At 36.8% G+C, this 56,263-nt stretch carries 56 protein-coding genes and 1 rRNA gene; 49 read left to right on the top strand and 8 right to left on the bottom strand.

Going from position 1 to position 56,263, the window contains the following annotated elements; all coding sequences use genetic code 11:
* Positions 1 to 520 precede the first annotated feature (520 nt).
* Positions 521 to 1,432 (bottom strand): nuclease-related domain-containing protein, encoded by a 912-nt coding sequence (locus J2Z40_RS16435; protein ID WP_066400076.1) that lies wholly within the window; start codon positions 1,430 to 1,432, stop codon positions 521 to 523.
* Between the two features lie 342 nt (positions 1,433 to 1,774).
* Here J2Z40_RS16435 and J2Z40_RS16430 point away from each other — a divergent pair, with 342 nt between their 5' ends.
* The 13 genes from J2Z40_RS16430 (at position 1,775) to J2Z40_RS16370 (ending at position 18,162) form a co-directional block, all read left to right on the top strand.
* Positions 1,775 to 2,242, top strand: a complete 468-nt coding sequence (locus tag J2Z40_RS16430) for a DinB family protein (protein WP_066400077.1) — start codon at positions 1,775 to 1,777, stop codon at positions 2,240 to 2,242.
* A 155-nt stretch (positions 2,243 to 2,397) separates the two neighbouring features.
* Positions 2,398 to 4,089, top strand: a complete 1,692-nt coding sequence (locus J2Z40_RS16425) for a glycoside hydrolase family 13 protein (RefSeq protein ID WP_066400085.1) — start codon at positions 2,398 to 2,400, stop codon at positions 4,087 to 4,089.
* A gap of 1 nt (position 4,090) precedes the next feature.
* Positions 4,091 to 4,975 (top strand): ROK family protein, encoded by an 885-nt coding sequence (locus tag J2Z40_RS16420; protein ID WP_066400087.1) that lies wholly within the window; start codon positions 4,091 to 4,093, stop codon positions 4,973 to 4,975.
* A 222-nt stretch (positions 4,976 to 5,197) separates the two neighbouring features.
* Positions 5,198 to 6,496, top strand: a complete 1,299-nt coding sequence (locus J2Z40_RS16415; RefSeq protein WP_066400089.1) for an ABC transporter substrate-binding protein — start codon at positions 5,198 to 5,200, stop codon at positions 6,494 to 6,496.
* 232 nt (positions 6,497 to 6,728) lie between these two features.
* Positions 6,729 to 7,589, top strand: coding sequence for a carbohydrate ABC transporter permease (locus J2Z40_RS16410; protein WP_066400092.1), 861 nt, complete (start codon positions 6,729 to 6,731; stop codon positions 7,587 to 7,589).
* Positions 7,589 to 8,404, top strand: coding sequence for a carbohydrate ABC transporter permease (locus J2Z40_RS16405; RefSeq protein ID WP_066400094.1), 816 nt, complete (start codon positions 7,589 to 7,591; stop codon positions 8,402 to 8,404). Before J2Z40_RS16410 ends, J2Z40_RS16405 begins: the two co-directional genes overlap by 1 nt.
* A gap of 24 nt (positions 8,405 to 8,428) precedes the next feature.
* Positions 8,429 to 9,454, top strand: a complete 1,026-nt coding sequence (locus J2Z40_RS16400; protein ID WP_066400096.1) for a LacI family DNA-binding transcriptional regulator — start codon at positions 8,429 to 8,431, stop codon at positions 9,452 to 9,454.
* 34 nt (positions 9,455 to 9,488) lie between these two features.
* Positions 9,489 to 11,153 (top strand): glycoside hydrolase family 13 protein, encoded by a 1,665-nt coding sequence (locus J2Z40_RS16395; protein ID WP_066400098.1) that lies wholly within the window; start codon positions 9,489 to 9,491, stop codon positions 11,151 to 11,153.
* A gap of 270 nt (positions 11,154 to 11,423) precedes the next feature.
* The gene (locus tag J2Z40_RS16390; RefSeq protein ID WP_066400101.1) at positions 11,424 to 13,421 is read left to right on the top strand and encodes a methyl-accepting chemotaxis protein; all 1,998 of its coding nucleotides are present in this window, start codon (positions 11,424 to 11,426) and stop codon (positions 13,419 to 13,421) included.
* Positions 13,422 to 13,748: 327 nt separating this feature from the next.
* Positions 13,749 to 14,456 carry a response regulator transcription factor gene (locus J2Z40_RS16385; protein ID WP_066400103.1) on the top strand — a complete coding sequence of 236 codons (708 nt, stop codon included), beginning with the start codon at positions 13,749 to 13,751 and terminating at the stop codon, positions 14,454 to 14,456.
* Positions 14,453 to 15,454 carry an ATP-binding protein gene (locus J2Z40_RS16380; protein ID WP_066400106.1) on the top strand — a complete coding sequence of 334 codons (1,002 nt, stop codon included), beginning with the start codon at positions 14,453 to 14,455 and terminating at the stop codon, positions 15,452 to 15,454. The genes J2Z40_RS16385 and J2Z40_RS16380 overlap by 4 nt, the downstream gene beginning before the upstream one ends.
* 94 nt (positions 15,455 to 15,548) lie before the next feature.
* Positions 15,549 to 16,313, top strand: coding sequence for an ABC transporter ATP-binding protein (locus J2Z40_RS16375; RefSeq protein ID WP_066400109.1), 765 nt, complete (start codon positions 15,549 to 15,551; stop codon positions 16,311 to 16,313).
* Positions 16,288 to 18,162 carry an ABC transporter permease gene (locus J2Z40_RS16370; RefSeq protein ID WP_066400110.1) on the top strand — a complete coding sequence of 625 codons (1,875 nt, stop codon included), beginning with the start codon at positions 16,288 to 16,290 and terminating at the stop codon, positions 18,160 to 18,162. The genes J2Z40_RS16375 and J2Z40_RS16370 overlap by 26 nt, the downstream gene beginning before the upstream one ends.
* A 100-nt stretch (positions 18,163 to 18,262) precedes the next feature.
* On the opposite strand, the gene J2Z40_RS16365 is transcribed toward J2Z40_RS16370, so the two are convergent.
* Both J2Z40_RS16365 and J2Z40_RS16360 read right to left on the bottom strand, forming a co-directional pair.
* Entirely contained in the window at positions 18,263 to 18,733 is a 471-nt protein-coding gene (locus J2Z40_RS16365; protein ID WP_066400119.1) for a DinB family protein, read from the bottom strand.
* A gap of 40 nt (positions 18,734 to 18,773) precedes the next feature.
* On the bottom strand, positions 18,774 to 19,358 hold the full coding sequence (locus J2Z40_RS16360; RefSeq protein ID WP_066400121.1) for an SGNH/GDSL hydrolase family protein: 585 nt from the start codon (positions 19,356 to 19,358) through the stop codon (positions 18,774 to 18,776).
* A gap of 316 nt (positions 19,359 to 19,674) precedes the next feature.
* Here J2Z40_RS16360 and J2Z40_RS16355 point away from each other — a divergent pair, with 316 nt between their 5' ends.
* From J2Z40_RS16355 to J2Z40_RS16320, 8 genes are all read left to right on the top strand, one after another.
* A complete protein-coding gene (locus J2Z40_RS16355; protein WP_066400123.1) occupies positions 19,675 to 20,595 on the top strand; it encodes a c-type cytochrome in 921 nt (306 codons plus the stop codon).
* A 59-nt stretch (positions 20,596 to 20,654) separates the two neighbouring features.
* Complete coding sequence (locus J2Z40_RS16350; RefSeq protein ID WP_066400125.1) at positions 20,655 to 21,356, top strand: response regulator transcription factor; 702 nt, start codon at positions 20,655 to 20,657, stop codon at positions 21,354 to 21,356.
* A gap of 280 nt (positions 21,357 to 21,636) precedes the next feature.
* Positions 21,637 to 22,206, top strand: coding sequence for a sigma-70 family RNA polymerase sigma factor (locus J2Z40_RS16345; protein WP_083954045.1), 570 nt, complete (start codon positions 21,637 to 21,639; stop codon positions 22,204 to 22,206).
* Positions 22,191 to 23,588 (top strand): DUF4179 domain-containing protein, encoded by a 1,398-nt coding sequence (locus J2Z40_RS16340; RefSeq protein ID WP_066400128.1) that lies wholly within the window; start codon positions 22,191 to 22,193, stop codon positions 23,586 to 23,588. The genes J2Z40_RS16345 and J2Z40_RS16340 overlap by 16 nt, the downstream gene beginning before the upstream one ends.
* A gap of 193 nt (positions 23,589 to 23,781) precedes the next feature.
* Complete coding sequence (locus J2Z40_RS16335; RefSeq protein WP_066400130.1) at positions 23,782 to 24,672, top strand: RpnC/YadD family protein; 891 nt, start codon at positions 23,782 to 23,784, stop codon at positions 24,670 to 24,672.
* Positions 24,673 to 24,987: 315 nt separating this feature from the next.
* The gene (locus J2Z40_RS16330) at positions 24,988 to 25,413 is read left to right on the top strand and encodes a DMT family transporter (protein ID WP_066400133.1); all 426 of its coding nucleotides are present in this window, start codon (positions 24,988 to 24,990) and stop codon (positions 25,411 to 25,413) included.
* Positions 25,414 to 25,432: 19 nt separating this feature from the next.
* Positions 25,433 to 26,128, top strand: a complete 696-nt coding sequence (locus J2Z40_RS16325) for a Crp/Fnr family transcriptional regulator (protein WP_066400135.1) — start codon at positions 25,433 to 25,435, stop codon at positions 26,126 to 26,128.
* 16 nt (positions 26,129 to 26,144) lie between these two features.
* Positions 26,145 to 26,624: a DMT family transporter gene (locus tag J2Z40_RS16320; RefSeq protein ID WP_066400138.1), complete on the top strand. Its 480-nt coding sequence runs from the start codon at positions 26,145 to 26,147 to the stop codon at positions 26,622 to 26,624.
* A gap of 573 nt (positions 26,625 to 27,197) precedes the next feature.
* Here J2Z40_RS16320 and J2Z40_RS16315 read toward each other — a convergent pair.
* Positions 27,198 to 28,103, bottom strand: coding sequence for an aminoglycoside phosphotransferase family protein (locus J2Z40_RS16315; RefSeq protein WP_066400140.1), 906 nt, complete (start codon positions 28,101 to 28,103; stop codon positions 27,198 to 27,200).
* The gene (locus tag J2Z40_RS16310) at positions 28,100 to 28,585 is read right to left on the bottom strand and encodes a GNAT family N-acetyltransferase (RefSeq protein WP_066400143.1); all 486 of its coding nucleotides are present in this window, start codon (positions 28,583 to 28,585) and stop codon (positions 28,100 to 28,102) included. Before J2Z40_RS16310 ends, J2Z40_RS16315 begins: the two co-directional genes overlap by 4 nt.
* A 253-nt stretch (positions 28,586 to 28,838) precedes the next feature.
* On the opposite strand from J2Z40_RS16310, the gene J2Z40_RS16305 reads away from it, so the two are divergent.
* The 11 genes from J2Z40_RS16305 to J2Z40_RS16255 all read left to right on the top strand — a co-directional run bounded on the left by J2Z40_RS16305 (position 28,839) and on the right by J2Z40_RS16255 (position 37,763).
* Entirely contained in the window at positions 28,839 to 29,114 is a 276-nt protein-coding gene (locus J2Z40_RS16305) for a hypothetical protein (protein WP_066400145.1), read from the top strand.
* A 660-nt stretch (positions 29,115 to 29,774) separates the two neighbouring features.
* Positions 29,775 to 31,346: a histidine kinase N-terminal 7TM domain-containing diguanylate cyclase gene (locus J2Z40_RS16300; protein WP_083954046.1), complete on the top strand. Its 1,572-nt coding sequence runs from the start codon at positions 29,775 to 29,777 to the stop codon at positions 31,344 to 31,346.
* Between the two features lie 73 nt (positions 31,347 to 31,419).
* Entirely contained in the window at positions 31,420 to 32,238 is an 819-nt protein-coding gene (locus J2Z40_RS16295) for a GNAT family N-acetyltransferase (RefSeq protein ID WP_066400148.1), read from the top strand.
* Positions 32,239 to 32,411: 173 nt separating this feature from the next.
* Complete coding sequence (locus J2Z40_RS16290; RefSeq protein ID WP_066400149.1) at positions 32,412 to 32,885, top strand: hypothetical protein; 474 nt, start codon at positions 32,412 to 32,414, stop codon at positions 32,883 to 32,885.
* Positions 32,882 to 33,340 carry a hypothetical protein gene (locus tag J2Z40_RS16285; RefSeq protein WP_066400150.1) on the top strand — a complete coding sequence of 153 codons (459 nt, stop codon included), beginning with the start codon at positions 32,882 to 32,884 and terminating at the stop codon, positions 33,338 to 33,340. Before J2Z40_RS16290 ends, J2Z40_RS16285 begins: the two co-directional genes overlap by 4 nt.
* Before the next feature lie 468 nt (positions 33,341 to 33,808).
* Positions 33,809 to 34,540: an SDR family oxidoreductase gene (locus J2Z40_RS16280; protein WP_066400151.1), complete on the top strand. Its 732-nt coding sequence runs from the start codon at positions 33,809 to 33,811 to the stop codon at positions 34,538 to 34,540.
* Positions 34,537 to 35,574, top strand: coding sequence for an S-adenosylmethionine:tRNA ribosyltransferase-isomerase (locus J2Z40_RS16275; protein ID WP_342590345.1), 1,038 nt, complete (start codon positions 34,537 to 34,539; stop codon positions 35,572 to 35,574). The genes J2Z40_RS16280 and J2Z40_RS16275 overlap by 4 nt, the downstream gene beginning before the upstream one ends.
* Positions 35,571 to 35,918, top strand: coding sequence for a VOC family protein (locus J2Z40_RS16270; RefSeq protein ID WP_066400152.1), 348 nt, complete (start codon positions 35,571 to 35,573; stop codon positions 35,916 to 35,918). Before J2Z40_RS16275 ends, J2Z40_RS16270 begins: the two co-directional genes overlap by 4 nt.
* Before the next feature lie 249 nt (positions 35,919 to 36,167).
* Entirely contained in the window at positions 36,168 to 36,548 is a 381-nt protein-coding gene (locus J2Z40_RS16265) for a rhodanese-like domain-containing protein (RefSeq protein ID WP_066400153.1), read from the top strand.
* Positions 36,549 to 36,751: 203 nt separating this feature from the next.
* Complete coding sequence (locus J2Z40_RS16260) at positions 36,752 to 37,093, top strand: lmo0954 family membrane protein (protein ID WP_066400154.1); 342 nt, start codon at positions 36,752 to 36,754, stop codon at positions 37,091 to 37,093.
* 22 nt (positions 37,094 to 37,115) lie between these two features.
* Positions 37,116 to 37,763 (top strand): PspA/IM30 family protein, encoded by a 648-nt coding sequence (locus J2Z40_RS16255; RefSeq protein WP_066400155.1) that lies wholly within the window; start codon positions 37,116 to 37,118, stop codon positions 37,761 to 37,763.
* 127 nt (positions 37,764 to 37,890) lie between these two features.
* Here the strand turns inward: J2Z40_RS16255 and J2Z40_RS16250 are convergent, their stop codons facing one another.
* A complete protein-coding gene (locus tag J2Z40_RS16250) occupies positions 37,891 to 38,952 on the bottom strand; it encodes a metal ABC transporter solute-binding protein, Zn/Mn family (protein ID WP_066400156.1) in 1,062 nt (353 codons plus the stop codon).
* A 167-nt stretch (positions 38,953 to 39,119) separates the two neighbouring features.
* The gene (locus J2Z40_RS16245; protein WP_066400800.1) at positions 39,120 to 40,688 is read right to left on the bottom strand and encodes a Vga family ABC-F type ribosomal protection protein; all 1,569 of its coding nucleotides are present in this window, start codon (positions 40,686 to 40,688) and stop codon (positions 39,120 to 39,122) included.
* 866 nt (positions 40,689 to 41,554) lie between these two features.
* Between J2Z40_RS16245 and J2Z40_RS16240 the strand changes: the two genes are divergently transcribed.
* The 12 genes from J2Z40_RS16240 (at position 41,555) to J2Z40_RS16185 (ending at position 50,000) form a co-directional block, all read left to right on the top strand.
* Positions 41,555 to 42,076 (top strand): YbaK/EbsC family protein, encoded by a 522-nt coding sequence (locus tag J2Z40_RS16240; protein WP_066400158.1) that lies wholly within the window; start codon positions 41,555 to 41,557, stop codon positions 42,074 to 42,076.
* A gap of 74 nt (positions 42,077 to 42,150) precedes the next feature.
* The gene (locus J2Z40_RS16235) at positions 42,151 to 42,921 is read left to right on the top strand and encodes a 2-keto-4-pentenoate hydratase (RefSeq protein WP_066400165.1); all 771 of its coding nucleotides are present in this window, start codon (positions 42,151 to 42,153) and stop codon (positions 42,919 to 42,921) included.
* A 122-nt stretch (positions 42,922 to 43,043) separates the two neighbouring features.
* Positions 43,044 to 43,961 carry a CBASS cGAMP-activated phospholipase gene (locus J2Z40_RS16230; protein WP_066400168.1) on the top strand — a complete coding sequence of 306 codons (918 nt, stop codon included), beginning with the start codon at positions 43,044 to 43,046 and terminating at the stop codon, positions 43,959 to 43,961.
* 132 nt (positions 43,962 to 44,093) lie between these two features.
* Positions 44,094 to 44,669 carry a TetR/AcrR family transcriptional regulator gene (locus J2Z40_RS16225; protein ID WP_066400170.1) on the top strand — a complete coding sequence of 192 codons (576 nt, stop codon included), beginning with the start codon at positions 44,094 to 44,096 and terminating at the stop codon, positions 44,667 to 44,669.
* Between the two features lie 75 nt (positions 44,670 to 44,744).
* The gene (locus J2Z40_RS16220) at positions 44,745 to 45,092 is read left to right on the top strand and encodes a DMT family transporter (RefSeq protein ID WP_066400801.1); all 348 of its coding nucleotides are present in this window, start codon (positions 44,745 to 44,747) and stop codon (positions 45,090 to 45,092) included.
* Positions 45,093 to 45,094: 2 nt separating this feature from the next.
* Positions 45,095 to 45,409, top strand: coding sequence for a DMT family transporter (locus tag J2Z40_RS16215; protein WP_066400173.1), 315 nt, complete (start codon positions 45,095 to 45,097; stop codon positions 45,407 to 45,409).
* Between the two features lie 113 nt (positions 45,410 to 45,522).
* Positions 45,523 to 46,071, top strand: coding sequence for an NADPH-dependent FMN reductase (locus J2Z40_RS16210; protein ID WP_066400176.1), 549 nt, complete (start codon positions 45,523 to 45,525; stop codon positions 46,069 to 46,071).
* 170 nt (positions 46,072 to 46,241) lie between these two features.
* Positions 46,242 to 47,531 (top strand): polysaccharide deacetylase family protein, encoded by a 1,290-nt coding sequence (locus J2Z40_RS16205; protein ID WP_066400177.1) that lies wholly within the window; start codon positions 46,242 to 46,244, stop codon positions 47,529 to 47,531.
* Positions 47,532 to 47,669: 138 nt separating this feature from the next.
* Entirely contained in the window at positions 47,670 to 48,425 is a 756-nt protein-coding gene (locus J2Z40_RS16200) for a DUF2087 domain-containing protein (RefSeq protein WP_066400178.1), read from the top strand.
* A 16-nt stretch (positions 48,426 to 48,441) separates the two neighbouring features.
* Positions 48,442 to 48,798, top strand: a complete 357-nt coding sequence (locus J2Z40_RS16195; protein ID WP_066400180.1) for a GIY-YIG nuclease family protein — start codon at positions 48,442 to 48,444, stop codon at positions 48,796 to 48,798.
* Between the two features lie 226 nt (positions 48,799 to 49,024).
* Positions 49,025 to 49,372 (top strand): PadR family transcriptional regulator, encoded by a 348-nt coding sequence (locus tag J2Z40_RS16190; protein WP_066400182.1) that lies wholly within the window; start codon positions 49,025 to 49,027, stop codon positions 49,370 to 49,372.
* A 31-nt stretch (positions 49,373 to 49,403) separates the two neighbouring features.
* On the top strand, positions 49,404 to 50,000 hold the full coding sequence (locus J2Z40_RS16185; protein WP_066400183.1) for a hypothetical protein: 597 nt from the start codon (positions 49,404 to 49,406) through the stop codon (positions 49,998 to 50,000).
* Positions 50,001 to 50,134: 134 nt separating this feature from the next.
* On the opposite strand, the gene J2Z40_RS16180 is transcribed toward J2Z40_RS16185, so the two are convergent.
* Positions 50,135 to 50,965: a DUF368 domain-containing protein gene (locus tag J2Z40_RS16180; protein ID WP_066400190.1), complete on the bottom strand. Its 831-nt coding sequence runs from the start codon at positions 50,963 to 50,965 to the stop codon at positions 50,135 to 50,137.
* Between the two features lie 334 nt (positions 50,966 to 51,299).
* Here J2Z40_RS16180 and J2Z40_RS16175 point away from each other — a divergent pair, with 334 nt between their 5' ends.
* From J2Z40_RS16175 to J2Z40_RS16155, 5 genes are all read left to right on the top strand, one after another.
* A complete protein-coding gene (locus tag J2Z40_RS16175) occupies positions 51,300 to 51,509 on the top strand; it encodes a hypothetical protein (protein ID WP_066400192.1) in 210 nt (69 codons plus the stop codon).
* A gap of 403 nt (positions 51,510 to 51,912) precedes the next feature.
* Positions 51,913 to 53,118: an MFS transporter gene (locus tag J2Z40_RS16170; RefSeq protein WP_066400193.1), complete on the top strand. Its 1,206-nt coding sequence runs from the start codon at positions 51,913 to 51,915 to the stop codon at positions 53,116 to 53,118.
* A 518-nt stretch (positions 53,119 to 53,636) separates the two neighbouring features.
* Entirely contained in the window at positions 53,637 to 54,890 is a 1,254-nt protein-coding gene (hflX, locus tag J2Z40_RS16165) for a GTPase HflX (protein WP_425351425.1), read from the top strand.
* A gap of 27 nt (positions 54,891 to 54,917) precedes the next feature.
* Complete coding sequence (locus tag J2Z40_RS16160; protein ID WP_066400196.1) at positions 54,918 to 55,823, top strand: macrolide 2'-phosphotransferase; 906 nt, start codon at positions 54,918 to 54,920, stop codon at positions 55,821 to 55,823.
* Positions 55,824 to 56,195: 372 nt separating this feature from the next.
* Positions 56,196 to 56,263 (top strand): 16S ribosomal RNA (locus J2Z40_RS16155); the annotation flags it as partial.

Here is a 56,263-nt window from a genome sequence, read left to right as displayed (position 1 = left end):
CCCCTTTTTCCTTACAAAATTCAGCCATAACCCAAAGTAAGATCAATAAGATAAAACATTGTAAATCATTTTTACACAATATTGTGGACTTGACTATGAAAGAGTCCTCAATAGAGCAGATAGAACCCCGAACGAACGAAAAAACAGGCGGAAGAGTCCTCAATAGGGTGATAGAACCCCGAATGAACGAAAAAACGAGCGAAAGAGTCCTCAATAGTGCAGATAGAACCCCGAACGAACGAAAAAACGAGCGAAAGAGTCCTCAATAGAGCAGATAGAACCCCGAACGAACGAAAAAACAGGCGGAAGAGTCCTCAATAGGGTTGATAGAACCCCGAACGAACGAAAAAACAGGCGGAAGAGTCCTCAATAGGGTTGATAGAACCCCGAACGAACGAGTCTTCAACCAGGTTAATAGAAACCCAAACAAACGAAAAAGTGAATCTACGTATCTCCAATAAATAAAATAGACATACAAGAATAGAAGAATAGCATTGGAAGTTTCCGCACTTCTTACTATTCATTCATAATAGGCCCACTGACCAAAGCCACTAATTTTGTAATTTTTATTCAAAACTTTTGATATCACTTTTTTTGCAACTATGAACTGACACCAATCAAAAATAGTGGCCACAGTAATCTTCATGTTGGGGAATAGGAGCTTTAATTCCTCCACACTTCGTAAGACCGCAGCATGTGTGTTTTCTAGATTTCCGCACTGTTCACAAATGATTTTTCTATTCAAAATGGTCATTTGGAAAGAGTGACAGACATTACAATGAATCCCTTTCTTAAGATTGTCATATTGATAGGAGGGCAAACGGGTGGAAATAGGAGATTTTTTGATATGTGCATCCAGTAATAGGTTTGCAAGTTGATCATGACGTTTAGTTAAGTTGGCAAGTTGTCTGTCTATATTTTTTAGAAAATGATTTAGTTGCGGATAAAAGATGACTTTCTCATTTTTAGGGGCTTGGTATAAGAAAAATTCAGGATGAATGAAGTGGAGATAGCCTTTAATTGGTAGTTTAAATCCATGCTTATGAAGGAAATGGGTAAGCAAGGTTTCGATTCGATTTAACTGATGTAAGGGATTGGTGATTTCTCTATTTGTCGTGCATGCATAGAAATTCTCATTCTGATAATAGTAATTGCCTTCATGGTTCTTTATTTCACACGGGATAATCAGATCTTGCGTAATAAGTAAGGAGTCAATCTGAAAAATGGAATGATTACTTTCGAGGAGCAGGTCATTCAATATAAGGATGTTACTGCTTAGACGGGTTATTACTGAGTCAAAATGGACTTCTCCTTCATATCCTTTCTTTATATTCGAATATTGCTGCTGTTCATTCGCTGTTAGATTCATTCGATTGTTTAATGATCGCAGAATGAGTAATTCCACTGGTTCCTTTCTCTCTTTTAAAAACATAATTTCCTTCCTTTCAAGTGTTCTCTTAATTATTTTAACCAAAATTATACAGTGAAAGTATGAAAAAATAATGAACATTTACTATTTAGTCTGTTTTCGTAAATGTTGAATTTAGCTCACTAATGCTCCTTTTCAGTGGGGGAATCTGCTCGATCCTCGTCATCGCTCATTCTAATGCTTAAGTTTAAGTTGTTGCAAGTATCATGTAGGAAATACTATAGCATCGTACTTTCTGCTCCGAATCAACCGACCTATTATTTGATTTAAAAACAGCTAACTTTAAGTATTAGGTGAAATTGATATACAATAGTACATGTATAATTAAAAAGGAGGCTATTAAAAATGAGTGAACTATTATTGAAAAATATGGAGTTGACGAGGGGTTTCTTTTTAAAGAATATCGCTGCATTAAATGAGGAAATAGCTGATGTACAGCCAGCAGGTTTTAATAATACGATTCGTTGGCATATTGGACATGTGTTAACAACAGCAGAGCAATTTATGTTTGGGTATCCAAAACAATCTACTGCACTTCCTTCTAATTATATGGAGCTATTTGCTACAGGAACGAAGCCTTCAGACTGGCAAGGAGATGTTCCATCGGTTTCAGAACTAACAGAACAGCTGCAAGGTCAATTAAAACGGATGAAGGAAATTCCAGTTGAAAGCTTTAAAGAAAAGTTAGAAAAACCATTTTTAGGCCAGGAAACATTCGGTGAGCTAAGCAATTTTTCATTATTCCACGAATCGATTCATTTAGGCCAGCTTCAAGCAATGAATCGTATAATCGAATTTTCTAAAAGCAAATAAATAATACGTAGTGAGAGCAGTGGGTTGCTCTCACTTTATTCTTTTCGAAAGGTTTCTAAGTTTTATTCTCATCTATTCTAATGTGCAAACGCTTGCATAATCATTGTTTAAATATTAAAATAACTCTATTACATGTTAATAGGCGGTGGCAAACAATGGATCCAATAGCAGAACCATGGTGGAAGCGAAGTGTTATTTATCAAATTTATCCGCGTAGCTTTATGGACTCAAATGGAGATGGAATCGGAGACTTACAGGGAATTCTTTCTAAATTGGATTATTTGGTGCACCTAGGCGTAGAGGTGATTTGGCTAAGTCCAATCTATGACTCGCCTAATGATGATAATGGCTATGATATTCGAAATTATCAAGCGATCATGCAGGAATTTGGAACGATGAATGATTTTGAAACACTCATAGCAGAAGGGAAAAAAAGAGGGATTAAAATTGTCATGGATCTCGTTATTAATCATACTTCTGATGAACATCCATGGTTTGTTGAATCACGATCCGCTAAAACATCGAACTATCGGGATTATTATATTTGGCGTGAAGGAAATAAGGAACAGCCACCAAATAATTGGGGCTCTATTTTCTCTGGGTCTGCATGGGAAAAAGATGAGAAAACAAATTCATATTACCTACACTTATTTTCAAAAAAACAGCCAGATTTAAATTGGGAACATGTACCTTTGAGAAATGATCTATACGATATGATGAAGTTTTGGCTGGATAAAGGAATCAGTGGCTTTCGTATGGATGTAATAAATTTCATTTCAAAAGATTTGAATTTTAGAGATGGTATCGTTCACCCTAATCAACTATATGGAGATGGGAGCCCCTATTATATGAATGGCCCAAAGGTCCATACTTATCTCCGTGAAATGAATGAAAAGGTACTGCGTCATTATGATGCATTGACAGTAGGGGAAATGCCTGGAGCTGGACCAGAGGATGCAAAAATCTATACAAATCCGAAAAATCAAGAAGTGGATATGATCTTTACTTTTGAGCATATGAATTTAGATAGTGGCCCCTTCGAAAAGTGGGATGTAAAGCCTTTAAATTTGGTAGAATTAAAGAGAAACTTTGAGAAGTGGCAGCAAGCACTCCATCAAACGGGATGGAATAGCCTTTATTGGAATAATCATGATCAGCCACGAATCGTTTCACGTTTTGGTGATAGTGAATTATATCGAGTAGAATCAGCTAAAATGCTAGCAATTTGTCTGCATATGCTTCAAGGCACCCCCTATATTTATCAAGGGGAGGAGTTTGGAATGACCAATGTCAAGTTTGATTCAATAGAGAATTACCGCGATATTGAGACAATTAATATGTATAAAGAAAAGCGTCAGCAAGGTATTCATCATGATGAAATTATGGCGTGCATTTATGCAAAAGGTCGGGATAATGCTCGAACGCCAATGCAATGGACAAAAGCTGGTGGATTTACGGAAGGAATTCCTTGGATTCAAATGAATCCGAATTATTTAGAAGTAAATGCTGAGCAAGCACTTGCAGATTCCTCATCCATTTTTTATACGTACCAAAAATTGATTCGATTAAGAAAAGAGCATGACATACTCACATATGGCAGCTTTCACTTATTATTGCCTGATCATCCATATCTTTTTGTCTATAAAAGGCGAACGGAGGAAGCGGAATGGTTAGTTGTAACAAATTTTTCTAAGCGAACAGAACAGATAGAATGGAATCTCTTGGAGGCTCCATATCAGGAAGGAAAATTGATTATCTCAAACTATGAAAGACCGAAAACGGACGAGGGCGTAATAAAGGTGCGACCGTATGAGGCATTTGTGTTTGCATTTGAGAGGAGGAAGTAGGTTGAAGCAAATTCTAGGTGTGGATATTGGAGGAACAAAAATACGCTTTGGAGTGGTTAATGAAAATGGGAAGGTCGTAAAGGATCTAACAGTCCCTACAAAGTTGCCGTTATATCCTTATTTAGAAGAACAGATACTCGAACTGAAAAGAGTTTACCCGAATCTGACAGGTATTGGCATTGGCACAAGGGGAATGGTCGATGCTGAAACAGGGGTTATTACCTTTGAAAAGGAATTAGAAGGTTGGCAGGGAACTTCTGTAAAAGCGCAATTACAAGCAGCGACAGGTCTCCAAGTGGAAATAAATAATGATGCAAACTGTGCTGCTCTTGCAGAAGCAAGATTAGGGGAAGCAAAGAACTTTCGAAGAGTGATCTGTTTGACCGTTGGAACTGGACTAGGTGGGGGAATTATTTTTGACGGACAAATCGTGAATGGCACTCATGGGGGTGCTGGAGAAGTAGGACATTTGATCCTGTATCCGCATGGCCAGCTTTGTAGTTGTGGGAGAAAGGGATGCAGTGAACAATATGTATCAGGTTCAGCACTAAGAAGGATTATTAAGGAAAATAATCTTCTTGATTCAGAAACAGGTGAATGGATTCTACCTCATCAATTATTTAAAATGGCTGCTAATGGTCATATTGTTGCAAAGGCTATTCAAGAACAATTTCTTTCTGATTTTGCCATTATCATTTCAAATTTACAAGCAATATTGGATATGGACTGTGTTGTTATTGGAGGCGGGGTTTCGGAATCAGCAGAAGATTGGTGGGAGCTGTTTTTAGAAAAGATAGAACCACTTAAATTAAAACCTCTTGAAGTGAAGCGAGCTAGTTTTGGAAATGAAGCCGGGATGCTCGGGGCAGCTATGCTCTTAATTTAATAAAATCGAGAAGGTGTATTGCCTATGAATCTTTCATTTGTAGCAAGCAAATATTTTTCTGGATAATAAACAGAATTTTAAATAAATTAGTTGTTATCGCCTAGAAGATGTGGTAGGATAAATTCAGATTATAATTGTGCAAACGCTTTCACAAGCTTTGCCGTTCTTTTTAGTCATTTGTGCAAACGTTTTCGCAAAATAATAAAAGGTGGGGGAGAGAAAATGAAAAGTAAATGGCGTGCAGGATTATTCGCGGTTTCTTTAGGATTAGCTGGCATTTTAACAGGGTGTAGCTCAGATGAATGGAGTACATCAGAATCAAAGCCAAAAGGTGAACAGGTATCCCTAGATATTTTTCAATTTAAGGTAGAGTTTAAAGATCAGTTTGAAGAGGTTGCAAAGGCATATGAAAAAGAGCATGAAAATGTAAAGATAAATATTACAACTGTTGGCGGTGGCGAAGATTACGGTGCAGCCCTCCGTTCTAAATTTGCTTCAGGAAATGAACCAGCAATCTATAATATTGGTGGACCGCAGGATGTAGAAGATTGGAAAGATAAATTAGCTGATCTATCTGATACTGCAGCAGCTGATGTGGCATTAGAGGGAACACTTGATGGAGTTACAGTCGATGGTGAAGTATTAGGCCTTCCATACAATCAGGAAGGATATGGTTTCATCTATAACAAAAATGTATTTGCAGAAGCTGGGATTGATCCAGCATCGATTGTAGACTATGCATCATTAGAAACGGCGGTAAAAGAGTTAGACAGTAAAAAAGGTGAATTAGGGCTTGAGGCTGTCTTTGCATTACCAGGAAAGGAAAAATGGGTAACAGGCTTGCATTTATCAAATACATTCCTAGCTCCTGAATTTGATAATAATGTCTTAAAGGCTTTTAGTGCAAAAGAAGTTGAGTTCCAATATGGAGAGGCATTCAAAAAAATACTCGATCTTCAAAATGACTATTCTGTTCAACCTACAGTAAGTCTTGATTATTCACAGCAAGTTGAAGAGCTGTTCTCTTTACAAAAGGTTGCGATCATTCAACAAGGTAACTGGGTCTATGGCTCAATTGCTAGTATTGATGAAGAATTTGCGCAAAATGGCATTGGCATTTTGCCTATTCCTGTAGAAGGGTATGAAGGGGACCGTATTCCAGTAGGAATTCCGATGTATTGGGGTGTAAATAGCAATGCTGATGAAGCCGTTGTCAAAGAAGCGAAAGAATTCCTAGATTGGTTATACACTTCGGAGACTGGCAAAGAAACAGTCGTAAGTGATTTTAATTTTATTCCGGCATATGAAGGATATGATTCTACGAAAATAGCTGATCCGCTCTCTAAGGATGTATATGAGTATTCAGAAAAAGGGAAAACAATTGGCTGGACATTTATGGGCTATCCAACAGGATGGGGAGAAAATGAATTAGGTGTTGAGATTCAAAGGTATTTAAGTGATGAAGCGAGTTGGGATGATGTAATCAATACAACGAAAAAGGTTTGGGGGTCTTCACGTTAATCGTCGTACATGTGAAAATTTAAAACAAAGTAGCCCTTGTGCTACTTTGTTTTATGAAAAGGCTCTTTTCTAAAAGTGCGTGCATTGAATCATTTGATTAAATAAATATGGTTGGCCAGCAAGCTAGTATGCCTGTTTTTTACCTAATCATGTTTGATTCTATACGTAATGGGAAAAGTGGCGGTTTGTTAATCTGGAATCAATGTCTTTCGCGATAGAAAGAGGTGACTAAATGCGAAAACAAGATCTTACTTATTGGCTTTTTCTAATGCCTGTATTAGCAGCATTAGTATTAGTAGTAATCGCACCTTTGCTTCTTGGTGTTTATTATTCCTTCACAGATTGGAATGGAATTCAGACGAAAGGCTTTGTTGGGTTTGATCATTATAAAGCACTATTTCAAGATAAAAGATTTCTAGATTCTCTTTGGTTCACGATCAAGTTTTCCATAGTGTCTATTATTCTAATTAATCTTATTGGGCTGTCACTTGCATTACTCGTAACAGCTAAATTAAAAACAAATAAAGCATTACGGACAATCTTCTTCATGCCGAACTTAATTGGTGGACTTATCCTTGGGTTTATCTGGCAATTTATTTTCACGAAAGCATTTGCAGGATTTGGCTCACTTGTAGGAATAGAAAGCTTAAAGGGCTGGCTATCGACACCGAATACAGGTTTTTGGGGACTTGTTATTCTTATGAGCTGGCAAATGTCTGGATATATCATGGTTATTTATATTGCCTATCTTGAAGGCGTATCGAGTGAATTAATTGAAGCAGCTGAAATCGATGGTGCAAATGCATTTCAGCGGTTTCGTCATATTGTCTTTCCGCTCGTTGCACCCGCATTTACAGTAAGTATGTTTTTAACATTATCAAATACATTTAAGCTATATGATCAAAACCTATCATTAACAGGTGGAGGTCCTTATAACTCTACACAAATGGTCGCAATGGAAATTTTTAATACTGCTTTTGGCCGCTATGAAATGGCCTATGGACAAGCGAAGGCTGTAATCTTCTTCATCATTGTAGCGGTTATTGCTTTGCTTCAAGTGTATCTGTCTAAGAAACGTGAGGTGGAAATGTGATGCGAAAGCCGTATTTAATTCCACTTGAGGTCCTTGGGATCTTTTTGGCTCTACTTTGGTTAGCGCCGTTCTATTTAATGATTGTCAACTCATTGAAAACAAAGCGTGAAATATTTGAGGACACATTAAGTCCGCCGAGCAAGGTGACTTTTGATAACTATGTACAGGCGTTTATGGAATTAGATTTTTTAAAGACGTTTGCAAATTCGGTATTTATTACAGTCGTTAGTGTTGTAATAATCATTCTTTTTTCATCAATGGCAGCTTATGCCCTATCAAGGGTGAAAAGTAAATTTAGCACCTTTATTTTTTTCGTTTTTGTTGCTGCGATGCTGATCCCCTTTCAATCGGTTATGATTCCGTTAATCACGATTTTTGGAAAGTTTGATATGTTAAATCGTGGTGGTTTAATTTTTATGTATTTAGGGTTTGGGGCAAGTCTATCGATCTTTTTATACCATGGCGCACTGAACTCGATTCCGAAAACGTTGGATGAGGCAGCTATTATCGATGGAGCGAATAAATTTCAGGTGTTTTGGTATATTATCTTTCCGATGCTAAAACCAATTACAGTAACAGTAGCTATTCTAAATACGATCTGGATTTGGAATGATTACTTGCTTCCGTCGCTTGTGATTAATCAGCAGGGAATGGAAACAATTCCGTTAAAGATGTTCTTTTTCTTTGGAGAATATACGAAACAATGGCATCTAGCATTGGCCGGTTTAACATTAGCCATCATCCCAGTGATTGTTCTGTATTTCTTTGCACAAAGAGAGATAATAAAAGGTGTATCAGATGGAGCAGTAAAGTAAAATGGGGAAAAGGGGGGGATTCCAATGACTGTTACGATAATTGATGTTGCAAAGGAAGCAAATGTTTCCCCGTCAACTGTTTCCCGTGTAATTGCTGATAGTCCAAGAATTAGTGAACAAACAAAGCGTAAAGTTAGGGAAGTGATGGCGCGCTTAGACTATCATCCAAATTTCCAAGCAAGAAACTTGGCGGCGAAAAGCACGAAAACAATTGGTGTGATTATGGCGCATTCTACTTCACTTGCCTTCCAAAATCCCTTTTTTCCAGAAGTCATTCGCGGTATTTGTACGAGTGCTCATGCTAGGCAATATGGGATCTATTTATCTACTGGCGGGACGGAGGAAGAAATTTATCAAGAAGTAATGGCAATGGTGCAAGGAAGAAAGGTAGATGGAATCATTCTTCTATATTCCCGTGTAAATGATCGAACAATGAATTATTTAAAGGAATCGGGATTTCCATTTACGATGGTAGGTCGCCCCTATCACTCGGAAAATGAAATCACATACATTGATAATGATAATAAAAAGATTGCCAATGATTTGGTCAATTATCTCTATAAATTGGGACATAAGCAGATTGCCTTTATTGGTGGGAATCTTGATTATGTCGTTTCATCTGATCGTTTAGATGGGTATCAAAAAGCAATAAGTGAAGCGGGTTTTCCTTATTCAGATGCGTATTTTATTCATGATCATGTATTTAAAACAAAGGGCAAGAGCGGAATCCATGAGTTGATGAAGCAAAACACCCGACCGACTGCCATTGTCGCCCATGATGACCTAGTTGCATATGAGGTGATTCGTTATTTAGAGGAGCTATCCATTCGAGTACCTGAGGATGTTTCGATCGTAAGCTTCAATAATCATGCTTTATCTGCTTATGTAAAGCCTCCTTTAACAACTGTTGATATTTCAATATTTGAGCTGGGCTTGGAAGCGACGAACTATCTATTAGAACAAATGCTTGATCCTGAGGTTGAGGTTAAGCATCACTATGTACCAACGACTCTAATTGAAAGAGAATCATGCAGAAGGCTTATAGAATAAGACAAATAGAGTAGACAGATAAATGAGGGATATCATGAAGAAAATATGGTGGAAAGAATCAGTTGTTTATCAAGTGTACCCCCGAAGCTTTCAAGATTCAAATAATGATGGAATTGGAGACTTGCAGGGACTAATTTCACGATTAGACTACCTCCAAGATTTAGGGATCGATGTCATTTGGATCTGTCCAGTTTATCAATCACCTAATGATGATAATGGCTATGATATTAGTGATTATCAAGAAATTATGGCGGATTTTGGTACAATGGCGGATTTTGACCAGCTTCTTGATGAGGTACACGGGCGCGGCATGAAGATGATCATTGATTTAGTCATCAATCATACGAGTGATGAGCATCCTTGGTTCATTGAATCAAGAGCTTCAAAGACATCTGAGAAACGGGATTGGTATATTTGGAGAGATGGCGAAAATGGAAAAGAACCAAATAACTGGGGAAGTATTTTCAATGGATCAGCATGGGAGCTTGATCAGGAAACGGAGCAATACTATTTACACTTATTTTCCAAAAAACAGCCTGATTTAAATTGGGAGAACGAAGATGTAAGAAAGGCATTATTTACAATGATCAAGTGGTGGCTTGATAAAGGAGTTAATGGATTCCGAGTGGATGCGATCAGTCATATAAAAAAGGACAAAGCATTTACGGACATGCCAAATCCAGATCATCTTCCTTATGTTCCTGCATGGGAGAAGTATATGAATGTTCCTGGCATTATGGCCTTTCTTGAGGAATTAAAGCAAGAAACCTTTGCGAAATATGACATTATGACGGTTGGAGAAGCCAATGGTGTTGGCATTGAAGATATTCATGAATGGGTTGATTGGACAGAAGGGAAATTTAATTTAATTTTTCAATTTGAGCATTTAAGCCTATGGGATGCGGAAGTGAAGAAAAAACTCGATATTCTAGAGCTTAAACAAGTGTTAACAAAGTGGCAGAAGGCTCTAGAAGGAATCGGATGGAATGCTTTATTTATCGAAAATCATGATAAGGCACGCTCTGTTTCTACTTGGGGAAATGATGGAGAACTCTGGCGGGAAAGTGCAACATCATTAGCAATGATGTACTTCTTTATGCAAGGGACCCCGTTTATTTACCAAGGACAGGAATTAGGAATGACGAATGTGACGTTTTCATCGATAGAAGATTATAATGACGTCGCAACTAGAAATTTGTATAATCATCGAGTACAGCAAGGTGAATCTCCGGAACATGTAATGGCTATTATTAGCCAAACAAGCAGGGATAACTCTAGAACACCGATGCAATGGTCAGCAGAAGAAAATGCTGGGTTTACAAAAGGTAAACCATGGCTTGGGGTGAACCCGAATTATACGGAGATTAATGTGGAGGCACAGAAAAAGGATCCACAATCTGTATTCAACTTTTATAAAAAAATGGTTCAATTACGTAAATCGAACGAGGTTTTTGTTTATGGAGCATATGATTTAGTGTTGGAAGAACACCCTGCACTCTATGCGTATACTCGTACATTGGGGCAGGAGCGAGTGATTGTTTTGTGTAACTTAGCGGAAAAGTCTGTGATAGTGGATCAGGTAGATGGGATTAATTATAAAAGTATTAATTTATTGCTGGCTAATCATGAAGTGGAAGATCATATGGAAACAGCAACAATCAAGCTTGCTCCATATGAGGCAAGGCTATATAAAGTGTAAGCAATTAATCATTGTGAAAGATGTCCAATATATTGGGCATCTTTTTTTATGGTCAGGAAATTATAAAATCGCAGGCTGTAGCCTTCCTTTATTAAAAGGAAGAGTTCTTCCAGTTTAGATATCCCTTTGTCTATGGATCTATTTGTATAGCTTGGAAAATATTGTAGATTGAAGAGCTGATTTATCCATGATTAAATGAATAAGCACTAAAGTATTGGAAGAAAAGTTCCAGTTAATGAACTTCTTTATATAGTACAATGGGGGGAAAGTATGTTTAATAAGTTAAAATGGAAATTGGTACTAACCTTTGTGATTCTTCTCGCAATCATCTTATTCTCAACACAACTTGTTTCAAATATTATCATAAAAAAGGATGTAGTAGAATCGGCATTGGAGCAAGGGAAACAAACAACCGAGAATTTAGAAAACGATGTAGTCACAGGGTTAAGAAATTTCACAGATACATTAAAAATCTATAGTCAAAATGAACACCTAATCCATATTGTTCTTAAGGATGATCCAGTGAGGTGGGAAGCATTTAATCGCGAATTTGAAAATTATTTAGCTAATACACCTGAAGTGACTTCTATTTATTTTGGGACAAAGGATAAGCGAATTTACTCCACTCCAATGCCTGATTTGGGGAAGGATTATGACCCTACAGAAACGTCTTGGTATAAGTTGGCTCTTGAGGATCCAAGTAAAGTATTGTGGACTGAACCGTATAAAAATGATGAAGATGGAGAATTTGTTATCACTGCTGTAAAGGCGTTTCAAGCTGAAGACTCAGGTGAAATAATAGGTGTTATAGCTTTAAACTTTAATCTCTCCGTTATAGAAAATATTGTTAATCAGAGTGGAGTAGGGAATGAAGGGTATGCATTTCTATTTGACAAAACAGGCTTTGCCCTTGCACATCCTACCTTAAAAGGAGAATACGTAAAGGATATTGATGTTGTTAAAAAGGTATATGAACAAGAGGCAATCTCACAATTTATTTCTTATAAACAAGATGGAGTAGATAGAAAACTTTACTATACAACACTGGATGAATTGGGCTGGAAGCTTGGCGTTGCATATGAAGAAAGGAATTTGTATGCAATGGCGGCAAATGTACGTAATATTAGCTTAATACTTGGGTTAATTGGTGTAGCAGTTGCTTGTGCTATCATCATCTTTGTGTCTGCAAAAATTGCTAAGCCAATTATAATGTTGCATGAAAAAGCAGAAGAGGTAGCAAATGGAAATCTAAGCATTAATATTCAGTCAAAAGGCAGAGATGAAATTGGTATGCTCACAAGAAGTTTTAATCAAATGATTGAACAGCTTAGGTCTATGGTTTCTTCTATTAAACTTTCTGCGACTGAAACTTCCTCCTCTGTTGATAGTTTAAGTGCTGTTACGGAGGAAACGATTGCCTCAAGCAGTGAAGTTAAAAAGGCGATTGAAGATATTGCAAAAGGCACCGAGCAGCAGGCAGAAGATGCAGAACACACAAAAGCACTAACGGTTTCCTTTGCAAGCCAGCTTCTTAATGTGAATGGAAAAATGGAAACAATGAATCAAAAGTCAGTAGCCGCTGAAAAATTAGTGGATCAGGGCACTGAAGCAATCGAACAATTATCCGTTCTTTCACAGCAGTCTCAATATGAATTATTGACAGTGGAAGAAGTAATCGATAATCTATTAACTCAATTAAGAAATATCGAAGAGATCATTGGTACCATTACCGATATTTCTGATCAAACGAATTTATTGGCATTAAATGCAAGTATTGAAGCAGCCCGTGCAGGAGAAAGTGGGAAAGGCTTTGCTGTTGTTGCTGATGAAGTGCGTAAGCTTGCTGAGCAAACAGCAAAGGCTACAACAAGAGTCCAATCTACATTAATTGAGGTGGAAGAAGGCTCAAACAAAGTCATTCAATCAATGAAGCAATCGAAAAAAAGCAAAGAGCTAGAGAATGAAGCAGTTGAGTCTACTAAAACGATTTTTGAGAATATCAATGAAAATATTCGCATGTTAATGACCTCTGTTCATGAAGCTGCCAACGAAGTAAATGCAATGAATGAAAATAAAGATCAAGTTGTAGGGGCGATTTCTAATATATCTGCAGTAACTGAGCAAGCGGCAGCATCGATTCAAGAAATGAATGCTTCCATTGAAGAGCAAGTAACAGCGATTCGGACGATCGGATCTTCATCTCTTCAATTAAGTGATATGGCAAATGATTTAAGTGAAACGGTGAAACGTTTTAAAATAGAGGAATAGTTAATTGTATAGAAGGGACAATGGAGCATATGATTCATTTGAATCATATGCTCCATTTTTTTGTTGATGATACATTGTTAAAAGTTTATTAAGATAGTAAGTGTAGTCTATGCAAAAGCTGATTATATGGAGTGTTATTTTTAAAAGGAATTTTATTAATAAGGCTCTTTTCTAAAAAATTGTTGTTTTTAAAACAATTGTTAGAATGAATGGTTTACCAAATAGGTCTCTAGAAAGCAAACAGTGGGTTATTGCTCTATATGTGTTAGTAGGATTACATATGTATTCACTGTGACATAATAGTTTTGAAAGAAGGAGAAAAGGAATATGCAGAAAATGATGATCGTAGAGGATGACCCGAAAATCGCAGAGCATTTACAGTCATATATTGAAAAATATGGCTATCATGTCTTTAAGGTAACAGATTTTGATCATGTAATAGATCATTTTAATGAATACGCACCAGATCTAGTTTTGCTAGATATTAACCTCCCAAGCTATGATGGCTATTATTGGTGCAGACAAATTCGAAAGGCCTCCATTTGTCCAGTGATCTTTATCTCAGCTAGAACAGGAGAGATGGATCAGGTAATGGCTTTGGAAAATGGTGGAGATGATTTTATTACAAAACCCTTTCATCCGGAAATTGTGATGGCTAAGATTCGTAGTCAACTTCGCCGTGCGTATGGGGAATATGCAGTGCAGGCGCAAGAACGGGTATTAGAGAAAGAGGGACTAAAGCTTTTTCCGGAAAGAATGGAATTATCCTTTAACAAAAAGCTTGTTTCATTATCGAAAAAAGAAACAGATATTATTGAAAGTCTAATGGAGCGCTATCCACGTGTTGCTGGGCGGGAAGATTTACTAGAAAAACTATGGGATGATCATGTATACGTTGATGAAAATACACTGAATGTCAATATCACAAGGGTCAGGAAAAAGTTCCAGGAACTTGGAATTAAAGATGCGGTTGAGACAGTGAGAGGCGCTGGGTATCGTCTAATTGTTTCGTGGACTGGAGCGGAGGAGAGGTGAAGTTATTTCTTAAAGAGCATGCCTTATTAATTGCTGTACAAATACTGCAATTTGTTATTTTCAGCTCAATTTATTGGCTAGACGGCTACCATGATATGAGTCCAGCCATTTATGGGGTTTTCCTTGTTCTTTTTTTTCTAGGGTGTTACCTTTTCTACCATTATTACAGTCGTCGCAAGTTTTATAGGCGTCTTAGTAATCCATTAGAGACTTTGGATGATTCGTTCCAAAAAACGGAGCAAACCCCTATATCAGAAGCATTAGATCAATTATTGAAAGATCAATATCGGCAGTTTCAGAAACAAATAAAAAAACTAGAACATAACCAGGCGGAGCATTTAAAGTTCATGGATCAATGGGTGCATCAAATGAAAACACCGCTATCGGTTATTGAACTCACCGCACAAAACCTGGATGAACCTGATTCCTCGAATATACGTGAAGAAACAGAGCGGATGAAAACAGGATTAAATACGATTCTTTATATGGCAAGACTGCGAACGATCGAACAGGATTTCCACATTAAACCAGTTGTTTTAGCGAAAGTGATAAATGAAGTCAATCGGGAAAACAAACGTTTTTACATAAGAAATCAAGTATATCCAAAGCTGGAAGTAGAAAAAGAAGGCATCACAGTAGAAACAGATGAAAAATGGCTTTTTTTCATGCTCACACAGCTTGTGAATAATGCGGTGAAATATTCAGCAGGAAAAAGCAGCAGCATCGATATTTCCATTTATGAAAAGGGAAAGGAAGCCATTCTGGAAGTGAGAGATTTTGGTGTCGGTATCCCAGATACAGATATAAAGCGTATTTTTGATCCCTTTTTTACTGGAGAAAATGGTCGGAAATTTAGGGAATCGACAGGAATGGGCCTCTATTTAATAAAGGAGGTTCTTGTCCATCTTGAGCATCGAATCGAACTAGATTCGAAAGTAGGTACAGGGAGCACCTTTCGAATCATTTTCACGGAAACGCAAAACCTTACAGCGATGTAAGAAAAGTGAAAGAAGAATCGATCGTTTATGATAGGCATTCAGCGTTATACTAATCACAGATCAAATGAAGTTACGTTTGAAAGGAGATCAAGGAATGCTGAATATGAGAAAAGTAAGTAAGATTTATGAAGGCAAAATCGCATACCGTGCGTTAACAGATATCGATTTAACGATTGAAACAGGTGAATTTGTCGGAATTATGGGTCCGTCTGGAAGCGGGAAAACAACCTTGCTTAATATGATTGCAACAATTGACGAACCAACAGCTGGTGAAATTTTAATCAACGGCAAGAACCCTCATCGCTTAAAAAAGGATGATTTAGCGAAGTTTCGCCGAAGAGAGCTAGGGTTCGTCTTTCAAGAATTTAATTTACTCCACACGCTTACAGTAGAGGAAAATATTGTTCTACCATTAACCTTAGATGGGAAAAAGGTAAAGGAAATGAAAGAGAAGGCAAATGAAATTGCTGAAAAGCTTGGAATTGCTAGTATTATGAAAAAGCGCACGTACGAAATTTCGGGTGGGCAGGCGCAAAGAGCGGCTGTTGCAAGAGCGATGATTCATACGCCAAAGCTATTGTTGGCTGACGAACCAACTGGAAACCTTGATTCCAAATCATCAAAAGATGTGATGGAAATGCTCGAATCGATTAATCGAAAAGAGCAAACAACAATGATGCTTGTTACTCATGATCCGCAAGCAGCAAGCTACTGCAATCGAGTCGTCTTTATTCGTGATGGAAAATTCTATTCAGAAATTCATTGTGGCGATAATCGACAAGCTTTCTTCCAAAAGATTATCGATACACTTTCTTTATTGGGAGGGGATGCACATGACCTTTCGCCAATTCGCGTTTAATAATGTCACACGGAATAAAAGATTATATGCCGCTTACTTCCTAAGCAGCTTGTTTACAGTGATGGTCTTTTTTACATTTTCAATCTTTGCTTTTCATCCTGAGTTGAGCGGAGATGAGATGAATAATAGCGTGACACAGGGAATGAACATTTCTTCAGGAATTATTTATGTGTTTTCGTTTTTCTTCATTTTATATTCAATGAGCTCCTTTTTACAGTCTCGTAAAAAAGAGTTTGGCTTATTGATGATGCAAGGAATGTCAATGAAGCAAATTCGTACAATGGTGTTTCTAGAAAATATGCTGATTGGCTTTTTTGCAACGGTGAGCGGCATTGTGCTTGGACTGGTATTTGCAAAGGGTATATTGCTAGTAGCCGAAAATGTGTTAATTATCGGAGAAGAATTAAATTTTTATTTGCCTATTCAGGCAATCCTGTTAACTTTTGGTTCGTTTATTGTGCTCTTTTTCTTTATTTCATTGTTTGTTTCTTATGTGCTCCGTACGAAGAAGTTGAATGATTTAATTAAAGGAAATAAGAAATCAAAAGGAGAGCCTAAAGCGAATCTTCTATTAACAATTATTGCAATTTTGCTGCTTGGTGCAGGCTATGTTGTTGCATTAGTAGCAGAAGGGATGGCAGTAATAGCTGTGATGCTTCCAGTCATTCTCGTCGTTACGATTGGCACGTATTTGCTATTTACGCAATTAAGTGTTTACTTGATCCGCATGTTAAAGAAGAAGGAAACTGTTTTCTGGCGCAAAACAAATATGCTGCTATTTTCCGATCTTGCTTTTCGTATGAAGGATAATGCAAGGACGTTTTTCTTAGTAGCGATGGTGTCAACGGTAGCCTTTAGTGCAATTGGAACTTTATTTGGCTTCCAGGTATTTTTAACAGAGGGAACCAAGATTGCAAATCCTAATACATTTACCTATAAGTCATATACGGATGATCAAGATACATTAGAGCAAGATCTTACTATGATAGATGAAGTATTACACGAAAAAGAAATCATGACTGACACAGAACAGATGTTGCTTAGCTATCATGAAATTGCTGACGATAATATTTTAATCGCAAAGGTATCTGACTTTAACCGTTTTGCCCGTTTGATTGGGGAAAAGGAAATGGTGATTCAAGAGGGTCAAGCGGTTGTTGTTGAGTATGAAGGTGTTGCCTTTGGACAGACAAAGGAATTAATAAATGTGCCAATTGAGCTAAAAACAGGTGAAACATTGAAAACGGAGAAGATTGTTAATTCAAGAGCACTGCCTGCAACCGATTCGTATTATATTGTATCAGACAAGGATTACTCTGCACTTCCTACTCCAAAATTTGAAGCGGACTTTTATGCATGGCAAGCAACAGATGGAGAGGAGCATGTTTTAGAAGCTTCCGAACAGCTATATGATGAAGTCCCTGTTTATAAATTCACCTCAGGTGAGTATCAGGTCTATCAAATTAGTAAATCCTATGGTCCAGTTTTATTTGTCGGGCTATTTATCGGCATTGTCTTTTTCGTCTCAGCTGGTAGCTTTCTATATTTCCGTCTGTATACGGATTTAGATGAAGACAAGCAAAAGTTTAAATCGATTGCGAAAATGGGTCTGACAGTAAAAGAATTAAAAAAGGTATTAAACCGACAAACGGCGATCCTTTTCTTTGCACCAATTATTGTCGCACTAATCCATGGAGCGGTGGCGTTGACTGCATTGGCGAATATGTTTGATTATAATTTGCTAAAAGTATCGGTCATTGTGCTTAGTGTATTCTTACTAATACAAATCATTTACTTTTTCATCGTTCGCTTCTTTTATACGAAACAAATTAAAGCTGCGATTGAGTAAATGCATAAAAAGCTTGGAGTATCTTCCAAGCTTTTTTCTGTGGGGAGAAGAATGTTTCTACACATATGGATTATTTTTGAATGGCCCAAATCGTAGGAAACTACCAGCTCTTTTGTAACTTCCGAATGTATATGATTTGTCCGATGTGATAGGCATTGTGGGTCATTGCATTGCCAAGTATTTCCCACCATTTTGCTTTAACAGGGAAACCATTAACATCCGTTTCCACTTTTTCTTCCGTTAATAGATCTTGCCATTTCAAAAGCACAGTTAATAGTCTTTCGCATAAGACGGTAAAATGTTCCGTTTCTGAAAGGACAAAACTTTCATTATTATTTTCTAAGGCAGGTACAGCTTGAACATACGATTGTTCATATCTAGTTTGCCACGTCTCATTCCAATAAAGTAAGTGCTGCACAATTTCAGCAATGCTATTGCAATCTTCGTTAGGCTTCCAATATGCATCTTCTTCAGACAAGTTTTTCACCGAGTCTGAAAATGGCAAATACCAGCTAGGGTCGTTCGCATTTGCTAGAAACTGGTCGGATAACAGATCTTTCACATGGGGCATACGATACACTCCTTACTTTTAAGTCTTGTCGCTTTTTTATTCAATTTCCTCCAATCACCTGATGATAGATCAGTGCTGCAATTTCTTGATATCCTCTTGAATTCGGGTGAATTCTATCATTAGACCAAATGCTAGGATCCTGTGCTAATGGTGTATTCCAAAAGTCAATCAGATGGAACTTGTACTCATGATTAAGTAAATAAATCACTTCGTTAGCCGCCAATAATTGTTCCTTTAGTCCTTGCTTTTTTTCGGTAGGAATAGGCAATCTAGCAGTAAAGTCAGGCATGTTTCCTATGATGATTGTTGCCCCTGTTTGGCTTAATGCATCAATCATATGTTCCATTTCATTTTTATATTCATTCCGATTCCATTGCTCTTTTAAAATATCATTTGCTCCAGTGATTAGACTGACAAGGTCAGCTTGCAATGTTAGTGCCTTTTCAAGCTGGGTCATACGGACTTCTTTCGTCACTAAGCCTCTTTTTGCCAAATTAGTAGCTAGAAATGGAGGCGAATGCATTTGCGCAAAGGTATCTACCCAGCTTGATCGTGGAAAGCCTTCCACTTCATCTCCTACTCCAACTGTTAAACTATCTCCCATCGCTACAAATTGTTTTTGCATATTCAACATCCCTTTTGTGAATTTTCTGTAATTATAACATGAAATATTATTTCTCCTAATTAATTTGCTGGCATACATTAGAAACTTATTGGAGAGAGGAGTTAGTTTGTAAAAGACTAATTTGAACATAGTCAGAATTATGACGGGCTGGACCTCGATGTTCCAATAGTGATAAATTGATGAAACTTTTTCTTAAAATATGAAAGTTCACTAAACGCTCACGAAAAATTAACGGAGTCTTAACACTCCTTTTAGACAATTTACTTGTAGTGATCAAATAAAGGTAAATACGAATTAATTTGAAAGGAGAATGAACATGAAAGTGAAGAATCAAGTGTTTATACCTGTAACAATTATTATTGCAACAATGATTGTAGGCTTTACCTTCCTATATTTTTATGTAGAAGTAAAACCTGTAGATACACAATTAGCAGGCATAGTAGAGGAAGTAGAAGAGAATGCCCATCCGTATGCACCCCCAAGTATGGATGATGTTCCCGAAGGAGAAGAGGGAGAATTAATTAAGTTAGGAGAAACCTATCATAATGAAACGAGCAGTGTATTGGATGGATATGTAGGCAATACATTAAGTTGTGCAAGCTGTCATGCAAACGGTGGAGTGGGTGATTCTCTTGATCTAGTAGGAATCTCGAAAACATATCCACAATACAATCCGCGTGCCGGACGAGATGTGAGCATCGAGGATCGAATTAACGGCTGTTTTATTAGAAGTATGAATGGAAAGCCGCTTCCTGCTGAGGGAGAGGAAATGAAAGCGATGGTTGCTTACTATGATTATATTTCAACGAATGTTCCAGATGGTACAACCGAGCGACCATGGGCAAAGCTTGAAAGGGCAAAAGGGGATTTAACAAAGGTTGATATTGATGAAGGCAGGGAGCTGTATCAGCAAGCATGCATTAGTTGTCATGGAGAGGATGGCGCTGGTGGAGCAACAGGGCTTGCACTTTGGGGAGAAGACTCTTACAATATTGGTGCAGGTATGGCTAGAATTCGAACAGCTGCAGGATACATTCAAGAATATATGCCAAAAGCAGCAATAGGAGAGTATGAGCCAGGATCCCTTACAGAAGAACAGGCTATGAATATTGCAGCCTATATTAATTCAATGGATCGTCCAGATTTCCCGAATAAAATTCATGACTGGCCAAATGGAGATGCACCTGATGATGCAGCATATGAAACACTAGCTGGCAAGAAAGATGAAAACAAATAGTGTATCTATAAAAATAGTATTTATTCGTATGACTTGTTAAGAGAAAAGTGGTGATTGCTATGGATGATGGAAAATTTAGAGGAAAGACGATCCTTTTAATTGATGGTAATGAAGAAAATAGGGTTGAAATAAAGTGGTATTTGTCTAACAATGGTTTTGAATTGATCGAAGCAGAGAATGGGCAAGAAGCCAGAATGAAGTTCTTAAAGTATGACCCTTGTTTCGTCTTACTTGAAACAGAACTCCCAGATATAAATGGGTTAGATCTTTGTACATGGGTTCGTCAACAAAATTCTAACAATGTTCCTATTATCATACAATCAACAAGAGGATCTGATTTCGACAAAATTGAAGGGCTAAGGATGGGTGCAGATGATTATGTTGTGAAGCCCATTAACCCTGAAGAGCTATTGTTAAGAATCGAAACAGTTTTGAGGAGAACGATGAACCGCTGCAGCAAACTTAGCTATAAAGGGCTGACGATTAAGCCTGTAATGGGAATCGTTAAATTCCACGATAAAGAAATTCATTTAACTAATTTTGAATATCGACTCCTCTATCTTTTTATGACCCATCCCGATCAAATCTTATCAAGAGAACAAATTATTAATGAAATGTATAAAAACAATGAAAAGGTTATTAATGAGCGGACAGTGGATGTGCATATTAAACATCTTAGGGAAAAAATAGCTGCATTTACTGACTACCCTTACATTGTGTCAATACGTGGATTAGGATATAAATTTAATATAGGTATTTAAGGATAAACGAAGATGTTGTTTGGACATCTTCGTTTTTTGATCGACTTAATTTTTTTCGGTGAAAAAGGGCAGTAACCTTGTCCCCATTGAAACGAAAAGAATAGTAGAGGGTATTTGAAAAATAGAAATATATGTTACTATAAAATAAAAAATTAATAACCTATATCATCTTTGAGATTCGTGCTTGTCTGCGCGGATCTTTTTTGATTTGAAAATGAAACCTAATATTGCAGTGAGTCGTCTAAATACGAATTTATTCAAAAAGAGGGGGTGGAAAGACTTGTACTTAGAAGAGAAAAGCAAATCTTATTATGCACTAACAAAGGATAAAACGATAGATGCTGTTATCGAGGAATTTATGATAGAGTATGGAACAGAATTAACTTCCCTTGCTTTTTCCTATGTGAAAGATGCTTCGCAAGCAAAGGATATCGTACAAACCGCTTTTATTAGCTGTTACCAGAACCTTCATAAGTTCAAAGGGGAATCATCAGTAAAAACATGGCTGTACAGAATTACAATAAACCAATGTAAAGATTATTTGAAAAGCAGTTATTTTAGAAGAATCTTTTCATTTGCAGCACTGGAAAAAGAGGAACAGACAGAATCTAATCCTGAAGAGAATTTACTGAATAAGGATAGGGAAACTCGAGTGAGAAATATTGTTCTAGCATTAAATCCAAAGTATAAAGAAGTTATTTTTCTATATTACTATAAGGATTTTTCAGTAGAGGAGATATCTGAAATCCTTAAAGTTTCAGCGAATACAGTGAAAACAAGGCTGGCACGAGGAAGAGAACGGCTTAAAAAATTTTTAGAAGAGGAGGGATTTGAATGGGAAGATATTTGAACGACGATAAAAAAGTACAAAGCAGTGAGCTCTTTGAAAAGGTAGTATTTAATCGAGAAGATCAGTTGCAAGTATATGCTAAGCTAAAGGAGAAGAGAGGCAGCCGAAATGTTTTTGGAATAAAGAAAAAGATATTATTGCCGGTAGTAGTTATTGTACTAATGATGTTAGGTTCAGCCGTTTATATGCCATCCAACCCGGTATTAGCTTTAGTAAAATTACCCTTTTTCGAATCAATCTTTCAATTCTTGGGTGATGGAGGCTTGAAAGGAGCTTCTATAGAGGATAAACAAGATATCCAGCAGCAACAGAGTGAAGATGGTATCAGCATGGAAATTCAGGAAGCTGTCTATGATGGGATGAGGTTATCCATTAGTTATTCGATTAAGTCAGAAGACCCGATTAAGGACTTTAGTCCTCGTGATATTAATTTACACTTTCCTAATGTTGGTATATTAAAAGGCAGTAGAACTGAGGGTAATCAATTCACACAAGTATCAGAGCATGAGGTAATTGGCTACTCAATATTTACTTATGCTGTATCGGATATGCCGGATGAATTAAAGGCTCAATTTTTATACAAGGGCACAATCAATAAAAAAAGGGAACAGAATTTTAAATTTATATTTGAGGTTCCAATTAAGAAGACACCTGAAATGAAGAAAGTTGCCTTCGATAAAACAGTTAGCTTTGGGAAAGAGGAATTGACACTGAAACAAGTAGTTTTAAGCCCAATCTCAACGGCTATCCATTTACAACATAAAATTCCCTATCAAAATAATACAGAGAGCGACTGGCTATCTATTAGGCTGATTGCTCAGGATGGAAAAGTGATAAAAGAAGTTCCCCTTACGAATACAGGATGGGCTGGTACCCAAATAAAGCAAGATAACGATTGGTATTCATTAAGTGAAGCCACTTTGTTATTCGATCCACTTGACGAAGAAGTAGAAGACTTGAAGATCCAGCTGTTTAAAGATAAGAGCAATGAAGACTTAGTTATTAGGGAGAATTTAGTCGGACTGTCTGAAGCAAAGAATCAGCTTCTCGATCTTGGCGAAAGTGGATCGATGATGATTACTGATATTAAGCAAGGAGAAGATTCTACTGTGATTAAGTATGAATATCAAAGTAGCTTTGCTTTTTATCAAAATCTCTCTCCACTTATGTTAAAAAGTGCAGACGACTTTTGGCATCAAGGCATTGAGTTGAAACGAGAGTATCTCGGCAATGAAACCTATATAGTAGAAGAATTGTTTCTGGGCCTACCTAAAGATAACTTAGCAGTGAGATATCTTCAGGGAAAGTCACCTGAGATTATAGCAGAATTGGAAATAAAGGTTTCGTCTGAAGAAGTAAATAATGGCACCAAAGGAAAATAAAAGTGACGGTCAAATGCATAAGCAATTGACCGTTTTGTTATAGAAACTAAACCCTGAAAATTTCCTTTTACCCAGGTTATTATTAAGTATAACGGAACGTATGTTTGTTTTATTGGTAGTTGTTTGATATACTCTAAATAGAAATTCCTCTTTGTCTATTTCCTCTTATGTCTATATAGAAGGATGTGATAACATGTCAGTAACATTATTAGTTCAAGAGGGCCCCAGTCATTATACCCACCATGATCAGTTATTCAAACAATTAATCCACACCTTTTTTGCAGAGTTTTTGGAGTTATTCTTTCCGAAAGTCTACCAACATATAGATTTCACCACTATTAAACCATTATCAGAAGAGATGTTTACAGATTTAATTGAGGGCGAAAGTAAAAGGGCAGATATTGTTATTGAAGCAAATTTAAAAGAGTATGAAACATTAATTATCATTCATGTTGAGCCACAGAGCTATAGTCAACCAGATTTTAATGAAAGAATGTATCATTATTTTAGCTTGCTTTATAATAAGTATCGAAAGCCAATTTTGCCAATTGCCATTTTTAGTTATGATGTAAATCGATTTGAATCAAACCAATTTATGATTACCTTTCCTTTTTTTCACGTACTGTCCTTTCAATTTCTAATGATCGAGTTAAGAAAAATGAATTGGAGGAACTATATTCATTCTAATAATCCGATTGCAGCAGCATTAATTAGTAAAATGGGTTATACAGAAAAGGAAAAGGTTCAAGTTAAAAAGGAATTCTTACGGATGCTAGTGAAAATGGATATAAATCAAGCAAAAGCAGAACTTATTAACGGTTTCTTTGAAACCTATTTAACCTTGAATGAACGTGAGGAGGAGAAACTAATGGAAGAAATCAAACAATTGGATAGCCAAGAAGCAGAACAGATTTTGCAGCTCCCAAATTCATGGAAGGAAAAAGGAATGCAAGAAGGTTCTCAAAAGGAAAAGAGGAAAATTGCTCTTGAAATGATAAAAGAGGACTTACCTACAAATTTAATAGTAAGGATTACAAAACTTGATTGCGATGAAATTGATGACATTAGAAGAAAATCACTTTAAATACCTAATCAGGGACAAGAGGACGGTAAGACCACTGTTTCTAAATAATTTGGAAATGAGACAATCTGGGTATTGAAAAATAATTATAAATACAAAAATCCCCCGTTTGGTAATAGTGCTTTGTAGCATTATTATATCAATATTCAGGGGGATTCTTTTATGTATATCAGAGTTGAATATCTAATTATTGGGGTGGGGTTTTCAATGATCTTGGACAGCAACCTTGTCGCTTATAACTTGCTTGGGACATATGTCCTTTCCAAAATACATTGATTTAACTTTTAATTAAGATAAATCTATGTGAGGAGAGAAGCAATGAAAGGAATTATTTTTGCATTTTTAGGCGGGGCTTTTATTACACTGCAGGGAGTAGCGAATGCTCGAATTAGTCAAGATATAGGTACTTGGCAGGCGGCAACAATTACCCAACTGACAGGATTCTTGATGGCTCTCCTAATTCTATTGCTCGTTCGGGATGGAAAATGGCGAAGTTTCATGCAAGTAAAGCCGCTCTATTTGACGGGAGGCGCCCTTGCAGCCATTATTATCTTCACGAATGTAGTGGCTATTCAAAAGGTGGGTGTAACCCTTTCAATAGCAGTTATACTCATTGCTCAGCTAGCACTAACCTTTATTATTGATGCGAACGGCTGGTTCGGGGTAGTGAAGCAAAAGGTGAAAATGCCACAGTTCATCGGGATAGGAATGATGATTGCCGGCGTGTTAATTCTTAGCAGTTGAATAGTGGGGTGAGCAGAAAATGAAAGAATTGAAAGATAGTGAGCTAATCAAATCGTATTTACATGCTCATCAAATCGAAACAATCTTTAATGAACAGTTAATTCCTTATTTGTCATTATATAGCTTTAGTCAAGGGGAAAGTATCTGTTCGCAGGGAGATCATGCACAGTATTTATATGTACTTGTTAAAGGGAAAGTAAAAATATATACAACATCTGAAGAAGGAAAAACGCTTATTCTATCTTTTAAAACACCTCTTGAGGTAATTGGAGATATTGAATATTTACGGAAGATCGACATTATTAACACAGTAGAGGCAGTAACGCCTGTGTATATGATTGGTGTTCATTATCGCTATTTAGAAAAGTACGGAAAAGACTATTCTCCCTTGCTGCAGTTCTTACTAGATATTATTACGCGGAAATTTACAATTAAATCTCAATCTTTAAGCTTTCATTTGTTTTACCCAGTAGAAGTACGCTTGGCCAGTTATTTATTATCTGTATCTGTAGATGAATCAGATCCACTTTTTAATAAACAGTTAAGTATTAATATAAAGGATATAGCCAATTTAATTGGAACAAGCTATCGTCATTTGAATCGTGTAATTGGTAAGTTTTGTGCGGAAGGTTTAATAGAACGTAGAACTGGCTGTATCTTTGTTAAAAATAGAGAAGGTCTGAGCATGTTGGCAGGCAAGAATATATACGAATAAAGGGGGAGAGCAAAATATGATTGTAGGGCTACTATTCGCAGCCATTGCAGGCTCCTTAGTCAGTTTACAAAATATTTTCAACAGTAAAGTGAATGAACGAGCGAGCACTTGGTCAACAACAACATTAGTACTAGGTTTAGGTTTCCTGGCTTCCTTCCTATTTGGTATTGCTTTTGAAGGAAAGCAGTTGTTTAACTTGCAAGACATGAAAACATGGTACTGGTTCAGCGGGATAATTGGAGTAGGTGTGGTGACTTGCATCGTTAATGGGATGAGGCTGCTCGGTCCTACGTATACCATTTCTATTATGATGACATCACAGCTCGGATTCGCCTTGCTATTCGATTCACTTGGATGGTTAGGCCTTGCCCAAGTTCCCTTTACTTTCAAGCAACTACTTGGTGTACTCATTATCATTGCTGGAATTGTTGTATTTAAGTTTAGTGGAAGTAGTGAAAAGCAAGCAGTGGTGAAAGCGACTAAATATGTATCCTAAAATTTAGGGGAGTGTTTAAAGTTTGTAAGTAGTTCAGCTCAGTGGTAGAAAGAACAAGTGTTTTAGTAAGCGAATCAGCTTGCTTCTTTTTATAATTATGTTAAGGATTACTAATTTGTTATTATCAAAAATAGCAACAGATTTAGCATAGGTTTTAACCAGTGGGCAATAGCTAGAATAGGTACGGTGCAAATTGATTATCTAAGAGATGGAAAGTTGTTGTTTTCCTTATCTAGGATCGAAAATGTACAAAATGATCAGTATGGTTCAGCGTTCAAGTATAAAAATAGACGGAAAATTTCCGCTTATTTCGTAATTATTAATAAAAAATGCCCAAATAAGCGGAGAAATTCCGCCTATTGACTCGAAAAATTCAAAAATGATGGAGTTTACATTGAATAAGCGGAAAATTTCCGCTTATTTCCTCTAAAAAAAGTCTTTTTCTCCATTTAAGCGGAGAAATTCCGCTTATTTGTGCTCGTTACTTGATTAAACAACTACTTTAAGTACATAGCCTTATATTCACATGGGGTGGGGGCTTATTTTGAATGGCCAACAATCCCCTACACTGTCTTATAGTGAAGGGGATTGCTTACGGAATACATGTATGGCCTGATAAAAAGCTTCACTATAATGACTATGATCCTGAACAGACCAGCATGTGGAAAGTACAGCATGGGCAAACCCCCATAAACAGATGCGCTCTTTATCCAATCCTAATTCTTTTGTGAATATGTCTATCCGATTTTCAATCACTTTGGACATGTGATCATTAGGCAGTTTATTTAGTAAAAATTGAATGACATCGTACTCCCTATCGCCAACTAATCCTTTAGGATCAATGGCTGTCCAGGAATTGCTTCCAGACATTAAAATATTATAATGATGCAGGTCGCCATGAAGGAAGTATGGTTGTATGATCGTTCGATTTAGTTCCATAAAGACTTCAGTTGCTTCTTGTAGTATTTCCTTCGTTACAGGACCGAAACCAATTGGGTTCTCCTCATATATTTTTAATAGACTCTTTTCCCTTTGTTCACTAGTTGGTATTTGTGAGCAAGCAGATCCAGGAATCCATAGCTTTTTCATTACTTTTGAGGCAATATAGGTTGCTTCTTCATCATTTTCTAAGTCTGCTAATGTATTTCCAGGAAGCAGTCGTTCAAGAATGAGAATCCCCTTTTGCGGATCAACATCTACAATTTTCACGATACCGTGCCCATTATATAACTGAAGAGCGCTAACTTCAGTATGGAATTCTTCAGAAGGTGGAGTTAACTTTACAACAACCTCTGTGCCATCTCTCCGTAATGCAGGAGCAACGAAATTATAGGATAAGGCAAAAGGTGCCATTACTTTGATTTGCCATCTCTTTTCACATTCATCAATAAGATGATTAAAGTTATTTAACCATTCTTCCCCTTTTTCTTTATGGATAGATAAAATGGTTTGTCTAAATCGGTTTGGTAATGGAATCATTGATCGTCTCCTTTTTCCATCAACATAGTTAAAAAGATCGTTTCTCCATTAGAAAATTCAATTTGCTTAGTAAACCCGATTTTTTCATAAAGATGAATGGCCCTCTTATTAAACTTCGCAACCGTTAAACGAATAGGGATATCATGATATGTATTCCGCACAAAAGTAAGGACAAAGGAAAAGAAGGGAAAACCGTGTCCCTGCCCAGTTAATTCAGGCTTCAAGCCTAAGCCAATATCAATAAAGTCATCAGCATATGCACCATATTGAGATCCAATTGGTACTCGTGCGGGTTTACCGATACAAAAAAAGCCTACTAACTGATTGTTTTGATCTACTACCGCATAAAAGGTTTCTTCAAGCAACTCCTTAATAGAGTCAGAGGTTAACTCATTATTATAGAAATTGTAAGGTGCCTCGTATTTCCAGTTCAATATTTCAATGGCAAGACGCTCATTCATTTTTTGCATAAATAGCTGCATTCGAACCACTCCTTTCATCATGATTATTAGTTGTCAATCATCTCTTTTTTTATAGTTTATATTAAAAGTAGAATAATCTAAATGTTTTAACTAAGTAAGAGTGAGGAAACTTAGTTGAGAGAGAAGACAATTTTATCTGTACAGCAAGATGAGGATAGATTCCAGAAGGATTCATATAGAAATGTTTAATCTAATAGAAAAAGGGTATTACATTTACTAGATTCACTTAAACAAAATAAAAGGAGGACTCATTATGAAACAAGTGTCACTTGTAAAACCATTAACAGCCTTAGGTGTTGGGGTTGGAGCCTCTGCTGCAATCTGGTTATCTTCAAAACCAAATAGAATAAGAGCGAAGGACTTATTGAGAGAATGGAAACGAAAGATTAAGCCTTCTCCTTTCGCTAAAACTGAAAGTCTGCCAATTGAAAAGGGTGGAAATCCCCATCCGAGCGATATAGAGGATAATAATATGGTTAGTGAAGGGGCTGTCTATTCCGTTCAATTTTATAATGAAAAATTGCAATAAATCGTGTAGGTTTTAAAATTTCTCTTTAGTCAACGAAGCCAAAAAGAGGTGAGTAGGATGAAGAAAGATGGGAAAGAAGATATGAATCAGTTGAACGGTACGATGGTTTAGGATTTCGATGAGATGAAGAAAAGTGGCAAGATCATGGAGAGTTTAGAAACGAATAAAGAGTTAAAAGATAAAGGGAAGCAACCTGATCCAAAGCAGGATGTAGAATCGAAGGTTACAAATGAGTAGAGTACATGGAATAATATAAATGTCAGAAGGCCTGGAGATTTCTTCAGGCTTTTTTAAATAATTGGCTTCTTTCTAAAAGATTGTTGTCTTTAAATTAATTGTTAGAATGAATGGTTTACCAAATAGGTCGGTTGATTGGAGCGGAAGGTGCGAGACTCCAGCGGGATGCGTGGGACAGCTAAGACCTAAGCAGAAGCGTGAGCGACGAGGAGGCTTAGCGCCAACCCTGCGGAAAAGGAGCACACGTGCGCGGAAATCAACCTTTACCTAATTATGTGTAAAATAGCAACAAAGTTTGCGAAAACAGCCTTATATTTTGAGTTGAAATTATTCAGATAATTTCTACACTTCAACTAGTCTAATCGTAGTAAGGTACTATATAATTAATAGGATGAGAGCTTTTAATTATTGGAGTAGATCGAGATGGAACATGAATTATTGAAATATGTAATCGTTATTTTAATAGCTGGTTTTTTTAGTGTTTTTTTATGTGGGTATGGATGTATGAAAATGAAAGATGCACCCGGTGCTAGGTACTATATTTTAGTCACCTTCATGTCAGCTGTTTTTACCTTTTCATATGTCTTTGAACTTACGAGCAGTACTTTAGAACAAATGAAATTTTGGTTAGGGATTGAGTATTTGGCAATGCCGTTTATTCCTGTATTCCTCTTATTCATGTGCTTTGACTATGTAGGGCAGAAGATCAAACCGTGGATGTATTCTCTTCTTTATGTCATTCCAATCATGACAATTTTCATGCACCATACAAATGATCTTCATCATTTATACTACACATCAATGGAATTTAACAATGATGGTCCATTCCCAATCATCGATCTTGAAGGTGGTCCTTGGTTCTACATTCATTCCATTTTTCTTTTTTTATGTCTGATGATTAGTATAATCATCTTGCTCATGCAGTTGAAAAAATCAGTAGTAAGATTTCGAACACAAATTCTACTGATGGTTGCAGGTTTGGTATTTCCTATTATTGCTAACTACTACTACATAAACGGATGGAGTCCATATGGCATTGATCTTGGGCCTGTTTCTATGAGTCTTTCTTTTCTCTTTCATGGGATTGCGATCGTATCTTTTCAAATGTTTAACGTCGCACCGATTGCTAGAGATATCGTTTTCGAAAGTATACAGGAGGGTGTAATGGTTTTAAATAATCAGCGTATTATTGTTGATTATAACCATGTTATGCATACAATCATACCAATTCTAAATACACAAACGATTGGAAAACCGATTGAGCAAGTATTTGATGGAAATCCAAGACTTTTGGAACGCATAAGTAATGGGAAAGCATGTGATCATCAAATGATAATAGCTGGAGAAAAGAGATATTATCATATTCGATTTTCACCTGTACAAAATAAGAATGGTTTACATATTGGAAAAATTATTAGCTTTGTGAATATAACTGAAAGAATGCAAATACAGGAGAAGTTAGAACATCTAGCGAGCATGGATGGATTAACAAAAGTGCTTAATCGAACATTTTTTATTAAACAAATGGAAGAGACCTTCGAGAGTCTTGAAAGAGATGGAGGGAGTATGGCTGTCATCATGTTTGATATTGATCATTTTAAAAATGTAAATGATACATTCGGTCATGAGGTTGGGGATTATGTTTTAACTCATGTAGCTGCAATTGCAAAGGAAAGCATCCGAGCGACTGACATTATGGGACGTTACGGTGGCGAGGAATTTATTATCTGTTTAAAAAATAGGTCAATGCAAGAGGCGTATGCGCTTGCCGAAACCATTCGGACAAGAGTCTCAGAGAAATATGCGTATATTAACAAAAAGGAAATATATGTAACATCTAGTTTTGGGATTGCGCATGATTCACTTGGAGCAGGTGATAACCAAGAGTTTATTCACTCACTCATGCGTCAAGCGGACCAAGCATTATATGCTGCAAAACGGAATGGCAGGAATTGTGTCCGATCGTATACGAATGCTCTGCGGTACACGATGTAATCGATGGCTGCTATGATTTTGCTAGTAACAGAAAGAAAAGATCGTGATCGTTTCTTGAGGGGGGAGAAAAAATTTGCTAACGACTAAACAGTTAAAGGAAATAAAGGAGCTTCAGGAAATATGTGAGAAGGGAGAACCTTTTCAATTGAAATTAAACTGGGATATGCTCCAATCCCGAGAGGCAAATGAAATCAATGATTTTTTTCATTATGAGGATGGAAAACTCGTTGGATTCCTCGGACTGTATGGATTTGGAAATAAAGTAGAGGTTTGTGGGATGGTAGCTCCCTCTTGGCGCAGAAAGGGAATATTTACTAAGCTTTATCTTGATGCAGCGGAGATATTAAAGGAGCGAGGGGTTCAGGAAATTCTCTTCAATGCTCCAGCCAAATCTGAATCAGCAAAGTTATTTCTGAAAACCATTCCTTGTTCATATGCCTTTTCAGAATATCAAATGAAATGGGAAGAAAGAGAATTACGTGAACAGAAGGATGTTACGTTACGACTGGCAAATGATGATGACTTCGAAACAATCATTCAATTAGATGTACAGTGCTTCGGATTTGAGGATGCAGACGCTCATGACTATAATATTCGAATCAGCCGTAACAATAGTGAACAATTCTATATTATTGAGGCTGAGGGTCATTCAGTAGGGAAAATGCGTGTGGATCATCAAGATGGTGAAGCATGGATTTATGGTTTTGCGGTATTTCCGGGATATCAAGGAAAAGGTATTGGCAGAAAGGCATTAACTAATGTGTTAATAGAAGAACATAAGAAGGGCTTTCCAATTTTTCTAGAAGTAGAGGCGACCAATGCAAACGCATTAGGGCTTTATGAATCGTGTAGCTTTAAAGCTTATCATGTGCAGGATTATTATAAGTATTAAGTAGATATTGTGATAGAAACGCTAAAAAATTGATTGTGATTCGTACATTTAGAGCTAATTGCTTGCTAACTTGTAGTGGGCGATTGGCTCTTTTCTGTTTCTTTTGATAAATAAATGGGCAATTTAATGAAGATACTATAAATAAGCTTTAGTAGTAAATGAGGTAATATCATATGGTTTTACTCGTCTATGCCTTCTTTATCATCTTAAATATCATTGCCTATTTAATACCAAAGAAATTAACAAAAGCGGAAAATTATGTTACGTCCATTTTTGCCTTATTATTTGGTATTAGCGTTGATTTGGTGTTGAATTTAAAATATGAGCTGTACGGTTACTTTGGCCCAGGATTTCAATGGTGGGGATTTATTGGTGAATTTTTATATTTTATCCCGATCAATATTTTATTTCTTAATTCCCTTCCTTCTAGCCATCGTATTGGAAAAATTCTAATTTATATTATTATCTGGTCATTATCCTCTGTTGCTCTTGAATCGCTTATTATCAAAACAGATTTTTTCAATTATAACAATTGGCACCTCTGGTATTCTGCTGTCATCTATCCTTTTGTTTTTTTCATTCTTTATTTGCAGTTTAAGTATGTTAGAAAACTTATGAAGATAAGTGATCAAGGAGAGTTGAGATGATTGGTTTAATTCTTGCTGTTTTACTAGCCAATTTTATTGCCTTTACAGCAAATAAAAAAATAACACTCAATCAAATGGTCCATATTTGGTTATTTACTATCTCCTTTCAAGTGATATTTGATGTTTTTATTGATTTAAAATACCATGGCTATTGGTATATTTCTCAAGGAATCGATTGGGAAGCCTTTCCAGCATACGTAGTATTAATCCCACCTGTTAATATTTTATTTTTAAATTGGTTTCCTTTTAAACAAAAGCTTAGGAAAAAGATTTTCTATTTCATTAAATGGGAAGTCGTATTACTTATTTATGAATGTATCGCACAGTTACCGTCACCGTATGGTTATTTTCATTATGGCTGGTGGAAGCTATGGCATTCTGCGTTAATTAATCCGATCTTATTACTTATTTTATTAGGCTTTTATAAGTGGATTCGAATAATAGAAGTGAAATAATTAGAGACGAAGATGTCAGTAGACGATCTTCGTTTTTTTGATTGGTTTTTTTCTAAAAGATTGTTGTTAGAATGAATGGTTTACCAAATAAGTCAGTTGATTAGAGTGGAAGGTGCGAGATCCTCGAAAATGCTGCCGCATTTCCTTTGTGCGGTGTTAATTCTAAGAAGCCTACTCAATATCCTGCGGGATGCGTGGGACAGCTGAGACCTTAGCAGGCGCAAATGCGCCGAGGAGGCTTAAGCGCACACCCCGCGATCCTGTAGCAGAAATCAACCTTTACCTAATTTTATGTAAAATAGCAACAATATTTGAGAAAACACCTTTTGATTTCAACCTTTCTCATCCAAAAGTTGTAGTGGATGCTCCTTCCATTTTCGTAATTGCTTTCTAACTATTCTCTGATGTCTTCGGCATGCTTATTTTCTAAAATAAATGTAAGAATAATATAGAAAGTGAGCGATCGTTATGAATAATCAAAAAGTGGTCATGATTACAGGTGCATCAAGAGGTCTTGGAAAAGCACTGGCATTGGCATTTGCTAAAGAAGGAGTAAAATTGGCTATTTGTTCAAGAGGGGAAGAGGCATTACGCAAAGTAGAACAAGAAGTTCGTGAGCTCGGAGGAGAAGTCATTGCTGTAAATGCAGACGTCTCAAATGTGAAGGATGTGAATCGTTTCGTATCAATTGTAGAGGAAGCATTTGGGCAAGTAGATATAGTAATTAATAATGCATCTATATTTGGATCAGGACCAGTGCTATTAGCTGATTATCCTGATCATGACTTTGCGAATGTGCTTCGAGTCAATGTTATTAATCCTTTTCTTGTCACTAAGCGTGTGTTGCCTAGCATGTTAATAAGAAATAAAGGGAGAATCTTGAATGTCACATCAGAAGCTGGAAAAACAGGGTTTGCAGAATGGGGAGCTTATGGGATTTCTAAATTTGCTGTTGAAGGCTTAACCCAAACTTGGGCAGATGAACTGCAGGAGAGCGGTGTGAATATGGGGATGGTAGATCCAGGAGAAATGGATACGGAGATGCATCTAACGGCAGTGCCAGATTGTGATTATGAGCTAGGTGATCCTCATGAGGTGGCCAATGTATTTGTTGCCCTTGCATTGGATGAGAAAATAGAAGTGAATGGAAAACGGTTCGAGGCCCAATCCCTTTTACAAGGAAGAAGGGATGTACAATGATGTCGGCAGTTCGTTCCTTTCAGGTGCCAGCAAATTTAAATGCTCATACTCCGGCAGAATTTAGGGGAGTACAGCGAGATCATGTGCGATTAATGGCGCTCGATACAGTGAGTGGAGATTGCTTTCACAATCACTTTCATCATCTAGCTGCTTATTTGCGTAAGGGAGATTTACTTGTTCTAAACAATAGTCGAACCCTTCCTGCAATGTTAAAAGGGAAAAGTGGAAAGCAAACAATCGAAATTCGTCTATCACGAAAAATTTCCGATAATGAATGGGAGGCACTCATTGTTGGGGGAGTCGTTACAGTTGGAGAAAAAATCACGTTGCTTGGAGAATTAACAGCAACGATTACTGGAATAGGGATGGAAGCGCCTTTAGTTATTCTCTCTTTTTCAAAAAGTGGCTTAGCACTATATGAAAATATTTATCGATATGGGGAGCCGCTGCACTATGAATATATTGAAACACCATGGCCGTTAGAGATGTATCAAACCGTTTATGCGTCAGTGCCTGGATCTGTGGAGATGCCTTCAGCAGGCAGAGCTTTTACCTGGAAGCTGCTTAAACAGTTAAAGCAAAAAGGTGTGAATATTGCTTTTATCCAACTGCATGCAGGCCTAAGCTATTATGGGAATAACCGTTGGCCGAATCCGAGTAAGCATGTGGAGGATTATTGTGTACCAGAGGAAACGGCGGCGCTGGTCAATCAAACAAAGGAAAATGGAGGGCGCGTGATTGCAGTTGGGACAACAGTCGTTCGGGCGCTTGAAACAGCTGTCAATCACACAGGCAAGGTAGAGGCACAGGAAGGAAGGACTCGATTATATATCCAAAAAGGGTATCCACTGAAAGCGGTTGATGGGCTTATTACAGGATTCCATGAGCCAGAAGCAAGTCACCTCGACCTGCTAACAGCATTTATCGATAAACATTTATTATTGAAGGCATATCGAGCAGCACTAGCTGACGGCTATTTATGGCATGAATTTGGTGATATGAATCTAATTCTGCCAATGGAAGAAAAGCGATGAAATGGCATCATGCGGGTATTCAAGTTCAAAATTTACTAGATTCTATTGCGTTTTATGAAAATGTATTTGATTTTTCAATTGAGCAATTTCTTTCTTTGCCTGGAGAAAAAATCGTATTCCTCAAAAAAGGAGAGATTCGAATCGAATTAATTGAATCAGGGGAAGCGCCAGTAGCTACTAATCATATTGCATGGCAAGTCACGGATGTAGGGAAGTGGCAAGAGGAGCTAGGAAGGAAGGACATTTTTCCGACAGAAGGGCCATTGAAGATGAGCAATGGCTGGGAAGCTGTTTTTTATACTGGACCAAATCAAGAGATAATCGAGTTGATTCAAGTAAGCTAATTATTAAGTGTCTTGTAGAATGAATCCATTTCTTGTTTTGCTATTAAAATTGAAAGTAGTGTCAACGAACTTAAATGTCAGCCCGATCAGCTGGCATTTAAGTTCGTATCGATTGCTATGAATATTTCATCTCTGATGCTCTTCCTTTAACAGATATACTAAGGTTTACTTTAAAAGGGGAGAATATATAATAAATATGACAGTCGATAACATATCGGAAATCATATCGAGTTGAAAGGGGAGAGGGGAATGAAAAAACACTTATGTGTATTATTTTCATGTGCATTTCTATTCGTTCTTGCAGCTTGTTCTAATAATGCATCATATGAAAATATTGATAATGAAAGAGCTAAGGAAATGATAGATAATGAACAGGCAGAAGTCATTGATGTTCGGTCAATTGAAGAGTATGAAGCTGGCCATATTCCAGATGCAACTGTATTGCCACTTGACGAAATGAATGAGCGAATCTCAGAATTAGATAAGGATAAAACGTATATCCTTGTTTGCAAAAGCGGAAATAGATCAGGTCAGGCTGGAGAAATATTGGCTGAAAATGGGTTCAACGATATATACAATATAGAAACAGGTATGAATGAATGGCCTTATGAAGTAGAGAAAGGCTTGTAAGGATCTAGTTAGAATAGTGAGATCTAGCAGAGAGTGTCCAAAATCAGTTTGGATGCTCTTTTTGTTGTGAAAATCAGCTCTAATATCTAAAGGGCTGACTCTACCTAGGTCCCGAGGCTTAGTTGAAAATAAAGCGCAAGCTCGTTATTTGAAATGATCAATAAAGGTAAGATGGAATTAAGATAACGAAAGGGGTAAACGAAATGAAAAAATTAATTTTACTTTTAGTTGGCGGTATTTCAGCAGTGATCTTACTTTCTACCATTGGTCCGATGATTGGATTCCTTGTTAGCCTAGCGCTTCTATATTTCATTTTCAAACAATTTTTAAAGACAGATTCAACAGGTGGAAAAATCGGACTAGGGATTGTTGGTTTCTTTATTCTAATGGCTTCCATTCAAAATGCACCTGCAATCATTGGTGTTGTTGCAGCATACGTACTGTACCTTGTTTATAAGAAATGGAATGAAAATAAAAAGGTAACAGTAAAAGAGACAGATCCGTTTGTTAATTTTGAAAAGCAGTGGAATGACATCATTAAATAAATTAATTGAAGGAGAATGAATGATGACAAATCTTTTTACGCGATTGAGAGATACACTTAAAGCTGATTTAAACGAGGTGCTTGACAGAAAGGAAAATCAAAACCCGATTGGATTGCTTAATCAATATCTTCGTGAATGTGAGCATGAAACAGAAATCGCAAGAAAACTTGTTGATCGACAAGTTCAATTGAAGGATGAATTTGAAAAGGAACTTGTAGAAGCGGCAGAGCTTGCTGAAAAAAGGAAGCATCAGGCAGAGATTGCTTCAAAAGCAGGGGAAACGGAACTTTATCAATTTGCTTTAGCAGAACAAGATCATTATTCAGATCGTGCAGATCGCTTAAGAGTCTCACTTAAATATGTACAGGGTCAGTTGGAAGAATTAGAAGGTAAATATGAAGAAATGAAGCATAAGCTGAAAGACATGCATATTCGCCGAATGGAATTAATGGGACGTGAAAATGTTACAAGAGCGAATCATCAGATTAACAAGGTATTGGACGTAAATACGAATTCTGATAAACCATATTCTCGGTTCCAAGAAATAGAAAGCTATCTTGATCGTTTAGGGGAACAAGTGGATCGATCGTTTTATAGAAGCACAATTGATGCAAGGGTGGCTCAATTAGAAGCTGAGATTGAAATAAATAATGGGAAATCGATTTCTTAAATAAATGAAACGATATGAAAAGTCAAAGGGCATTGAGCCCCTTGGCTTTTTTTTATAAAACAGAACGAATATTTGTAAATAAAATAATCCCAGATACGATTAATCAGATAGGCCGGAGCGATCGATATTAATCATTTAAAGCGGTCTTAATCGTTTCTAGATTCCTTCGCATAATGCTAAAGTAATCATCATCTTGCTTCAAATTCTCGTCTGTAATTGCTTCTAGATTATGAAGAATAAGAGATTCTGCTCCTATTTCTTTTTGAATAATTTCTGCTACTTTTGTTGATAGGTTCTGTTCGAAGATCACGTATTGAATTTGATGTTCCTTCGATTCTTCAATAATACTTTGCAAGCCTTTCTGTGTAGGCTCCTGTGTTGGAGACAAGCCTGCGGTCGCAATTTGTTCAATTCCGTATCTTTCCTCCCAATACCCATAGGCAGCATGAGAAACGAGTAAATACTTTGTTTTTGAATGCTCAATTGTACTTTTAAATTCTTCGTCAAGCTCTTCTAAATTATCTTTTAGTTGTTCAAAATTAGTTTCGAATGCTGCTCTATGTTGAGGCATTAATTGGATTAGTGAGTTTTTTATATTAGTAGCTAGTTCAATTGATAGAATGGGATCTAGCCATACATGAGGGTCAAAGTCGCCATGGTGATGGTCGTGATCTTCATCTTCATGTTCGTGGTGCTCTTCAGTACTTTCTACCTCGTGTCCATCTTTGTCATGGCTATGTTCGCTTTCATCATGGTTATGTCCATCTTCCTCATGACTATGCTCATGCTCATGAGTTGATTTTAATAGATCGATGCCTTCTCCAGCTTTTAAAATAGTAACTTTCTCATTCTTCAAAGATTCGGTTGCTTTGTCCGCAAACCCTTCGATTCCAACACCTGTATAGATGAATAAATCAGAATCTGCTAATGCAATCATATCTTTCGTAGAGGGCTCAAAGGAATGAGCATCCACATTTGGCGGGTAAATACTCTTAACATCAACATAGTTTCCGCCAATTTTTTTCGTGAAATCTTCAAGTGGAAAAATAGTTGTTAAAACGGTTAATTGATCCTCAGCCTTGTCTACTTTTTCCTCGTCTACCTTTTTGGCTGTTTCTGTGTTTCCGCAACCTGCAAGGATGAGACTGAATGTAAAGAGGGAAGCGAGAAGTGCCTTTTTTAATTTCATTTTTGTAAACTCCTATCTTTTTTTATTTTTGCATATGCTCAGTGTTATAAATCGTAATAATTACGTTTTATATTCTAGAGTAAGATTATGAGTTTGTAAATGATTTTATGCTTTATTAATAAAACAACGCAAAAAACGGCAGAATTTATTCTGCCGTTTTGTCATCACTAATTAGTCAATTTGCGTTTTTCTGCTAAAAGCTTTTGAAATTCTATTTCAAGTTCATCGGAAGGCTCAATACTAAGGCGGCTGAGTACTTCTGTTATTCGTGTCTCTAATAGGAGCCGCTGTTCTTCTTTCATATCGCGTGCCTTTTTGGGGGTATAGTTTTTGTATTCCTCATATGTTCCATCAAATAATTGGATTTCTTGTTTGTTGATCGCTAAGATTCGCGTGGCAATGCTCTCAATAAATTGCCGATCATGGGAAACAAAAATAACAGTTCCTTCATACTCCTGTAAGAGAGATTCGAGTGCTTCTACTGACGAGATATCGAGAAAGTTTGTTGGTTCATCTAAAATAATGGTATTAATTTCACTCACAAATAATTTTGCGAATGCTACTTTTACTCGTTCCCCGCCACTTAGAACACTAACAGGCTTATAAACATCGTCTCTGAAAAAGTGCAGTCTCGCCAGGATTGTCCGTATGAAGGTTTCATTCTGTATCGAGGTTGTGCTGACATTCTCCAGAATTGATTTCTCCGTATTTAAAATATCGATATTTTGGCTGAAATAGCCGATTTTCATTGAAGGGGAGATCGATATCCCTTTGTCTTGATTCATTATTTTTTTTACGAGCGTTGTTTTTCCGCAGCCATTCGGTCCGATGATGGCAAGCTTTTCTCCTCCACGTACGTGGAAGCTTGCAGATTTCCAGAGTAATTTCTTGCCGATCGAACATTGCAGATCTTCTGCACGCAAAACAATCCGTCCTTTAAATGTTTCTTCATTTGGCAAATTCATTTTAATGACAGGTGCATCTTTGACTTTATCCACTTTATCTAGTTTTTCTAAACGAGTTTCGATCGCCTTTGCCGTTTTTTGTAGTTTTTTTTGCTTTTTAGCGAAGTAAGGCTTGGCACCAGTAATGCTTGCTTCAGAGGCACTTACATTCTTTGGCGTTTTCGTTGCTCTTTCTGCTTTTTTCTCTTTTAAAATTAACGCTTCTTCCAGTTGTTTTTTCTTTCTTTCATATGTTTCGTACGCTTGCTTTTGCTGGGTACGCTCCAATTCCTTCTGCTCGGTATAATCGGAGTAATTACCCTTGTAAACATTCACTTTGCCCTCGTCAAGTTCCCAAATGGTTGTGCATATGGCATCTAAAAATGTCCGGTCATGTGAAACAATGACAAGTGCGCTGAGAGATTTCTTGAATTTCTTTTCCAGCCATTCAATATGGCTCGTATCGAGATTTGTTGTTGGTTCATCTGCCAGCAAAATTTCAGGGTTCTTTGCCAGAGCCGCGTTAATATATTCCTGTGTTACCTCACCGCCGCTTTTTGTCGTATTGGTTCTTTTTAGCTGTGGCAAAAGCTCACATAGGCCATTTGTTGCGATAGTTCCACTGTCAGGAGCGGTTTTCCCCGATAAAACCTCTAATAAGGTCGTTTTTCCACAGCCGTTCCTTCCAACAAGGCCAATTCGATCATTTTTTTGAATCTGTAATTTTTCCATATCTAATAATAAACGGTCTTTTATATATAATTTAATATTGTTAGCTTCTAATAGCATCATACAATCATCCCCATTTCTATCATGTGCTGGAGACACAAAAATGCCTCCTATCTACATTCAGAATAGGAGGCGCAAGGTTACACAAAAAGAGACTGATCCCTTGTTGGGCCAACCAATGAAACCTAATCCTATTCTGAAAACCTCGATTGAAGACAACACGAAATAGAGCAGATACCTGCTTACTAATACGGTCTTCAATTGATTGCTTTCGAAAAATAGGATTAGAACTTCATTTAATTGGGTCACCCTTTCGCTTTTAATTAATTTTACGATATACAATTCAGTTGGATTTGTCAATTGCTAATGAGCCCAATAAATGCAAGGGTTAGTAATTTAATGTTATTACAAAAGATATATTGATACCCCAATCGTTTCTAAAAATAGAGGATAAATGCCCATCAAAGGAAGTTGTTTCTTATAATCAATCGTACTCGCGACTTTAATCCGTTCTACCTTAGGAATTTGTCCCATAGACCGCTCCAATGGGACAAAACCGAATAGGCGTAAAAGGAATTTGTCTCATAGACCGCTCCAATGGGACAAAACCGAATAGGTGCAAAAGGCAAATGTCCCATAGACTGCCTCAATGAGACAAAAACGAAACACTCAAAAAGAAAATGTCTCATAGACCACTTCAATAAGAAGAAATTACTTTCCCCAAGACTCTCAATGATTATTTTATTTGAAATTTTAGTGATTTCTATGTTAGTCAACCCAATACGAACGGTTTGTTTATCAAAACTGCCTTTTTAAAAACTTGAGAATTATAACACAGATATTTACCCCAATTGGAAGTATCTTGTTGCTTTACTGTGGTAAATAATAGTATTATTTTACTTAATATTCGGAAAGAGAGGGTGTACAAGATGTCATTTGAAAGTGTGAAAGCTCATTTTGAAAAATGGAACCGAGAAAAGGATATTATGGTGTTTGATACTTCAAGTGCAACTGTTGAATTGGCCGCTGAAGCTTTAGGTGTGGTTTCTGCACGAATTGCAAAGACGCTATCTTTTCGTGGAGAAGGCGACAAAGCGATTCTTGTTGTTGCTGCTGGTGATGCAAAGGTAGATAACAAAAAGTTTCGTCAGGCATTTCAAATGAAGGCTCGTATGCTTTCAGCTGATGAAGTAGTCGAGCAAACAGGACATGTAATAGGCGGTGTCTGCCCTTTTGGTTTAGCTAAGGATCTTGATGTCTATTTAGATGTCTCAATGAAACGATTCGATACACTATTCCCAGCTTGCGGCAGTACGAACTCTGCAATTGAACTGACATGTAATGAAATATATGAATTTTCTTCTGCAAAAGATTGGGTGGATGTTTGTAAAGGTTGGGAAGAGGAGACAAACTCCGCAAGTAACAGGGGGTTATCAGAAATTAACCGATGATTAAGGGATACATATGAAAAGCTATATGAAGGGAAATCAGAATATTACAATATAAAAGAGGGGGAGTAGGTACCATGGGGAATGTGCAGGAAACCGTATCAACAATCTTAGATGTTTATCAAACTAGACAGCCTCTTGCGGCAATAAGCGGGGAACATTTTAGCAAGAAGAAGGAATATTATGATGTTCAACATACATTAGTTCAAAGGAAAATGCGGGAATATGATGGGGAAGTGAAAGGCTTTAAAATCAGCTTAACAAACACCGGCCTTCAAGAGGTTTTTAAAACAGATTCTCCGGTATATGGTACACTGCTTGATCGAGATGTGTTGGATGTTGGTACGATATTCATGAATGATTTCTTTGATCCGCTAATAGAGGCAGAGCTAATGTTCATTGTCCAAGAAGATATTTCTCTTGATGCAGATGAGGACGAGCTACTAGCGAAAACAATAATCGCACCAGGCCTGGAGTTGCCAGATAGCCGAATCAAAAACTGGTTTCCTCATATTTCAGTCGGTGAGTTAATTATGGATAATGCAGTAACAGGAAAGGTGATTGTTGGCGAGCCAAAAAAGTGGGATGCATCTATTCCGTTAGCTGATCTTTCCGTCAAGCTTTTTTATAATGATCAGCAGGTTGCGGAAGGTACTTCAAGCTTTGTTTTGGAAAACCCAATCCATGCAGTAAAATGGCTTCATCAGGAATTGGCGTCTCAGAATAGAATCTTGACAAAAGGGATGATTATTTCTTCTGGTACATTCATTAAACCACTGCCATTAAAAGTGGGGACATATCGTGTTGTTTTTGATCATTTCGGAGAGATAACACTCAACATATTGTAATATAGATTCCATGCCTGACCCATTCTAGGTCAGGCATTTTAAATTTCATTAAACTTTTTTCTGCTTAAGGTTTACAGGATAGGGAACAGTAGAGTGAAAGACATAATTTCAAGGTGAAAAGGATGAAAATGCTCTGCGTCGATGGCGGTGGGATTCGAGGGGTGTTTGCTGTTGCGATCTTACAAGAAATAGAGGAAGAATATAAGTGTCCGATTGGTGATTTATTTGATGTGGTGGCTGGAACGAGTACGGGCGCAATTATTGCTGCGTCTGTCGTATTGAAGAAAAGTATGAATGAAGTGATGGAAAGCTATCAATTATATGGAAAGAAAATTTTTGTGCGGCAGGCGAAGGTTGGTTTATTCAAAAGTGTATATAGCGATCACTATTTACGACGTTTTTTTCGAAAAGCTTTTGGGGAAATGGCACTTGCAGATTTAAAAAAGCCGCTTCTAATCCCAGCAGTAGATGTAACGAACGGGAAGCCTTTTATTCACCGTTCGAATTATGGACATGTAGAGAACGATGATTTAACGATCAAGCTGTGGGATGCGGTTCTCTCCTCCTGTTCTGCACCGGTCTTTTTTCCGCCTAATAATATAAATAATGAGTATTTATCGATTGATGGGGGATTATGGGCGAATAATCCATCACTCGTTTGTGTGACTGAGGCCCTTCATCAATTCAAAAAAGAGGTGAAGGAAATAGAAATTTTATCTATTGGTACAGGTTTGCAGCATATTGATTTTACAATAGGGAAGGACAAATATTGGGGGGCAAAGCAGTGGCTGCCGTTTCATCTCCCATCTTTAAAGATGACGCCAAAGCTACTTGATTTGGCTTTGCAATTGTCTTCCGAATCCGTTACCTATCATTGTCAGCATTTGCTTGGTGACAACTATTTTCGCTTAAATGGAGAGCTCGGAGAAGAAATGCCCTTTGATGAAATAAAATTTATGGACCAGCTAATTGATTTAGGTAAACTAGCTTTTCAGCGTAAAAAGGACGAGGTTCTGACTTTTTTGAATAAAAATGCTTGACGACGAGTATGTCTTTTCATTTATGTATTCAAACTTTATATTAATAGCAGGTGAGTTAATTTTTTGACAGCACCTGTTCCTCCATCTAAAATGAATGAAAGTCAGTCATTTTAGATGGAGGGGCTATGGTCAATGAATAAGAAAGAGAAAATTGTTCATGCTGCGATTGAAGTGTTTCGAGAAAAAGGAATTGAAAAGACGAAAATTGCGGATATCGTAAAGCTAGCAAATATTGCACAAGGTACATTCTATTTATATTTTCCATCCAAGCTTTCTGTTATGCCAGCTATTGCAGAAGTCATGGTAGAGAAGACAATTTCAGCAGTGAAAAATGAAGTTCGGGGGGATGCATCATTTACAACGCAACTTGTTCAAATAGTGGATGCCATCTTTAAAATAACTTGTGATTACCGAGAAATTCTTGCGCTTATTTATGCAGGAATGGGATCGACGGAGCATATTAAAGAGTGGGAGACCGTGTATGAACCTTTCTATTCTTGGATTAGCCAATTTTTAAAAGAAGCAAAGGAGAATGGAAATATTCGTGATTCTATCCACGTGGAACGAACAGCGAAGCTAGTAATTGGTCTTGTTGAATCAGCAGCTGAACAAGTTTATTTATATGATACGAAGCAGGATGACGAGGCTTCAATACAAAAGGCCGAGGTTCTATCCTTTCTTAAGCATGGATTAAGTATTCGCGAATAGGATGAAACAAGCCGTACATTTGTTTGAACATAAAAATGAATGACAGTCAGTCATAAGATAGGAAGAGTAATGCAAATGAATAAAGCGTGGTTTTATGTTTTTTTAACTTGTCTGTTTGAATTAATTTGGGTGTATGGATTTAACGAAGCAGAAACATGGTGGCAATGGGGGATTGTCATTGTCATCATTCTAGTAGACTTCCACTTTTTGCCGAAAGCATGTGAAAGCTTGCCGACTGGTACCGTGTATGCTGTTTTTGCAGGTGTGGGAACAATTGGAACGGCATTAATGGATATTTTCCTTTTTGGAGGAAGTTTTAGTATGGGGAAGCTTCTATTTATAGGTATATTAATAGCGGGTGTAATCGGTTTGAATCTTGCTGATAATCAATCAGAGGACAGTATATCGAAAGGAGCTGCATAAGTATGGGGTGGATGTTTGTTCTCCTTGCCGCATTAAGTGAGATGATTGGCGTGTTTGGCCTTAAATTATACAGTCAGAGGAAATCTATCAAGCATGGTGTCATTTACCTTGGAGGATTTGGTGCTTCCTTTGCTTTTTTATACGCTTCCTTTCATTATCTGCAAATAAGTATTGCCTATTCAGTTTGGATTGGAATTGGAACAGCGGGAGCCGTTTTATTAAATATGGTGTTTTTTGGGGAGTCTAAAAATAAGCTAAGACTTGCGAGTGTGGCACTTATTGTGATTGGGGTAACGGGATTAAAGGCCCTTTCTTAAACATTTATTTCTTAACGGGAAGTCGAGAAGGTGGAAAATAGTATTCCTTTAAGATAAAGTTTTTATAGATCACTGTTAGCAAGCTTTTAAAAATGTAACGGAGGGATGAATGGATGAAGATTACAGCTTTAGTCGGAAGTAACCGAAAGGAATCCTATAATAAAAAACTAATTGAGTATATGCAAAAACGGTATCAGGAAAAGGTAGAGATTGAAATCTTGCCTATTGAGAATCTTCCAATGTATAACCAAGATGATGAGCTGGATCCTCCAGCGATTGTGAAATCAATAAAAAGTAAAGTATTGGAAAGCGATGGGGTATTAATCGCAACACCTGAATATAACCATTCGATACCGGCGCTGCTGAAAAATGCCATTGATTGGTTTTCGAGGGTGGAAAAGGTCATGGTGAATAAACCAGTAATGATTGTAGGAGCAACAATGGGTGTACTAGGAACAGTACGTGCCCAAATGCATCTTCGCCAAATATTGAACTCAGGTGGAATCGCAGCTCGTACTTTGCCAGGGAATGAAGTATTCATTGGTACCATTCAAGAGAAAATGGATGAATCCGGGACAGTTATTCACGAACCAACGATTCAGTTTCTAGATTCGGTAATGGAAAACTACGTGGATTGGATTGTTAAAACGAAGAATTTATAAAATGTGTGATTTGCCTAATCTAGATATGAGGTCCCTTTCATATTTGCGGATTAGGTTTTTTTTATAGGGCTGCTGTTTGAAAGAGTTTTGATGCCAAAAAGGTTGGTTGATTACAACAGTCATCATTCTGCTGAAAAATTGAATCAACACAGATAAGGGAGGTGTAGTGCTTGTTTAAGCTAAATAAGAGCGTAAACATCATGGTCGTTGTCTTCTGCGTTCTTTTTTTGTCAGCCTGTCAGTTGCAAAGGACTGCTCCAGAGGAGTCACTTGAACAAAGGGAGAGTGCCCTGCAACCAAAAGAAGCGGACTCGACTTCTATTTTACTAAATGAAATTTTAGAGTTGGCCAATATTGGAATGACTTTGGGCAGTCAAATAAATGTGCTAGAAAGTAAAATGGAACAAGTAAAAGCCGAATGGGGAGAACCAGATAAGCTGGACCAGGCAGGTAAAGGGTCTTATGCAACCTATGACGGGAAGAGGGTTGCTGTGGGCTTTAATGAAGCTGGTGAAATTTTTGATGTTCGATCATATGCGAATAGTCTGAGTGAACTAACACCTGCGTTCATTAAGGAGACCATTGGCCAGCCAGATCAAGTAAGGAATGTGAATAATGAAGAAATCTATGTTTATGAATTAAATCAAATGATCGAACTAAAATTCATTATTCCCAATAATAGCAAGGCTGTACATCATCTTTCTATTTTAAATCAAGACCGAGTAAATGTGGATAAAACGAAGGAGGTGTATGTGCTTGATATTAAAGGGCAATCTAATCAATTAACTGCATCTGCATGGGAGAGTATGAACGTTTGGCGAAAACAAATTGTTGCATTTGCTAAAGAGCATGAGAATGTTTATATAAATGGACCAAATAAGAAACAAGTCGCTCTGACATTTGATGATGGACCAGATGATAATGTAACGTCAGCCATTATTGATATATTAGATAAGTATCGTGTGAAGGGAAATTTCTTTTTCCTAGGCAGCAATGCAGAAACATACCCGGATGTTGTGATCAAGGCTTATGACGGTGGCCACATAGTCGCAAGCCACAGCTATAATCATGTTGAATTAACGAAGCGATCTCAAGAAGAAATCCAAACGGAAATAGAGCAGGCAGGTCAGGCAATTAAATCGATAATCGGAAAAGAACCTGCTATTCTCCGTACACCATATGGGGAGACAAATAAACAAGTGGCAGCAATTGCTAAACAAGAGGAGTATTCGATTGTTCTATGGTCCATAGATACATTGGATTGGTCACAAAAAGAGGCGAGCAATATTGTGAGCAATGTGATGCAAAATGTTCGAAATGGCGACATTATCCTTATGCATTCTGATTCAGAGAAAACGGCGACTGTAAAAGCACTGCCCAAATTAATAGAGGCATTACAGAAGGAAAAATTCGAGATTGTTGATTTAGAAACTTTATTAAATGTGAAAGCTTATCAATAGAAACATGAGAAAATAATCTGTCATTTTGTCAGATTATTTTTTTTGAGTAAAGATATTTTCAATGTTTGTTTGACATTAAACAAACGAAATTATAAAATGTCTATTATTAAGCAAACAAATAAAGGTTGTGACTAATAATTGGGAATATCAGAAGTTTTTTGGGATGCTTCAATCGAGGAGTTAAAGCAAGGTTATAAAAAAGAGGATCATCATTATATATGTCTTTTATGTGGAGAGACAACTGAAAAAGGGATTGTATATCAAGCAGAGGGTGTTTTTTACGAAGCAGAGAGATATATGGCCATTCATATTGAAGCTGAACATGAGTCGGTATTTGATTACTTGATTGATCTTGATAAAAAGCTAACAGGATTGACTGATCATCAAAATCGTCTTCTTCGCCTATTTTATGAGGGCAAGAATGATGTTGAAGTGCAAAAAGAAATGGGCATCGGCAGTGCATCAACCATTCGAAACCACCGTTTTGTCTTAAAAGAAAAAGAGCGTCAAGCAAAGTTATTTTTAACAATGATGGAGCTTTTAAAAGAGAAGGACGATCATAAACCAGCTTTCATTGATATTCACAAAACAGCAAGAATGATTGATGACCGTTACAATGTGACGAAGGAAGAGAATGAAGAAATCTTGAAGAAGTTTTTCCCTGAGGGGATAAATGGACGATTGAAATCCTTCCCACCTAAGGAAAAGCAAAGATTAGTCGTTCTTCGAGCAATAATAAAACGATTCACCCCTGAAAAGGTCTACGGGGAAAAGGAAGTGAACGAGTTATTAAATACAGCTTACGATGATTATGTGTTAGTAAGACGCTATTTAATTGAATACGGCTTTTTAGATCGAAAAGTGGATGGCAGCAAGTATTGGTTGAAAAAGTAATCGGGAGGAAAGAGAAATGGATAGAAAAAAAGAACTAAAGCAGCAATACAAAGAAATTAAAGTGGAAGCAGGTATTTATCAAATAAAAAACAGAATAAACGATAAAATTTTTATTGGCAGCACACCAAATTTTAAGTCATTAAATGGTACAAAATTTTCGTTAAAGAATGGCGTTTTTACGAATAAAATGCTGCAAGCAGAATGGAACGAATTTGGGAAGGATGCTTTTGACTTTGAAGTTTTAGAGATTCTGAAAAAGAAAGATAATCCATATTACAATGAAAAGAAAGAATTAGAGAAATTAGAAGGAAAATGGCTGAATCAGCTCCAGCCATACGGTGAAAGAGGGTATCATCAGGAGAAGCCCCTTTAAAAGGAGTATAAATGGAACTAAAGAGATTAATCGAAAAGACGACTCAAAATCCAGATTTTGAGTCGTCTTTTCGATTTAAAGTGATCAGTTTGTATCAATTACTCCTCATCTGACCAAACATTAAGATTATCCTAAAAAAAGGATAAAAATTACTTTGACAGGTAGAGTAATATAGAGTACTATTACTCTATCAGATTGAACAGTGAACGTACAAGGATGTGTCAACATGATTAGAAGTGATAGTATTCGTGGTCATTTAGATCCAATTGTTTTGCGCCTAATTTGTGAAGAGGATCGTTATGGCTATGAACTTTCAAAAGAGATCAGTTTACGCACAGATCATCGATTTCAGATTAAAGAAGCAACATTATATTCTGTATTCCAGCGGCTTGAGAAAAAGGAATTAATAGAATCCTATTTAGGTGAAATTTCTCAAGGGGGAAAAAGAAAATATTATCGAATAACAGGGCAAGGAAAAGCATACCTTCGAGAAATGGTTAAGGAATGGAAGGAAGTAAAATCTGTAATTGATTTGTTTATGGATGGGTTCATGCGTGAGCGAGAAAATAATTAATTTGAAAATCAGAAGAAAGTGTAGGTACATTATGGAGGAAAATAAAGTATATATCATATTTACTGATACAGGCACACTATTTACGAAACTAATTAAGCTATATACGAAGAAGCCTCTAAATCATGTATCTATTTCATTTGATAAACAATTAACAAATATATTCAGCTTTGGTCGTAAGAAGCCTTATAATCCTTTCATTGGTGGATTCGTAAGAGAAAGAATTGCTGAAGGATTATTTAAAAATGCAAAATGTGAAGTATACAGTTATTCTTTATCAGAATGGGAATATAACCAAATGCAGACAAAGGTTAGTCAAATGGAAGCTGAAAAAGAATTATATAAATATAATTTATTAGGTCTTTTTGCCATCATGCTAAATTATAATCTTGATCGAAAAAAAGCATTCTTTTGCTCGGAGTTTGTGGCAACTGTTTTAAATGAAAAAAAAGGCTTGCTTAGTAAATCCCCAAGCCTGTGTACTCCCCAAGATTTATTATCAATGAATGAATTAGAATTAATTTATAAAGGAAAGCTAATTTACTACCCGCATCAGGAAAATGAGAACATGGTCGAAGATGATTTTCATTTTGGGAAATCAATCCTATATAAGTCACCTGATTTTAGCTAGCAATGATTGAAAAAGGAATTGTTAACAGATCAACTAAGACTGAAGCTTTATCACTAGACACTTATAAAGTATCCAACTAAAAGAAACATCTCTTACACTTATGTGAGAGATGTTTCTTTTTATAAAATGCCCGATCATGACGTGCTGGAGGTTTTTCTCTTTCTAGGGGAGCTAAATAATACTGCTACAACAAGTCCTGCTAAAAATGTCATAATGGATATGGCGATGGATAGAGTATCAGAAGGGATGCCCGGAAAAATGATTACAACAGATCCAAGGATTAGCCCAATAATAGCTGCATACATTATATGTGTATAGTGAGTTAATAAATAACTAATGGCCTTACTGCTAACGAGCAAACCAACAATTACTCCTGCTCCAATAACAGCAATGATTGGAATATTTAAGTTTGATAAGGCGCCAATCGCTGTTGAATAAACACCAAGCAGAAGCAAAATGAAAGAACCACTAATTCCTGGCAATAGCATCGCCATACTCCCAGCCCAACCTGCTAGGAAAAGTCCAATAGCATTTGCCCCATTTAATTCTGTGATCGGTGTCGTATCAGCTGGCTTAATGAAGGCTGTTGATGCAAGCAACAGTCCAAGAAGAACGATAAGAATAAAATGTCCTGCTTTAAAATTTTTCTTTATATCAGCTTGCCTACTAAGAAAAGGCAATACCCCAATTATAAGCCCTACAAAGAAAAATTGTGTCGGCTGATGATGGTTTTCAAGTAAATACTCAATTACTTTACTTAAGGATAACATAGCAATTCCAATTCCTAACCCAAGAGGTAATAGAAAACCGAGGTGCTTTTTCCAATCACGGCTTAAAATGCCGCTTATTGCTGCTAATAGTTGATCGTAAATGCCTAATATAAAAGCAATTGTGCCTCCACTAACCCCAGGAATTAAATCAGTGATCCCCATAATAAATCCACGATATATATTTCGCCATTGCATTGTTACGCTTCCTCCTATTGAATGTTCAATCAATACTCTGCGTCGTTCGTTCCTATTAATAATAATCAATCGTATACTTAAACCTTAAATAAAGGATGGTTCTTTTTGCATTAATGCTTGGAAAGTATAAACCACTTAACTTAACATTGCAAGGAAAGTCATTTGGCGGTTTATGTCGGTGAATCCCTTTTCAATGATACGATGAATGCCTTCTTCTTGTAATAAACTTATGAATAAAAGTATTGGGGCGGATATGGTGCTTTTTTCTAATTATAATAATTTCAAGTATGGTCAAGATATAGAAGTAATTTCAAATTGATAAGGAGAGATATGTGTGCCTCAACAGATGGATGTCAATCAATTAAACCAAGCAAAAGCCAATGTAACATTAACACAAACACTATTAAGCCAAGCTATTGAAAAGTCTTCTTCAGACCCAACTTTAGCGGAACAAGCACTCAAACAGGCAGCAGAAGAAATTGCGCAAGCTCAATCAGCTGTAAGTCAAGTTCAGAGTGCAATAACAGCCCAGAAGTCTGAATAAATACGTTTGTATGTAAAAAGAGGAGCTAGGTGTCTTTAAGCTGTTCCCTTTTTGCGTACTCGCACGGGAAAATGTAAGTATAAGAACAAGTATAAAAGCAATGTATTTCACGATTGAAATCACATTGCTTTTTATTACGTTATATGGTGGTTCACCGTAATGCTTCATAAAAAAGTCCCCATCTAAATAAGAGGTCGCTTCCTTAATTAAATAACAAGTAGAAGTAAAATAAACGGAGAATGGATATGGATATTTCCCCTACTTGCGATTTCCTAATAAAAAATCTATTGTTCTATTGACACATAAAATCCTCCATGCTATTATAAAATCTTTTTAGCGGCTGTAAAAAGTTCATAAAAGAATAAGAGATATGATGAGTATTTTTTAGAAAGAGGTGTACTCTATGACGAGTGATCAACGGAAAAAATTAACCATATTGATGATCAATATGTTTATTGCAATAGGAAGTTTTGGGATTATTATCCCGATTTTGCCTGCTTACTTGGAATCGATTAATCAAGGAGGAACGGCTGCCGGCTTAATGATTGCTATTTTTGCTGGTGCGCAGTTAATTTTATCTCCTATTGCTGGTAAATGGACGGATCAATATGGCCGTCGAAAGATGATTATCTATGGTCTTATTGGTTTAACGGTCTCCATGTTTATTTTTTATAGTTCTGATTCGATTTGGGTACTGTATGCTTCTCGCTTTATTGGCGGGGTAGGGGCAGCACTACTTGTCCCTGCGATATTCGCTTATGTGGCAGATATAACAACGATGGATCAACGGGCAAAAGGAAATAGCTTTGTTTCAGCTGCAATGTCTCTTGGAATTGTAATTGGACCTGGAATTGGTGGCTTTTTAGCAGACTTTGGTCTTAAAACCCCCATCTTAATATCAGCAATTGTTTCACTTGTGGCAGTTATCTTTTCAGTTGCTGTTCTAAAAGAAAGTAGACCAGATCAGGTGATTGAAGGGATGGGCAGCCAAAATGAAGAGTCTATGGCAAGAAAGATGATTCGATCTGTGAAAATGCCTTATTTTGTCCCTTTAATTATTACCCTAGTATTAAGCTTTGGTTTAATGGCGTATGAATCAGTGCTTGGGCTTTTTGTGGATAATCAGTTTGGGGCAACTCCTCAGGAAATTGCCTTTATGGTAACATCGACTGGTATTGTTAGTGTGATAGTCCAGTTGTTTATTGTTGACCGTTTAGTTACAAGGTTTGGTGAGGGGAAAATATTGAATGTGTTTATTGGTATTTCAGCAATTGGTTTTCTACTCTCACTCATTGCCTCTACCTACGCGTTCTTTTTTGGTATAACTCTTCTTATCTTTCTTGCTACCTCAATCTTGCGTCCCGTTCTTAACACGCTTATTTCTAAATTGGCTGGAAATGAACAGGGATTTGCAATGGGAATGAATAATGCTTATATGAGTATAGGAAATGTATTAGGACCAACGTTAGCAGGGATACTTTATGATGTGAAAATCATTTATCCATTTGTTCTAGGACTTATCCTTTTAGTCATCACATTAATCGTGACAATCATTTGGCAAAAACGTTCATTTAGAAAAAATGCACCAGTAAAGCTTCAGGGAATGTAAAAAATGAACAGTTATTATGGTATTGATTTTTCGTTTATGATAAAATAATGGTAACTATAAATGAATGGAGGTTTTCCTTAGTGTTGTACAGCAGACTACGATTCCAAACTTTGAACAAGTAATTGAATAGTTCAAGGCTCTGCCTGTGTGCGGAGTAAATGGGATTGGTCTGCCTTACTTTAAGGTAACCTTATTTTACGATATGTGAAAAGAGGGTGGGTGACGAACTCAGCCTCTTTTTGCTGTCTTAAAAATAAAATAACTCATATAAGTACATGAAGTTTACCAATTATAATTTAGGAGATTTACAACTGTAAAATTCTGGAATTATAATAAAGGGCTTTGTGTCGTCTTTTATATGAAAGACCATTCGTACCTCTTCAGAAAGTTTTTTTCTGGAGGTTTGTTTGATGCAATGCCGAATGGGGTGTTTGCGTATTTCGTATTAAGTCTAATCCATTTACTGAAGCACAGGCAGATTGCCTGTGCTTAATTTTTTTATAATGGAGGGATTATATATGAAAAGAAAGGCCATTTTAGTTGGTGTAAATGTAGATAGTAGTCAAGTGGATTTTGAATATACAATGCAGGAGCTAGTCAATTTAGCTCTTGCATGTGATATTCGTGTTCTTGGGGAAATCACTCAGAATTTACATCATGTGAATAAATCATTTTATATAGGCAGTGGAAAAATTCAAGAGCTACTTGCATTAATCAATGATAAGGAAGCCGATATTGTCATATTTGATGACGAGCTGTCACCTTCACAAATTCGTAATTTAGAAAAAGAGTTAGGCTGTGCAGTGATCGATCGTACAATGCTCATATTAGAAATTTTCGCTAATCGGGCAAAAACTCGAGAGTCTCAGCTTCAAGTAGAAGTAGCAAGGTTAAAATATATGCTCCCCCGGTTAGTTGGAATGAGGGAGTCCCTTGGCCGACAAGGTGGAGGAGCAGGATTGAAAAATCGAGGAGCAGGTGAAACGAAGCTGGAGCTTGATCGCCGGAAAATTGAACTGAAAATAGCAAGTCTAAATAAAGAACTTGAGAAACTAGTAGATCAGCGAAGAACACAAAGAAAGCGGCGAAGAAAAAATAATATTCCTGTTGTTTCATTAGTCGGATACACAAATGCAGGAAAGTCTACGATCTTGAACGCTATGTTGGAAAAGTATAATGAATCTAGTGAGAAGCAAGTCTTCGAAAAAGATATGCTCTTTGCTACGTTGGAAACTTCAGTGAGGAAGGTGAGGCAAGCCGATAATAAAACCTTCTTATTAACTGATACAGTAGGATTTATAAACAAACTGCCTCATCATTTAATCAAGGCGTTTCGTTCAACGCTTGAAGAAGTGACTGAAGCTGATTTGCTCATTCATGTTTTGGATTATTCGAATCCTTATCATAAGGAACAGATGGAATTAACAAATGAGATTTTAAAAGAAATTGGAATCAAAGGGATACCTGTTATTTACGCTTATAACAAGACGGATTTAGTTAAAGGAGAGTTTCCATCCAACCTTAAGGATCTCATTTATTTATCTGCGAAAAAAAGAATAGGTTTAGAAGAATTAATTCAGCTAATCAATCAAAAGATATTTAATCAATATATTCGTTGTGAATTGTTTATCCCTTATGCAGAAGGAGAGCTGGTTGCTTATTTTAATACAAACAGCCACGTAATATTTTCCGATTATGATGACAATGGAACGAAGCTAATTGTGGAGTGTTCAAGATCTGATGCTGATAAATATAAGCAGTATAGAAAATGATTTTACGGAGAAAAGGAGTGCATGAAAATGACATTATCAAACGAACAAGTAATTGAAAAAGCAAAACAACATGGACTAATGTTAAAAGAGGATTCGTTGAAAAGGAATGAATCAGGTTTAGATTTTCAAGTTGTTATTGCAGCAGATATATATGAAGAAAATTGGGTTCTTCGTATTCCTAGACGTGCCGATGTTATTTTGACAGCTAAAAAGGAAAAGCAAATCTTAGACTTTGTAGGGCAAAGATTATACATCGAATCACCAAAGTGGACAATTTTTTCAGAAGAGCTAATTGCCTATAAATTATTAAAGGGTGTGCCAGCAGGAACGATTGATGCGGAGGCGAAGGCATACGTATGGGAATTGGATGAAAAAAATATTCCTGACATTTTTCATGAAACATTAGCAAAAGCGATGGCAGACTTGCACGCGATTAACATAAAGGAAGCAGAACAAGCGGGCCTAGTAATCAAAACAGCGGAAGAATTACAAAAAACAATGCAAGAGCGAATGGATAAAGTAAAATCAGTATTTGGTGTTAGTGAAGAGCTCTGGACACGATGGCAGAAGTGGCTGGCAAATGATGAGCTCTGGCCAAAACAAACAGCAGTTATTCACGGTGATTTGCATGCTGGCCATATCTTAATTGATAAAGAAGCAAAAGTAACTGGTTTTATTGACTGGACTGAAGCACGTGTCGATGATCTATCTAATGACTTTGTTGTTCACTTAGCTGCTTTTGGTGAGGATGCATTGAAGAGGTTAATTTATGAATACAAAAAAGCAGGAGGATATGTATGGCCTTCTATGATTGAACATATTACTGAATTACTTTCAGCATTCCCAATAGGAATTGCGGAATTTGCAATGAAATCTGGATCGGATGAATATGAAGAGATGGCAAAGCAAGCTCTAGGTGCAATTAAAGAATAAGTGTAGGAAGATTATTATAAATGATAATATATTTAGAGCAGGGGATTAGGAAATACATTCCCCTGTTCCTTATTTAATTAAGGTTTAGGTTTATTTATAGGATACTATTATATCTAAGAATGATTTGGGTATTAAGATGTATGAGAATTAATTTGAAACTTTTTTTAGATATTTAATTGACATCTAAAAATATGTTTGGTAAGATAAGTCTTGTCGCTAAGACGACGATAATTATTTTAGAAAAACATTTGACAAGGATTTATTAAGATGTTATATTAATATCCTGTTAAGAAAAATAGTTCTTTGAAAACTAAACAAAGCAAAAACGTCAACGTTTAAACTTATTTTTTTATTTTAGAGCTAATCAACTCTTTATTGGAGAGTTTGATCCTGGCTCAGGACGAACGCTGGCGGCGTGCCTAATACATGCAAGTCGAGCG

It is taken from the genome of Cytobacillus eiseniae (assembly GCF_017874625.1).
Lineage (GTDB): Bacteria > Bacillota > Bacilli > Bacillales > Cytobacillaceae > Cytobacillus > Cytobacillus eiseniae.
Note: the sequence above shows the minus strand (reverse complement) of the source record. Positions and strands in the feature narration are given on the sequence as shown.

What these genes read in the sequence shown, in the direction of transcription:
- J2Z40_RS16305 (WP_066400145.1), top strand. Translation starts at nt 28,839, where the DNA reads ATGAAACAAGTGTCACTTGTAAAACCATTAACAGCCTTAGGTGTTGGG.
- J2Z40_RS16435 (WP_066400076.1), bottom strand. Translation starts at nt 1,432, where the DNA reads ATGTTTTTAAAAGAGAGAAAGGAACCAGTGGAATTACTCATTCTGCGA.
- J2Z40_RS16160 (WP_066400196.1), top strand. Translation starts at nt 54,918, where the DNA reads ATGACATTATCAAACGAACAAGTAATTGAAAAAGCAAAACAACATGGA.
- J2Z40_RS16405 (WP_066400094.1), top strand. Translation starts at nt 7,589, where the DNA reads ATGCGAAAGCCGTATTTAATTCCACTTGAGGTCCTTGGGATCTTTTTG.
- J2Z40_RS16280 (WP_066400151.1), top strand. Translation starts at nt 33,809, where the DNA reads ATGAATAATCAAAAAGTGGTCATGATTACAGGTGCATCAAGAGGTCTT.
- J2Z40_RS16415 (WP_066400089.1), top strand. Translation starts at nt 5,198, where the DNA reads ATGAAAAGTAAATGGCGTGCAGGATTATTCGCGGTTTCTTTAGGATTA.
- J2Z40_RS16340 (WP_066400128.1), top strand. Translation starts at nt 22,191, where the DNA reads ATGGGAAGATATTTGAACGACGATAAAAAAGTACAAAGCAGTGAGCTC.
- J2Z40_RS16430 (WP_066400077.1), top strand. Translation starts at nt 1,775, where the DNA reads ATGAGTGAACTATTATTGAAAAATATGGAGTTGACGAGGGGTTTCTTT.
- J2Z40_RS16250 (WP_066400156.1), bottom strand. Translation starts at nt 38,952, where the DNA reads ATGAAATTAAAAAAGGCACTTCTCGCTTCCCTCTTTACATTCAGTCTC.
- J2Z40_RS16240 (WP_066400158.1), top strand. Translation starts at nt 41,555, where the DNA reads ATGTCATTTGAAAGTGTGAAAGCTCATTTTGAAAAATGGAACCGAGAA.
- J2Z40_RS16390 (WP_066400101.1), top strand. Translation starts at nt 11,424, where the DNA reads ATGTTTAATAAGTTAAAATGGAAATTGGTACTAACCTTTGTGATTCTT.
- J2Z40_RS16220 (WP_066400801.1), top strand. Translation starts at nt 44,745, where the DNA reads ATGAATAAAGCGTGGTTTTATGTTTTTTTAACTTGTCTGTTTGAATTA.
- J2Z40_RS16400 (WP_066400096.1), top strand. Translation starts at nt 8,429, where the DNA reads ATGACTGTTACGATAATTGATGTTGCAAAGGAAGCAAATGTTTCCCCG.
- J2Z40_RS16395 (WP_066400098.1), top strand. Translation starts at nt 9,489, where the DNA reads ATGAAGAAAATATGGTGGAAAGAATCAGTTGTTTATCAAGTGTACCCC.
- J2Z40_RS16245 (WP_066400800.1), bottom strand. Translation starts at nt 40,688, where the DNA reads ATGATGCTATTAGAAGCTAACAATATTAAATTATATATAAAAGACCGT.
- J2Z40_RS16195 (WP_066400180.1), top strand. Translation starts at nt 48,442, where the DNA reads ATGGATAGAAAAAAAGAACTAAAGCAGCAATACAAAGAAATTAAAGTG.
- J2Z40_RS16275 (WP_342590345.1), top strand. Translation starts at nt 34,537, where the DNA reads ATGATGTCGGCAGTTCGTTCCTTTCAGGTGCCAGCAAATTTAAATGCT.
- J2Z40_RS16260 (WP_066400154.1), top strand. Translation starts at nt 36,752, where the DNA reads ATGAAAAAATTAATTTTACTTTTAGTTGGCGGTATTTCAGCAGTGATC.
- J2Z40_RS16335 (WP_066400130.1), top strand. Translation starts at nt 23,782, where the DNA reads ATGTCAGTAACATTATTAGTTCAAGAGGGCCCCAGTCATTATACCCAC.
- J2Z40_RS16225 (WP_066400170.1), top strand. Translation starts at nt 44,094, where the DNA reads ATGAATAAGAAAGAGAAAATTGTTCATGCTGCGATTGAAGTGTTTCGA.
- J2Z40_RS16320 (WP_066400138.1), top strand. Translation starts at nt 26,145, where the DNA reads ATGATTGTAGGGCTACTATTCGCAGCCATTGCAGGCTCCTTAGTCAGT.
- J2Z40_RS16170 (WP_066400193.1), top strand. Translation starts at nt 51,913, where the DNA reads ATGACGAGTGATCAACGGAAAAAATTAACCATATTGATGATCAATATG.
- J2Z40_RS16330 (WP_066400133.1), top strand. Translation starts at nt 24,988, where the DNA reads ATGAAAGGAATTATTTTTGCATTTTTAGGCGGGGCTTTTATTACACTG.
- J2Z40_RS16265 (WP_066400153.1), top strand. Translation starts at nt 36,168, where the DNA reads ATGAAAAAACACTTATGTGTATTATTTTCATGTGCATTTCTATTCGTT.
- J2Z40_RS16365 (WP_066400119.1), bottom strand. Translation starts at nt 18,733, where the DNA reads ATGCCCCATGTGAAAGATCTGTTATCCGACCAGTTTCTAGCAAATGCG.
- J2Z40_RS16180 (WP_066400190.1), bottom strand. Translation starts at nt 50,965, where the DNA reads ATGCAATGGCGAAATATATATCGTGGATTTATTATGGGGATCACTGAT.
- J2Z40_RS16355 (WP_066400123.1), top strand. Translation starts at nt 19,675, where the DNA reads ATGAAAGTGAAGAATCAAGTGTTTATACCTGTAACAATTATTATTGCA.
- J2Z40_RS16255 (WP_066400155.1), top strand. Translation starts at nt 37,116, where the DNA reads ATGACAAATCTTTTTACGCGATTGAGAGATACACTTAAAGCTGATTTA.
- J2Z40_RS16210 (WP_066400176.1), top strand. Translation starts at nt 45,523, where the DNA reads ATGAAGATTACAGCTTTAGTCGGAAGTAACCGAAAGGAATCCTATAAT.
- J2Z40_RS16425 (WP_066400085.1), top strand. Translation starts at nt 2,398, where the DNA reads ATGGATCCAATAGCAGAACCATGGTGGAAGCGAAGTGTTATTTATCAA.
- J2Z40_RS16350 (WP_066400125.1), top strand. Translation starts at nt 20,655, where the DNA reads ATGGATGATGGAAAATTTAGAGGAAAGACGATCCTTTTAATTGATGGT.
- J2Z40_RS16375 (WP_066400109.1), top strand. Translation starts at nt 15,549, where the DNA reads ATGCTGAATATGAGAAAAGTAAGTAAGATTTATGAAGGCAAAATCGCA.
- J2Z40_RS16235 (WP_066400165.1), top strand. Translation starts at nt 42,151, where the DNA reads ATGGGGAATGTGCAGGAAACCGTATCAACAATCTTAGATGTTTATCAA.
- J2Z40_RS16270 (WP_066400152.1), top strand. Translation starts at nt 35,571, where the DNA reads ATGAAATGGCATCATGCGGGTATTCAAGTTCAAAATTTACTAGATTCT.
- hflX (WP_425351425.1), top strand. Translation starts at nt 53,637, where the DNA reads ATGAAAAGAAAGGCCATTTTAGTTGGTGTAAATGTAGATAGTAGTCAA.
- J2Z40_RS16410 (WP_066400092.1), top strand. Translation starts at nt 6,729, where the DNA reads ATGCGAAAACAAGATCTTACTTATTGGCTTTTTCTAATGCCTGTATTA.
- J2Z40_RS16215 (WP_066400173.1), top strand. Translation starts at nt 45,095, where the DNA reads ATGGGGTGGATGTTTGTTCTCCTTGCCGCATTAAGTGAGATGATTGGC.
- J2Z40_RS16310 (WP_066400143.1), bottom strand. Translation starts at nt 28,585, where the DNA reads ATGCAGCTATTTATGCAAAAAATGAATGAGCGTCTTGCCATTGAAATA.
- J2Z40_RS16315 (WP_066400140.1), bottom strand. Translation starts at nt 28,103, where the DNA reads ATGATTCCATTACCAAACCGATTTAGACAAACCATTTTATCTATCCAT.
- J2Z40_RS16290 (WP_066400149.1), top strand. Translation starts at nt 32,412, where the DNA reads ATGGTTTTACTCGTCTATGCCTTCTTTATCATCTTAAATATCATTGCC.
- J2Z40_RS16325 (WP_066400135.1), top strand. Translation starts at nt 25,433, where the DNA reads ATGAAAGAATTGAAAGATAGTGAGCTAATCAAATCGTATTTACATGCT.
- J2Z40_RS16185 (WP_066400183.1), top strand. Translation starts at nt 49,404, where the DNA reads ATGGAGGAAAATAAAGTATATATCATATTTACTGATACAGGCACACTA.
- J2Z40_RS16230 (WP_066400168.1), top strand. Translation starts at nt 43,044, where the DNA reads ATGAAAATGCTCTGCGTCGATGGCGGTGGGATTCGAGGGGTGTTTGCT.
- J2Z40_RS16300 (WP_083954046.1), top strand. Translation starts at nt 29,775, where the DNA reads ATGGAACATGAATTATTGAAATATGTAATCGTTATTTTAATAGCTGGT.
- J2Z40_RS16360 (WP_066400121.1), bottom strand. Translation starts at nt 19,358, where the DNA reads ATGCAAAAACAATTTGTAGCGATGGGAGATAGTTTAACAGTTGGAGTA.
- J2Z40_RS16190 (WP_066400182.1), top strand. Translation starts at nt 49,025, where the DNA reads ATGATTAGAAGTGATAGTATTCGTGGTCATTTAGATCCAATTGTTTTG.
- J2Z40_RS16285 (WP_066400150.1), top strand. Translation starts at nt 32,882, where the DNA reads ATGATTGGTTTAATTCTTGCTGTTTTACTAGCCAATTTTATTGCCTTT.
- J2Z40_RS16385 (WP_066400103.1), top strand. Translation starts at nt 13,749, where the DNA reads ATGCAGAAAATGATGATCGTAGAGGATGACCCGAAAATCGCAGAGCAT.
- J2Z40_RS16370 (WP_066400110.1), top strand. Translation starts at nt 16,288, where the DNA reads ATGACCTTTCGCCAATTCGCGTTTAATAATGTCACACGGAATAAAAGA.